We start from the raw sequence: 57,671 nt of genomic DNA, 5'->3' as shown, positions 1-57,671 counted from the left end.
GGATCTCTTCGACTTCGACGACTGCTCGCTGGGTGATCGAGCCGCGACCGGTGCGATAGGTGTCCTCGATGCCCTTGCGGCCGAGGACCGTCGCGCCCATCGGGAAGTCGGGTCCCTTGATGATGCCGAGGAGGGCTTCGAGAGCCTCTTCCTTGCTCGCCTCCGGGTGGGACAGCAGCCACTGCGCACCCTGGGTGACCTCACGCAGGTTGTGCGGAGGAATGTTCGTGGCCATACCCACAGCAATGCCGGCCGAGCCGTTGACCAGCAGGTTCGGGAACCTGGAGGGCAGAACCATGGGCTCCTGGTTGCGGCCGTCGTAGTTGTCCTGGAAGTCGACGGTGCCTTCTTCGATGTCCCGGACCATCTCCATGGCCAGGGGCGCCATCTTGCACTCGGTATAACGCGGTGCCGCCGCTCCGTCGTCGCCCGGGGAACCGAAGTTGCCCTGACCGGCCACGAGCGGGTAGCGCATCGTCCACGGCTGCACGAGGCGGACCATGGCGTCGTAGATCGCCGTGTCGCCGTGCGGGTGGTACTGACCCATCACGTCGCCGACGACGCGCGAGCACTTGGAGAAGTTGCGGTCGGGGCGGTAGCCGCCGTCGAACATCGCGTAGAGCACGCGGCGATGGACGGGCTTGAGCCCGTCGCGGACGTCGGGCAGGGCACGGCCGACGATCACGCTCATCGCGTAATCGAGGTACGACCTCTGCATCTCGAGGTTGAGATCAACCTGTTCGATCCGGTTGATTTCTGTTCCGATATCGTTCTCGTCGGCCAATGTGGGCTCTTCCCTTGTGTTCGTACCGTGTCCGGCTGGGTCTCAGCCGTGTGCGGCGGCGATTGGTGCGTGCAAAGAATGGGTGCGGTGCATCCGATCTCCCACCCTCACCGAGGCGGCTGCCCGGTGAGGGCGGATGATCAGATATCGAGGAAGCGGACGTCCTTCGCGTTCTCCTGAATGAAGCGGCGACGCGAATCCACGTCATCGCCCATGAGGACGGTGAAGATCTCGTCGGCGACGATCGCGTCGTCCAGCGACACCTGCTTGAGCAGCCGATGGTCGGGATCCATCGTCGTCTCCCACAGCTCCTCGTAGTTCATCTCACCCAGACCCTTGTAGCGCTGGATCGCGAGGTCCTTGGGCAGTCGCTTGCCTGCGGCCCGCCCGGTCTCGAGCAGTCCGTCGCGCTCCTTGTCGGTGTAGGCGAACTGGTGCGGGGCGTTCGACCACTTGATGCGGTAGAGCGGCGGGGTGGCGAGGTAGACGTAGCCGTGTTCGATGAGCGGCTTCATGTACCGGAAGATCAGCGTCAGCAGCAGTGTCGTGATGTGCTGACCGTCGACATCGGCGTCGGCCATGAGGACGATTTTGTGGTAGCGCAGCTTCTCGAGGTCGAACTCCTCACCGATGCCGGTGCCGAAGGCCGTGATCATCGCCTGGACTTCGTTGTTGCCCAGGGCGCGATCGAGTCGAGCCTTTTCGACGTTGAGGATCTTTCCGCGCAGCGGCAGGATCGCCTGGGTGTTCGGGTTGCGGCCCTGAGTCGCCGAGCCGCCGGCCGAGTCACCCTCGACGATGAAGACTTCGGATACGAAGGGGTCCTTCGACTGGCAGTCCTTGAGCTTGCCGGGCATGCCCGAGGACTCGAGCAGTCCCTTGCGGCGAGTGGCCTCACGCGCCTTACGGGCGGCCAACCGTGCCTGAGAAGCCTGCAGCGCCTTGCGCACGACGTCCTTGGCCTGGGCCGGGTTCGACTCGAACCAGTGTCCGAGTTCGTCACGGACCACGCGCTGGACGAAGCCCTTGACCTCGGAGTTGCCGAGCTTCGTCTTCGTCTGACCCTCGAACTGGGGATCGCCGAGCTTGACGGAGATGACGGCGGTGAGACCCTCGCGGATGTCATCGCCGGTGAGGTTGGGATCCTTGTCGCGCAGCAGCTTCTGTTCCTTCGCATACGCGTTGACCAGCGAGGTCAGTGCGGTGCGGAAGCCCTCTTCGTGAGTGCCGCCCTCGTGGGTGTTGATGACGTTGGCGTAGGTGTGGACGGATTCGTTGTACGACGTCGTCCACTGCATCGCGATCTCGAGTGCAAGAGTCTGTTCGCCCTCCTCGGCTTCGAAGACGATGACATCGGGGTGGACGAGATCGGCCTTCTTCGTCGAGTTGAGGTATTCGACATAGTCGAGCAGGCCGTTCGCGTATTCGTAGGTCACGGTGCGCGGCTTCCACTCGGTCGCTTCGTCCTCGTCGATCTGGACGTCGTCGTCATCGACCTCGTTGTGGCGCTCATCGGTGAGGCTGATCTTCAGACCCTTGTTGAGGAAGGCCATCTGCTGGAAGCGCGCACGGAGGTATTCGTAGGAGAAGTCCGTGGTCTCGAAGATCGAGCCGTCGGGCCAGAAGGTCACGGTCGTGCCGGTCTCGTCGGTGGCGTCTCCGCGCTGCAGCTCGCCGGTGGGCACGCCCTGGACGAAGTCCATCGTCCACGTGTACCCGTCACGTCTGACCTCGACAGCGAGTCGTTCGGACAGTGCGTTGACGACGGTCGAACCCACACCGTGAAGACCGCCGGCCACGGCGTATCCGCCGCCACCGAACTTGCCGCCGGCGTGGAGGATCGTGAGGATCACCTCGACGGTCGGCTTGCCCTCGGTGGGGTGCATGGCCACGGGCATGCCACGGCCGTCATCGGCGACGCGGACGCCGCCGTCGGCGAGGATGGTGACCTCGATATGATCGCAATAGCCGGCCATCGCCTCGTCGACGGAGTTGTCGACGATCTCCTGAACGAGGTGGTGGAGACCGCGTTCCGAGGTCGAACCGATGTACATGCCGGGTCGTTTCCGGACTGCCTCGAGACCCTCGAGTACAGTGATGTCGCCGGCATCATAATGAGGCTGATCCTCGGTCGTCATATGACTCCTTGTTCGGATGGTCGCTATCAGCTCCCCATTCTACCGCGCCGCACGCTGAAATGCCCGTAAGCGGCCTGTGAAGGCGTATTTCCCGAATTTTCGTGCCGCAGATGTACCCCCGGACAGGTCGGGGAGCGCCTATGGCCGTTTGAGGCCTTCTGTGTTCTTCTCAGAAATGCACGGGGTTCTCCTCAGAAATGCAGGGTCGCTTCCCGGAATCTCGCCGAGGCGGCTGTCCGCTTCACCCGAATGTGTCCCTGGGGCCGCGGCCGGCCACCGATCGTCGGCCGCGTTTGAAACTGCGCCCCTGGGGTCCCTTGATCTCGATCTCGCTGATCGTCGCCGAGCCCAGTCCCTCCTCGAGCTTGCGCAGGATCGTCGGTCTGAGCACCCGCAGCTGGGTCGCCCAGGTCGTCGAATCCGCGGCGATGACGAGCAGCGGAGGAGAGAAGTCGATGGGAGTCGCGTGCTGGGCCACTTGGGGTCCGACGAGGTCGGGCCATCGGCCGAGCACCTTCCCGATGTCGAGTGAGGACGACCAGCCGCGATCGGAGATGAGCGAACCGAGCACCGATGACACCGTCTTCGGGTCACGGCCGTCCCTGCCCGATCCGGAGTAGACGACTTCGCCGCGCAGGCGGGAGCGGCGACGGCTGCGGACGAACTTCGCTTCGGTGACCTCCATCCGCCGGACCCGGTCGAGGGCCTCGAGTGCGGCGACGGGAGTGGAGTAGTCCCGGTCGATGCCGCTCATGATGTGCTGCTCTGCAGGAGTCGGGACTGGTCGATCCGGATTCCCTCGAGGCCATCGGGCAGATCGGAGTCGACGGCTGCGGTGATGAAGACCTGTTCGGCCGACGTCACTCTCGAGGCCAGACGCTGACGTCGGCCGGTGTCGAGTTCGGCGAAGACGTCGTCGAGGACGAGGATCGGCTGTTCGGAGGCGCTTCCGGCATCGGCGGAGAGCAGATCCCATCCGGCCAGCTGCATGGCCAGCGCCAGCGACCAGGTCTCTCCATGAGAGGCGTAGCCCTTCGCCGGATGGGTTCCGATCATCAGCGACAGGTCATCGCGACCGGGTCCGTGCAGGGTCAGTCCGCGCTCGATCTCCGTCGTCCGGCGGCGGTCGAGGGCCGCGAGAAGCAGTTCTCTGCAGTCGGCAGCGGAATCGGCCTGCGAGTAGTCGATGCGCGAGTCATAGGCGATATGAGCACCTTGCCGCTCAAGGCGAGCGTCGGCGGCGATAAAGGCGAAGTTCGTCTGCAGCGGCTCGACGATATCGGCGAGGATCCGCTGCCTGCCGAAGACGAGCTCGGCCGCGGAGTCCGCATAGGCCATGTTCCAGATGTCGAGTGTCGCCTCGAGGCCGGGATCGCGGTCCTCGCGGAGTCGTTTGAGCAGAGCATTGCGCTGTTTGAGTGCCCGTTCGAAGTCCGTGATGATCGAGGCGAAACGCGGATTTCGCGCCACGACGAGGGTGTCGATCCAGGACCGACGTTCGGCCGGTTCCCCGCGCACCAGGCTGAGGTCCTCGGGAGCGAAGACGACACAGGAGACGAGGCCGAGGATGTCTTTGAGCTTGACCGCATTGCGGTTGACCCGGGCCCGGTTGGCGCCTTTGGCCTGGATGGTCACCTCGACGGTGGCGTGCCGCTGATCCCGGTTGACCAGTGCGGACACGGTCGCAGCCGGTCTGTCCTCGTGGACGAGCGGAGCGTCGAAGGCCACCCGATGGGAGCGCTGATGAGCGAGGTACCCGATCGCCTCGACGATATTGGTCTTCCCGGTCCCGTTGTCGGCCACGAATGTGGTGACTCCGGGTGAGAACTCGAGGTCGAGCTCGGGATACGACCGATAGTCACGCAGGGAGAGTCGGGATATCCACATTCAGATGCGCGTGGGCATGAGCAGATAGCGGTAGGACTCGTCAGCGGGTCCGTCGAGGTCCTTCTGCCCTGAGATGATGACCGGTTTCATCGGCTGTGTGAAGGAGAAGTTCACATAGGGGCTCTCGACAGCGGCGAGGCCCTCGGCGATGTAGTGCGGGTTGAATCCGACGGTGATCTCATCGCCCTGCAGGGTGGCTTCGACGGCTTCGGAGGCCTGAGCGTCGTCACCGGTGCCGGCATGCAGGGTGAGCATGCCGTCGGTGACCTCGAAGCGCAGCGGGGTGTTGCGTTCGGCCACTAGCGAGACGCGGCGAACGGCTTCACGCAGCACAGCGGTCTCCACGATGGCATGGATCGGAACCGAATCAGGGAAAAGCGACCGGACCTTCGGGTATTCGCCTTCGATGAGCAGCGAGGTGGTGACTCGGCCTGCCGAGGTGAAGGAGATGAGGTCCTTGCCGGCATCGGTGCTCAGACCGATCGTGACATCGCCGCCGAGGGACTTCGAGACATCGGAGAGTGTGCGCCCACGCAGCAGGGCCACGGCCGAGACGTCGGGGCGGCCCGGGTTCCAGGTGAATTCGCGAACGGCCAGACGGTAGCGGTCGGTGGCGAGCATCGTGACCTTCTCGCCCTCGATCTCCACGCGCACGCTGGTGAGGATCGGCAGGGTGTCGTCCTTCGACGTCGCGATCGTGACCTGTGAGACGGCGTTCTGGAACTCACCGGCAGAGACGGTGCCCGAGTCGTCGGGGATCTGCGGCAGTGCCGGGTACTCAGCCACAGGCATCGTCATCAGCGAGAAGCGAGAGGAGCCGCAGGTGACGTCGACCTTCGCATCGATCTGCTCGAGGGTGACCTCCTGGTTCGGCAGCGCCTTGGAGATGTCAGCGAGCAGACGACCGGAGACCAGCACGGTTCCCGCGGAGGCGACATCGGCGACGATCTCGACGCGGGAGGAGACTTCGTAGTCGAAGACAGCCAGGCGCACTGTGCCGCCTGCTTCGGCGGTGATGAGGATGCCGGTGAGGACCGGAGCGGAAGGACGGTTGGGCAGAGTCTTGGTCGCCCAGGCAACAGCGTCAGCGAGAACGTCGCGATTGACTTTGAACTTCAAGGGGGATGCTTCCGCGTTCACTTTACTCCTTCGGGGTGGCCACCCGACCTGCACTGGGCATCTGGCACAAGATTCCGGGTTGCGAGTCACAGGCTCGATACTGCTCGGAAAACTTTACACAGCCTATCCGATTTGTGCCCACCTCAGGAGTGCCGGCCGAAAAGGGCTGCCAAGGGCTGCCAGCAGAGTGAATCTCGCATTCGAGAATCACTCGAGATCCTGTGTTCGAATATTCGGCAGCTCTGCATCTGTGTCGAACTCGAGACCCCGAGCTCGAAGCTCATCCACCGCAGCAGTCGGTGGCGGTCGCCCTCTTGAGAGTTGAATTCACTTGGTAGAAGTATCAGCACTTGTGGAGACTGTGGATAAGTGCCGCTTACCCCAGAGTAATCAAGGGTTCTGACCGACTATGGGCTTGTGGATGCCATGTGCACCGCGACGGAGGCGTCGGTGGGCGCTTGGGTAAACACAAGCATGTAGTTCACATCTTTCCACCCGCGCAGCAGTTCTGTCCACCGGTCTGTCCCCAGCTGTGAGCAATTGTCCCCAGGGTTATCCACAGATGTGTATGACGTCTTCTATAGGCGGTGCTGTTGTTTAATGCGGTTTGTGAGTTCGGTGACCTGCGTGTAGACGGCCCGTCTTTCAGCCATCTGAGTTCGAATCTTCTTGTTCGCGTGCATCACGGTCGTGTGATCGCGTCCACCGAAGGCCTGTCCGATCTTCGGCAGAGACAGGTCGGTGAGTTCACGGCACAGATACATGGCTATCTGTCTGGCCGTGGTCAGCGTCCGGGACCGGGAGGTTCCGCACAGGTCGTCGAGGGTGAGGCTGAAGTAGGCAGCGGTCTGGCCCATGATGTCCGCGGCCGAGACGGCAGGGGTGTCATCCGGGGTGATGAAGTCCTTGAGGACGGTCTCTGCCAAGGAGACGTCGATCTGCTGATCGTTGAGGTTGGCGAAGGCCGTCACGCGAATGAGGGCGCCTTCGAGCTCGCGGATGTTCGACGACACCCGGGAGGCGATGTATTCGAGGACATCATCGGGGACGTCGAGCTGTTCGGCTGCGGCCTTGCGGCGCAGAATCGCGAACCGGGTCTCCATATCCGGCGGCTGCACGTCCGTGAGCAGACCCCATTCGAATCGGGAACGCAGCCGCTCCTCGAAGCCCTTGAGCATCTTCGGCGGCTGATCGGAGGTGATGACGACCTGTTTGGCCTCATTGTGCAGAGCATTGAAGGTATGGAAGAACTCCTCGACGGTCGCATCCTTGCCCTGCAGGAACTGGATGTCGTCGATCATGAGGATGTCGACCTCACGGTAGCGGCGCTGGAAAGCCGGACGCAGAGCGTTCGAGGTCTTCGACGAGCCGATCGTGTTGATGAAGTCGTTGACGAACTCTTCGCTGGAGACGTACTTCACCCGGATCTCGGGGAACAGCTGAGTCGCGTAGTAGCCGATCGCATGGAGCAGGTGGGTCTTGCCCAGCCCCGAGTCCCCATAGATGAACAAGGGGTTGTAGGCCTTGGCCGGTGCTTCGGCGACGGCGAATGCCGCAGCGTGGGCGAACCTGTTGGACGCGCCGATGACGAAGGTGTCGAAGGTGTACTTCGGGTTGAGCTGGGCGACGCCGGGAGCATCGACGGGCGGGCTCATCGGGGCGGCGGTCGCCTCGGCGATCTTCATCTCACGGTCGGTCATCTCCGATTCGGCCGGAGCCTGCGGCTGCTCGGTGGGCATCTGCGTCGCCGGCGGCGCAGACGTCTGCGCTTGCGGCATCTGAGTATTCGGAGGCTGCGTGGCGGGCTGGCTCTGGCCTGGTTGGCCCTGGTTCGGCTGGGCGGATTCCGGAGTCGAATGATCGGCCGGGGTCGGTCGCACCGGTTCGGCCGCCTCGGCGGGGGTGGGTTCCGGTGTTCCCGTCACCGAGGTGGAGGTGACCGGATCGATGGGGACCTGGGGTCCCGGGGTCGGCTCTCCGATGAGATCTTCGAAGCGGATCGGCACGTCGAGTTCCGGATCGACGACGAAGCCGAAGGTCACCTCGAATTCCAGGACTTTGGAGAACTCCCTTGTCAGAGGGCCGAGCAGCCGGGTCTCAATGGTGCGACGGGTGTGTTCGTCGCGCACGGCGAGGAGGACGAGGGCATTGTCGACGAGGGCTTTGGGCACGGCGAGGGAGAGGAATCCCTTCTGGTGCGACGTGAGGTCCGGGTCCTTTTCCAGGTTTGAGACCACCGTGCGCCAACGGCTGATGAGCTCATTTTTGGAATTCGACACCGTCACATTTCCTCAGCTTTCAAAAATTCGTTCTGGCGTGATCCACACCTGTGCATGACTTCCACATAGTTTTCCACAGAATGTGTACTCTTGCCGACTCAACCCAGTGAATCTCCACACTCGTGGATAAGCTTGTGGAAAACTACATGGGTGTGACTTGTGGACGAGCGTTGGTGACGGCAACGCGAACGGTGATGAATTTCGGGCGAGCGTGACGTGAAACATGGCGATCCCGTTTGACCGCTCGGAATGCGCCTCGCTAAGATGGAGTGTCCTGTGTACCGGGCTTCATCCGATTATCCTGATTATCTTTTGGCTCTTATGCACAGGAGTGCTCGGCGGTCGAGACTCGCACCGCCGTTTTTTGTGAGAACGCACCGGCGTTCGCCCGCAACCTAGAAATCGGAGACCGAAGTGAGCAAGCGTACATTCCAGCCCAATAACCGTAAGCGCGCCAAGAAGCACGGCTTCCGTCTGCGTATGCGCACCCGCGCCGGCCGCTCGATCCTGGCTGCACGTCGTCGCAAGGGACGTTCCGACATTTCGGCCTGAGCATGCTTGACGCGGCACATCGGATCCGCAGCGGCGAAGACTTCAGACGAATCTTCAGAGCCGGGGTCCGGGTGCGCACAGAGCATCTCATGGCGCACAGCCTGAGAGACACCGATGATACCCACGCTGCGCGCGTGGGTTTCATCGTATCCAAGGCCGTCGGAAGCGCCGTGGTGCGCAACCGCACCAAGCGTCGTCTGCGCGAGATCATGCGTGCGCGTCTCGGTGAGCTGAGAACAGGAGATCTGTTCGTCATCCGGGCGTTGCCGCATGCGGGACGGGCCGACTTCGCGGTTCTGTCCGCCGAAGTCGACGAGCTGCTGATCAAGGCAGAGAAGAAGCTGGAACGTCGTGGACGCCGAACATGATCTGAAACATGTCTCCGAGGTGCCCCGTCGGCCGGCCGGTTTCTGGCCCACACTCGGCTGGATCGTCCTGGTCGGTCCGAGGATGCCGTTCGTCTGGTTCATCCGCGCCTATCGGATCGTGATCTCTCCTCTCTACGGCCAAGTGTGCCGCTACTATCCCAGCTGCTCCATGTACGGTCTCGAGGCGTTCGAGATACACGGAGTTCTCAAGGGAGTGGTGTTAACTGGGTGGCGCATACTGCGCTGCAATCCGTGGTCGCACGGCGGCGTCGACCATGTGCCGGGATCGGCGCGGGAGGCCAGGTCGAAGACCATCCACCGCGGTCAGGCACACAGTTAGAACATATTGAACTCGCAGTCCGCGAGCGAGCGCGAACAAGCGGACTGCCCCGGGGCACACGTCGTGTCGCGCAGACCTGTGAACAATGGCAAAATGAACGACGCGCCAGCATCGTTGTAACGAGGAGAACTGAATGGACTGGATGGACAAGCTGCTCTACCCGCTGCAGTGGGTAGTTGCTTGGATCCTCGCGATCTTCCACGAGATCTTCACCGCGATCGGCCTGCCTGCCGACAGCGGTTGGACCTGGGTGCTCTCGATCGCCGGACTGACCGTGGTCATCCGTGCTCTCCTCATCCCTCTCTTCGTCTACCAGATCAAGTCGCAGCGCAAGATGCAGCTGCTGCAGCCGGAGATCCAGCGTCTGCAGGCGAAGTACAAAGGCAAGAAGGACCAGTACTCTCGCCAGGCCATGGCCGAAGAGCAGATGGCACTATTCCGCGACAACAAGACCAGCCCCTGGGCATCGTGCCTGCCGCTGCTCGTGCAGATGCCGATCTTCTTCTCGCTCTTCCGCGTCATCCACAACATGCCGAAGGTCGCCGAGGGCTCTGTCGGCGCGATCGGCGGCTTCACTCAACAGCTGGCGATTCAGGCCGAGAACTCTTCGATCTTCGGCATCAGCCTTTCGGCGGTCTTCACCGACCCAGGCTTTGCAGTCAAGCTGCTGACCGGTGTGCTCATCGTCGTCATGGCCGCCACCATGTTCATCACGCAGAAGCAGATGATGGCGAAGAACATGTCGGAGTCGGCGATGGCCAACCCGATGATGCAGTCGCAGAAGATGCTGCTCTATGTGATGCCTCTCGTCTTCGGCATCGGCGGCATCTACTTCCCGCTCGGTGTCCTCATCTACTGGCTGGTCTCGAACACCTGGACGATGGCTCAGCAGCACATGGTCATCCGCAATATGCCCGCTCCCGGCTCGAAGGCCGAGAAGGAGATGCTTGAGCGCAAGGCTCGCAAGGGCAAGACCGTGAAGCAGGATGAGCTCAAGGGGTCGACCGTCACCGAGGAGGCCCCGAAAAAGAGCGGCCAGCGGCAGCAGCCTGTGAGCAAGAACCGTAAGAAGAACAAGAAGCGCTGAGGACAGACATGACCGAAGAGAAGATCGACGAGACCTCCGAACAGACGCCGGAAGAGACTTCGGAGGAGACCTCGACGAAGCCGAGCCGTGCCGAACTCCTCGAAGAAGAGGGTGAGATCGCCGCGGACTACCTCGAAGAGCTGATGGATCTGGCCGACATCGACGGCGATATCGACATCGATGTCGCTGACGGTCGTGCGCAGCTGTCCATCGTCTGCGAGGACGACGAGGACTCGAACCTGAGTACCCTCGTCGGCCGTGAGGGCCGGACCCTCGGTGCGCTGCAGGAACTCAGCCGTCTGGCCGTGCAGACGCAGACCGGTCAGCGGTCGTGGCTGATGCTCGATATCGACGGCTTCCGCAACAGCCGTCGCGAAGAGCTGGTCAAGAAGGCCAAGCGTGCCATCGACGACGTCAAGGACGGCGGCGAAGAATTCGCGTTCAAACCGATGAACAGCTTCGAACGCAAGATCATCCATGACCAGGCAGCCCGCGCCGGTCTGGTCTCGGAGTCCGAGGGTGAGGGCGACGGTCGTCATGTCGTCATCCGGCTCGCCGATGACTGATCAGCCCGAGAACGACCCCGAGCTCTCGAACGAGACCGAGCTCTCGAACGAAACGACGACAGCGGAGATCGAGTCGCCTCCGCCCGGCACCGAAGAGTACTTCGGTGCGGCTTATCCTGCCGCGCAGCGGTATGCCGAGCACTTGGCCACGACCGGAATCGAGTGGGGGCTCATCGGTCCGCGCGAGGTCGATCGCCTGTGGACTCGGCATATTCTCAATTGCGCTGTGGTCGCCGAGCATATCGGTGGGAACGATGTCGTCGGCGACGTCGGCAGCGGAGCCGGCCTGCCCGGAATTCCGATCGCGCTGCTGCGCCCGGAGGCGAAGATCGTCCTTATCGAGCCGATGGAGCGTCGCGTCGAATGGCTGAACATGGTCGTCGATGATCTGGGACTTGAGAATGTGCGCATCGTTCGCGCACGGGTCGAGGAGCTCGTCGACGAGGAGATGTTCACGGTCGTGACTGCACGTGCGGTCAAGGCGATGACGACCCTCATCGAATGGACCCGCGAGGTCATCAGCCCCGGAGGACGGATCCTCGCCCTCAAGGGAGCTTCGGTCGAAGGTGAGCTTGCCAAGGCGAAGAAGCTGATCAAACGGTATCGGCTCTCGCAGCCCGAGATCCATATCGTTGATGGCGGCGGCATCCTCGAGGTTCCGAGTCGTGTCGTCGAGATCGTCAAGAAATAGTACGAAGTAGAGTTGGTCTAGGCTGGATGAGAGCCTTGTGAAACCGATGGATGATGGAGTGCGCCCTATGCCGATCATGGATGAGTCGTCTCCCATTGGTGCCGCGATTGCACGGGACAACCGGCGAGCGGATCGACTGTCGCAGACAACCTTTCCACGGCCGGACTCGACCCGCATCTTCACGATCGCGAACCAGAAGGGCGGTGTCGGAAAGACCACGACGGCGGTGAACATCGCGGCTGCCCTGGCCAATCAGGGGCTCAACGTCCTGCTCATCGACATCGATCCCCAGGGCAATGCGAGCACCGCCCTGGGCATCGACCATTATTCCGAGGTCACGAGCATCTATGACGTCCTCATCGACGATGTTCCGATGCGCGAGGCCGTGGCACAGTGCCCAGACTTCGACACTCTCAAGTGCGTGCCGGCCACCATCGACCTCGCCGGCGCGGAGATCGAACTCGTGTCCCTCGTCGCGCGCGAACAGAGACTGCAGCGTGCCCTAGGTATCTATCTCAAAGAAGAGGAAGCAGCCGGAGACCGCGTCGACTACATCATCATCGACTGCCCGCCCAGCCTCGGTCTGCTGACAGTGAACGCCTTCGTGGCAGCTCGCGAGGTCCTCATTCCGATCCAGTGCGAATACTATGCACTCGAGGGACTGAGCCAGCTGCTGAAGAACATCCAGCTCATCCAGAAGCATCTCAATCCTGAGCTCGCGATCTCCACGATTCTGCTGACGATGTATGACGGTCGCACGAACCTCAGCGCTCAGGTCGCCGAGGATGTTCGCACCCATTTCCCGGAGCAGGTGCTCGGCACTGCTATCCCGAGATCGGTGAGGATCTCCGAGGCACCGAGCTATGGCCAGACGGTGATCTCATATGACCCACATTCCAGCGGTGCCCTGTCGTATCGGGAAGCCGCTGAAGAAATAGCGAATCGAGGAGTAAGTCGTGGCTGAACGCAAGAAGAGGGGCCTGGGGCGCGGGCTCGGAGCATTGATCCCCGACGCGAACTCCAACGATCGTCCGGTCGATGTCTTCTTCTCCGGCGGGAACACGGAGGATGGCAAGGCTGAGACGAAGGCGCCTCGCTCTGCGCGGACCGACCCTGCTGCGTCGATGCAGTCATCTCGGCGACGCAAGCCGAAGGCCGGGCCGTCCAAGGATTCGACCTCCAACGCCGCATCGTCCAAGGTTTCCCAGTCCAAAGCAGCCGAGGCGGAGTCCGCTGATACGACGTCGACCGGTTCGACATCAGCGTCGAAATCGTCGTCTGCCAGGACGTCTGCGTCCACTCCCGCAGGGTCGAAGTCCACCGCTTCGAAGTCCACCGGTACGACGTCGACCGGTACGAAGTCGACGACTTCCAAGACGAGCACGACGAAGACATCCAAGGCGAAGACGTCGACGGCTAAGGCAGGTGCCGCGAAAGCCTCGACGGCTAAGGCAGGTGCCGCGAAGACGAAGGCAGGGTCATCCGCTCCCACGGCACCGGCTGAGGACGCAGAGAAGGCTCCAGCAGCCGCGAAATCGAGTACGCGGAAGACTTCCTCCCCTGCTTCGGTTTCCGGCTCGGCAGTCAGCGACAGCGATGCTCCACCTATAGAGTCGAGTGCGGTTGCGCAGTCCGATTCGGCTCCCACACATGACAACGCTTCGGCCGACGTCATTGCAGACGAGCGCACCGATGCGCAGGAGACCGAGTCCGCGAATGCAGCCGCGGCCGCTCCGTCGCCCGAGGATGATGTCCGGGAAACTCATCCCGGCGTGTACACGTCTTCCGGTCGCAGCAGCGATGACGCTGAGGATGATGAGAAAGCGCCGTCAGCAGACACGGCTGGTGACAATGCCATCAAGACTACTAATGTAGTGGCCGCTGACCAAGCAGCTGGCCCGGCCGATGCTCAAGACGAGGGCGAGCCGGTGACTTCGGCGGCAACGGATTCCTCGTTCTCAGCGCCTTCGGAATCGAATGAGCACTCGACTTCCTCCGGCACGTCTGAAGAGTCCGGTGAGTCCGACACGTCTGAAAGCGCTGATGGCGGCAATGCCGACGAGTATGACGGCGTTGAGTCCATTCCGGATACCGAGTTCGGTGAGATCGACGTTGATCTCATCGATGCGAACCCACGACAGCCACGTACTGTCTTCGACGAAGATCTGTTGGCCGAACTCGTCCACAGCATTCGTGAGATCGGGGTCCTTCAGCCTGTCGTCGTCAGGCAGAAGCCCAGCGACCGTTCGCGGTTCGAACTCATTATGGGCGAGCGTCGTCTTCGAGCGACGAAGGATGCTGGTCTATCGACGATTCCGGCAATCATCCGGTACGTCGAGGATACAGATCTCCTACGCGATGCGCTTCTGGAGAATCTGCACCGAGCGGAACTCAACCCGCTCGAAGAGGCTGCGGCATACGGACAGCTGCTCGAGGATTTCGGGTGCACTCAGGAGGAACTTTCAGAGCGCATTGGGCGTTCGCGTCCTCAGATCTCCAACACCCTGCGACTTCTTCGCTTGCCTCCTCTGGTGCAGCGCCGCGTAGCCGCCGGCGTCATTTCTGCGGGTCATGCCCGAGCCATCCTGGGCCTGCGGGATCCGGAACACATGGAAGTGCTTGCTCAGCGCATCGTTGCCGAGGGCCTGTCCGTCAGGGCTTCGGAGGAGGCAGTCGTATTGCTCAATCGTGGCGATTCGATCAATGTTTCACGTGCAACGACGAAGGTGGCGCCTGAGTTCCTTGCGGTGGCAGAACGTCTGGGTGATCGTCTCGACACCAAGGTGAACATCTCCGTAGGTAAGCGCAAGGGCAAACTGAGCGTGGAGTTCGCGAACCATGAGGATCTCGATCGTATCCTCGGTCTCTTGGGTATCTCAAACGAGCAAGCACCCTGAACATAGAATTATGAGAAGACATGGCCCCCGCGGGAGTGAACGTGGGGGCCATTTTTGTATCTGCTGAACACTAACGCTCGAGTCTCAGTACCGATAGCGGCATTCAGATGGCAGCACACTTTGGGTGATGCGATTGTCTTTGCTTCAAGCTATACCGGATTGTCGAGTTGAGTCGAATACTAATCCGTGGCGCGGATTGTTTCACGTGGAACATCGATTTCGGGTTTGTATTGTATTTCCTGGCTGAGGTGAGAGCCTTCTGACTCGGCTGTGTTGGCCTTCGGCGCCGGATGATCCGTTAGGTTCAGCGCCTAAAAAATAGGGGCCGCCAATTGCCTGGGTCTGTGTCTTGTTGTGCTCGCCCTCGGCGAATATCTTTAGGACCGGTATTTCAGGCACGGCAAGCCCGTTGTGCCGTGACACCACGTGCCGCGCAGGACTGAGTTGCGCCGGCAGCAGACGAATCTATGGATCGTACGACTAAACAAGCTCGCGTAAACAAACGGACCTTTAAGGTCGTTCGATGCACGTCCATTGTTCGAAAATGGGTGCTGCACCGGTTCACGTGAAACAAGACGAGGTTCTGAGTGGGTGTGTATTGTGCTGCTCTATCAATCTCTGTCAGTCACAACGCTGCGCGAGTCTTCAGCTTTAAACCTGATTTGAGCATCGGTTTCACGTGAAACCCGGGTGTATCGGCTCGGCTAGCCGTCGCTGCTACCGCCAACAACAGCGGCACGATTGCTCGGATGCCAACGACCTGCTTTGCGGTACTAGCACCGACCGCCGAACTTGGTGAAGGCCGAACTGGGTGGCGGAACCGCACCAAGCAAACCGCTATATCCTGCTGCCCATTCTCGAGGTCAACGTGGAGTTTGGATGCCTTGTCTGATCTTCGTTGGGTACCCCAGGGCGACTTGCGCGACTTTCAATTGGGCATGAAGGGACGTCGGCGGTGGACAAGTTCTCGTCAGCACAAGGCACGGGTAACCATATTCGATAGCTAGGGTGATTCTGTTAACCGACACGTTTCACGTGAAACACTTTGCAGTGCTGTGTGTCGACGCGTTTGTACCGACTTCTGCGGAACTTCGTTGTCCATGGAAATCTGGACCCGGGGCGGTCTGACAGTGCGGCAGTGCGAGGTTCAGCTGCCTTCTTTTCACAGATCTGCAAGTTGATTGCGGCCGTATGACAGTCCGGATTGCGCTCTCGTCGGTCACGATGAGCATCTGTATTTCCCGTCCGGCTAATCTGGTTCGTCAGTCCAACGCGCTATCAGCGGCGCCGAATGGTATCGATGGTTTCACGTGAAACGTCATGGTTCGACCGGAAAGTGCAAATAGTCCCGATGAGCGAGCGGCATAAGACCGCTGCACTGATGAATAGTTGGAAAGCGGTATTCGGTCTTCAAAGCAAGAGTTGACTAGCATCTGTGGGGATCTCAACAGCTTCCCTATGTCTGAGCGGTTTTGGATGTTCTGCGGCCCAGATCCCCGGCAGCTAGGACAGCGTCGTGCATTAACTCCCGGTGGCGGTATGTAGCGCCTTGAGTGTATCGACCCTTATACGTCGTGTGTTCCGGGGGGTCGCTTTCAAACAGAGCTGCCTGAGTACACCCGGACGATTAGTGTGCCGAACCATTGACCTATTATGACAGCCGAATGCAATGTGAATGACGATGCGCGGATGGCATTCGGGTGTATGGTGCCCAACTTCTAGGTTAGTTAGCGCAGTAGAGTTTCACGTGAAACATGAGCGTTTGCTAGGTATGCGCTCGTTGTTGTCAGTGACCATTCTTGTACCCAATTGTCCGATCGGTTCCTGAAGGCATCATTTGTCGGTGTATTCGAGTTGAGCGGGAGAGGAACATGTCTTGTTGTGTCTCGCTGCTATTGGCCTGATATTGCCCGGTCACAGTTCCATTGCTGTGTTTCACGTGAAACATCCGGCCAACCTATGTCAAACAACCCTGACTTCCTTCCCGGTTTGAGTGGCGGCTGCAGGTTTGGATCAATCGCGATCGGTTTACTCTCTGAACGTTCCCAACATCGAATTTGGTTGCTGCCGGCGTGCGAATACGGATGCGCCTCGGGAGGACCACTGTGTTGCGCGATCAGTTTTGCCGTTGTCGCCTGGCGATCGCAGAGGCCCGGAACACGTCAAGGCTCGCTGAGGTCTCTACCGTGCGTGAGAGGACTCGCTAGGGATAGAACTTCGCATTCACCGCTCGGACGGTTTCACGTGAAACCATCCCTCGCGGCCTTCATCGATCGATTCCAACAGCGATGGTCTCGCTGCAAGGTTTTGGACTTCGCGAGGGTGTCAACGAGCGTGGACTCGCCTCTGGTGTTGCTGCCTGTGATCTGGAAGTGGAGTGATTCATTCAAACCAAAAGCATGGGTGCCCAATGTGGACGAGCGAAGCCGTACGTCCTCTCCGAGATTCGAAGAATCTCGTCCGCGTGGGTAGTCTTTTCGCAGTAGTCCAGTAATAATGATGTCTGCCGGTGGAACTCCTCAACCTCGTTCCTGAGTGCGGACATCACCGTTTCACGTGAAACCGGCGTTCAGAGGCACTTAGCGGCATCGTCCTTGTCGGTGGGTATGCCATGTCGACGGGTATGCCATCAGCTCCATTGCGATTGGGTAGGCCATCCAGTCACCTTTCCAGGCGTCCAGTGCGTACTTCGTCCATGGGCCGAGTTGAACCGAGTAATGCTCTCCTGAATGTCTTCGCTATATCGGTACTCTTCTCGATGCGTCGCCCCCCTCTCAATGTGTCCGACTCCTCGTGGTGGATACGCACTGATCTTCGGGAAATAGGCTGAGAGCGATGACTGAACGGTGCTGCTTCACTGGTCATCGAGCCATCTGGAGAATGCAATGTGCCGCGCTCCATTGATGGAGCACGGCGCGATATAACCGATCGTGGTTATGTGGAGTCTAGTTCAGAGCCTTGATGGCATCGAGACTGAGTGTCCCGGTCTGTGGGTCTTTGTCCTCGAGGATGTACAGGCGCTGGAGGGCGGCAGCGATCCCATCCGCAATGGCATCGCGAACGTGCGGATCTTGAAGGCTCTCGAGATCATCGGAATTGGTGAGATAACCGCTGACGACATGAACCTTGGGAGTCTTCAGCCGTTTGAGTGACGACCAGGTGCGTGCATGGGTCCGACAGTCCAGCATCCCCGTCCGTGCGACGACTTCGCCTTGGATGAGCTCCGCGAGTTTCTGCCCCGTCGGAGAGTTCAGATCAGACTGACGCTCGTGCCCGAAGAAGAATGTTGCTACTCCGTTGGCGTCCTTGGACTTGCTGACATCCGCAGTCACGGTGACCACTGCCGAAGCGCCGAGCGAATCTGCTCGATTGACCTCGACCGCATCGCCTTCCAGGAGAATCGCTCCTGCACCGATCGCTTCGAGACGTCCAACAAGACGACTTGCTATATCTAGAGTGATGTGGCGTTCGAGGGCCGACTGCTCGTCGGTCATGGGCAGATTCTGAAAATCTACAACTGTAGTTGCCGCTTCGATGACAAAGGTACGACCGACGAGTGATGTTCCCGAAGCAGCTACGCGTGCTCGCTCCTGGAGGGCGAACAGATTGCCGGTGTCCTGATTACGGTCGATCGCGTTGAGTCCCCGCAGGGTCTGCGGACCGGTCACACCATCGACTTTGGTGCCCAGGCTCATCTGGAGCTCTTTGACGGCCGTCTCGGTGAGAGCTGCGTACTGTGCGTCGATGCGGCCCGGATAGAAGCCCAGTCCCGCGAGCTTGGTCTGGAGGTCGACGACGTCATCGCCCGTCAGCACTCTGACAGGGTCGAAACGGAGCACGCGGTCGCCGAGCTGATATCGAGCCTGCTCGAGCTCTGAAAACGTCTCAGGGCCCAGAACTCCGTCACACAAGATCCCCCGGTCCTGTTGGAACTGTCTGACACCGAGCTCAAAGGCTCGATCGAAATCCGCGGTCTCGGCATCTCCGACGTGGAGGCCCAAACGGGCCATCTGAGTCTTGATATTCGGCAGCATCTCGGAAATGTCGCCGCGCGAATAGCGCGGTAAGTTCGTGTTCGTCAATGCGGTGCCAATCTTCGGTGATGCGGTTCGAGGGTATCGGGCGGCGCCCGGAAATGCCTAAGGCGCCTGTTGATAGTACAACAGGCGCCTTAGAACTCGATCAGATGAAGTCGGAGAGCTCATCCTCGAGGGCTGGCTTCGGACGTGCGCCGATGATGGTCTTGGCGACCTCGCCGTCCTTGAAGACGTAGAGCGCCGGAATCGACGTGATTCCGTAGGTGCTTGCGGTCTCGAGGTTCTCGTCGGTGTTGACCTTGACCACGTTGAGCTTGTCTGCGTGCTCTTCAGCGATCTGGTCGACGATGGGGCTGACCATACGGCAGGGGCCGCACCAAGGAGCCCAGAAATCGACGAGCACGGGCTTGTCGGACTTCAGTACGTTCTCTTCGAACGTTGCGTCAGTGACTTCTGTCGACATGAGTAACCTTCCTTCACAACGAATGTCTCTAGCGGAACAGTGGAACTGGGTCTTTCATTCCCCGGTGAACCTGCACGGTCCGATCCTGCCCGGGAGAGCAGCGATACGAGGAGTCGTTCGAGATCAGGAAGCGACGACTGCCTCCGCTGCGGCGGCTTCGGCCACAGCAGGCTTGGAAGCCGCTTCGAGATCACCGAGGTAGTGTTCGGCGTCGAGTGCCGCCGAACACCCCGAGCCGGCCGCAGTGATCGCCTGCCGGTAGACGGAATCGATGACATCGCCGGCCGCGAAGACACCTTCGACCGACGTCTTCGACGTGCGTCCATCGACGCTGAGGTATCCGTCGGCGCGCATCTCGAGCTGATCGGCGAATAGACTGGTGCGGGGGTCGGAGCCGATGGCCACGAACATGCCGGTCACGGGCAACTCGGAGGTCTCCCCTGTGACGGTGTTCCGGATGGTCAGACCGGTGAGCGAGTCCTCACCATGGACTTCGGCGACTTCGGAGTCGAGCAGGAACTCGAGCTTCTCATCGGCGTTTGCACGATCCTGCATGGCCTGCGAAGCACGCAGCTCCTGCCGGCGGTGAACCAGAGTGACCTTGGACGCGAAGCGGGTGAGGAAGGTCGCCTCCTCGAGAGCGGAGTCGCCACCGCCGATGACAGCGATGTGCTGATCGCGGAAGAAGAATCCATCACACGTGGCGCACCAGCTGACTCCGTGACCGGAGAGCTTCTTCTCATTGGGCAGGCCGAGCTCGCGGTATGCCGAACCGGTGGCAAGGATGACGGCCTTTGCCGTGTAACGCGAACCCAGCGCGGTCTGGATCTCATGAGCACCCGGGTTGAGCGTGAGGGACTCGACGTCGTCGTAGATGACCTCGGCGCCGAACTTCTCGGCCTGCTCACGCATGCTTTCCATGAGTTCCGGTCCCTGCACACCGGCAGGGAATCCGGGGTAGTTCTCGACATCGGTGGTGTTCATCAGCTCGCCGCCCGCGGTCACCGAGCCGGCGATGACGACCGGTGAGAGGTTCGCGCGGGCCGCGTAGACGGCTGCGGTATAACCGGCCGGCCCCGATCCGATGATCACCAGTTGAGTATCAGTCATGTGAAAAGATCCCTGCTTCTATCTGCTGTGCGCGGCGCGCCGCGGAGTGGCGCACTCAATGACATTCGTATCTATAACGGTACGGTGCCGAGGACTATTCCGCACCGGTCGGCTCAGAAGAACCTCACGGAGCTGATGGTGGCCTTGAAGCCGCCGTCGGTCTGCGGCAGTTCGGTGATCCAGAGGATGAGCTTGTCGGTCTCGACCTCCTCATCGAAGTTAACGGTGACAGCGCCGTCGGCATCGAAGACGCCTTCGCCGATGACTTCTGCGTTCTCCGGGTCGTCTCCGTTGCGGATCTCGAACTTGCCGCCCGAATTCCCCGATGCCACCTTGACCTTGCTGATGGTGGTCTTGTCTTCGAACTCGAAGAGCAGACCGAGACCCGATTTGAGATTGCCGAAGCTCGCCGAGTTGTACCGGTCGGTGTTCCAGGACCCTTCGGTCTTGGGAATGACATTCGCGGTCTCACTGTCGTGTTCCGATCCATCGCCCTCGGGATCGAGAGATTCGACGTTCTCGATCTTCGGCGGATCGGCCTGCGGAGTCTTCTTCTCTTCCGTCTTCGTCGGCTGCTCGCTCGGTGCCGAAGTTTCGGACACCGGGGTGGACTCCTCGTCTCCGGAATTGAATCCGATGATGACGATGCCGAGCACGATTGCGGCCACGACTGCGAGAGCGAGAACCAGCCATAGGAAGGGCTTACGAGTGGCCGCGGGATCACGCTCGTCGGGACCTGTTCCTCTCGAACTGCTGCTTGCACCGCCGGAAGCAGCACTGCCGCCAGCACCACCGGCGCCAGCACCTCCTGCCGCCGCGGCAGCAGCGGGTGCGGAGCTCGCACCCGCTGAACTGGACGACTTCGCTGCACCGCTGCCTGCGCCGGCAACGACTGCTGCGCCGGCAACGCCTGCTGCTGCCCCGGCGGCCTTGTTCCGGTTCTGCGCAGACGCAGCCTGTGCTGCATCGGTGGAATCGCTGTGCTGCTGGCGGGGTTTCCCGGCCTTGCGCTCGGCCGGGCGGACCGACGAGGAGCTCCCGGCCGCCTTGGTGGTGGGCTCACCGACGGCGCGCTGATCATCCACTGCACTGCGATCATCCACGGCATCCGGGGACAGCCGACGCATCTCCTTCGGCGGAGCCGCAGCATTGGCTTCCTGCTGACGGGCGCTCGAACTCGCCTCGAGGGCGGCAAGACGCCTGCGCGCCTCGTCCTCCTTGGCCTTCGCAATCCGACGTTCCCGTTCATACTCACGTCGCTGATGCTCGCGCTGCTGTTCGTTGGTTTCGAACATGCCGCCGAGGAACCAGGAACCGTCGTCCTCGTCCTCGTCGTTGTCCATGATCACGCGGGTATCGTTCTCATCACCCTCGTCATCGTTGTCGGGGACGATCTCAAGCGCCTGAGTATCAGGATCCGAATCGTCTTCGCGACTCATGATCGGGGTCGTGAGGTTCTCGTCGTATTCGTGCTCTGCGTACTCCGAATACTCCGAATACGTCTGCTCCGGCTGCCATTCCTCCCAGTCCTTGGCGGCGCTGTCGAGCTGCTCCTTGGCGATCGGGAAACTCGAGGCTTCGCGCATCTGCATCCGGTCGGCATACCGGCCCGTGGTGCGTCCGACCACTCCGGCAGCCAACCCCCGAGTGCCCGGACGGGTGATGCCGATACGCACGAGGGCGGCCTGCACCTGATCTTCACTCGCGCTGGCCGAACCGTCAGGACCGGGCCCGATCGTCTTCGAACGAGGTGCGGGCAGGCTGGTGGCTTCATCGAAGCTGCGCGGCGACTGATCGAACAGGTGCTCGTTCTCCGCGACAGGAGCACGATTGACGTAGCGCAGCAGTTCGGGATCCCAGGAGTCGATGTAGCCGAGGACTTCGGCGACCGAACCCGGGCCGGGATCCGAACCTGTGATGATGCCGCTGACGAAATCATCGAGTTTGTCAGGGACGTCGGGGTTGAGCGCCTGCGCCCGGGCGATTCGGGCATTCTCCTTCTCCGCAGGAGGAATGCCGTCGAATGGCTCCTCACCGGGCCAGAAACCGGTCAGAGCCGCATAGAAGAGCTGAACGAGAGCCAGGGCGTCCCGCCGTGACGCCTTCGTCGGCGTGTAGTCCTTCTGCTCGACGAGCCCGGTGTCCAGCGCCAGTGCCGCATCGATGCCGATGCCCGCGATGACCACCGCACCCTTCGAGGTCAGACCGACCACGCTCGGCCGCAGGAACATATGGAACAGGCCCCGTCTGGCCGAGGTCACGAGGGCCGATCCGACCTCTCCGATGAGCGCGCACGCGGCATCGACGGGCAGCGGCGAACGCGGCAGGATCTGGTTGAACGGCGTCACCGCGATGCGCTTGATGACGATGTAGTCCAGCCCGTTGGAATGACCGACGTCGAGCGTCGGGGCGATGCGAGGGTCGCCGAGGATCGATACGCGACGGGCGGCTTCGAGAACGTCGTTGGAGCCATCGGCATCGGCGACGAGGATGAGCACGGGGTCATCGAGGATCGCATCGAGACCTGTGCAGACGGCACCGACCTCGGGTTTTTCGGGAAGCCACCGGCGGTCGACGGTCGATACGACATAACGGCCGGCCACCACCATGCCGGGTTCGATATCGATCAGGGCGACCACCTCCGGTGGGGATTGACGGGGCTCAGGCTGTTTTTCTTAGTTTTCCAGCAACCACGCCAATAATCGAATGCAACTCTCTGACTCTGAGCAAATAACAAGCTCCGATGAAGAACAGGAGCATCACGACGCCGACGACGGCCGTGGTGATGAACGCCTGCCAGCGTCCGGCCAAGGCGAAGTCCGGGAAGAAGTAGAGCAGACCGAAACCTGCCCCACCGGCAATGATCGCCGCGAGGAGGAACTTCACATGTGACGTGAGGATCTCACGCAGATCGATGGCGCCGAGGCGCTTCTTCAGGACCGCGAACGAGATGATCATGGCCATGAGGTATCCGAGGCTCATGACGAGACCGATGATCGCCACCGTCACCGACTTCGGGAAGATCGTGGCCGAGAGCACCGCCAGGGACTGGAAGACGATCTGCGGCAGCTGGATGAGGAACGGAGTCTTCGCGTCCTCATAGGCATAGAAGACGCGCTGCGCGAGATAGTTCGCGCTGAACGGAATGAGACCGAAGACCATCGTGATGATGACCAGCCCGATGGCTGTGGCCTGCTCTCGTCCCTCACCGGCGATGATCATCGCGACAGGGGTGGCGAGAACGATGAAAGCCACGGCGGCGAAGGAATTGACGAACCCGACCATCCGCACACCCATGGAGAAGTCGCTGACGACGGCTTCGGTGTCATTGTTCGCCGCGTCCTTGGCCAGGGAGGTGAACAGAGCCGTGGCGAGAGACACCGCGATGAGCGAATGCGGGAGCATGAACACGAGGTATGCGGTCGTATATGCGGCGTTCGAGGCGTTTCCATCGCCGGGGATCGATGCCCCCGAGGCGACACGGGAGATGACGAGGAAGCCGATCTGACCGATGAGCATGGCCGAGAACGTCCAGAAGGCGACCTTGCCGGCCGAGCCGAGTCCGACCCCGCGGAACCCGAACGTCGGCTTGTACTTGAAGCCGATGCGCTTGAGCGGCCAGATGAGGATGAGTGCCTGAGCCGCGACACCGAGAGTGGCCGTGCCTGCGATGAGGGCGATCTTGTCCGGGGTCCACGTGTCGAGATCGTGTGGTGAGGCGTTGTTCGTGCCGAAGATGAGGATGAAGGCAGCGAGTCCGGCGATTGCCACGACGTTGTTGAGCACAGGCGCCCACATATAGGGGCCAAACGACGACTTCGCATTGAGCACCTGGCCCAGCAGCGTGTAGAGGCCGTAGAAGAACAGCTGGGGCAGACACCAGAAGGCGAAGGCGGTGGCCAGGGCCATCTGCTCATCGCTCCACCCCGACGAGTAGAGCCACACGAGCAGCGGCGCCGCAGCGGTGGCGATGATGCTCACGCCCGCGAGGAGCAGGAACGACAGGGTGAGCAGCCGGTTCGTGAAGTCGGCACCGCCGTCTTCCCGTTTGGAGGCACGGACGATCTGCGGGACGAGCACGGCATTGACCACACCCCCGGCCAGCAGCATGTAGAGCGTATTCGGAACCTTGTTCGCGATGTCGAAGGCATCGGCCTGCACCGCGGTGACACCGATCGCAGTGGCCAGCATCGAGGCCTTGACGAAACCGAGTGCACGCGAGGTCATGGTGCCGGCTGTCATAATCGCTGAGGACCGGGCCAGGGATGAGAAGCTGGACACGCTCTACCTCTTTTCGTTCTCGTCGGTCGTGGCGCGGGCCATCGCGTCGGCCAGCTGCTGTTCAGGGATCTTCGGTCGCCCGCGCGAAATGGTCTTGATCAAGCCGATCACGAACACGACGGCCAGGCCCAACCCGATCACAGCGGTGCCGATGTTCTCCCAATCGGCGCGCACCCGAACCATGAGTGATTCCTGCTCGGGCAGGACCACCTCGTCGGCGGTGACCATTTCTATGGTCGTCGGCACATCGGCGTTGGCCAGGCCTTCGACGGGCACATCCACACGCATCGTCTCCGCGGCGGGCACCTTCACGGTCTCCGTCTCCTGCGCCCGCAGCTGCGGAGTCTTCGGCTTCATCCTGATCCGCAGGGTCGCCTCGGCCGGGGAATCATTGACGATCGTCACCGGAATCGTCGTCTTCTCACCGGTGACGAGAAGGACGGACGACCCTTTGCGCAGACGCAGGCTGTCCATGAGCTTCTCGCTCTGCTCACGGGCCTGACCGGCGCAGATGTTCGCGTTCCGGCCCAGGGTCCACGCCGCCGAGGTGCAGGAGAGAAGCTCGCGGTCGAGTCGGATATCGGCGCTGTCACGGTCGCTGAAGACGGTGTTGAAGTCCTCTTGATTCGCTCGGGTCTCGGCCAGTGATCTCACGGCCCTCTTCCGGATGTGCGGAGCGTCGGAATCGGTCCGCAGCAGTCCGCGCGCTTCGGAACCGGAGTCGAGGATCTCATCGACACCGGTGGGGGCGATCCACGGTGCCGAGCTCAGTTCCTCGACGGTCTGTTCCCAATTCGCCGAGGCGGCCGCGCGCGGGAGCGGAACGAACAGGCTCCGCGAGCGGTAGGGGGCCTCGGATTGGATCACAGCAGACTCAGCGACGAGTTCGGACAGTGCCCCGGCAGGGTTGTCCTCGGCGATGACCTCGGCGCTCATGTCCGTGAGCTTCGTATCGGAGATGAGGGTGTCGATCGTCGACTCCCCGTCATCGGTGATCGTCGTCTGCGAATGCGCATCATCGTGGATGCCGGTGATCGAGGGCTGCTGAGCATCGCTGATGATCGCGGTGGAATTGCCCGACTTCTTCAGCGCTCGCAGCCCGTTCTTCGTCGCGCTCCCTGCCACGGGCCAAGCGATGTCCGTGCGGGCATCGGGGAAGACGTCTTTGACGATCTCGCGCTGCTTCTGAGCGAAGGTGCTCAATCGGTCGATCTTCGTCCCGCGCAGCGCACTGAGGTCGGGATCGCCGTAGGGCAGAGCGACGACCGTGTGCTCCTGTGCCGCGTCCACGAAGTCCTGATACCAGGAGCCGAGACGCTTGCGTTGGTCTTCTGCGGCTTCGAGCTCGGCACCGCTGGAATCGGCATCGTCGTTCTCGGGTGCCCCGACAGGCGGCGACTGGGTCGCTTCACCGTCGCCTTTGTCGGGGTCTTCCGTCTCCTCCGGAGCGTCGGCGGACGGAGGTTCGGCGATTGCGGCTTCGAAGGAGGCGATGACTCGCGGGTCGATCGCCAGAGCGAGCTCTTTGTGCTCCAGCAGCTTCGCGATCGTGTCGAGCGAGCCGCCTTCAGCGATGGCGGAATCGAGCCGGTCGGCGGGGATGAGTCCGCCTTCGGAATGGCCGGGCAGGGTGACGGGAGCGAGCAGGCTGATCTTCGTCTGATCGAACTTCGGCTCCGGGTACCACGTGGTGAAGCCGAGGGCAGAGGCTCGCAGACCGGTGTCGTCGCCGAGTTGGACCGCCAGCCCCCGTGGCCCCCATTTGCTCACGGGTGAGGACGTGCTCAGGTCGAGGTCGTCGGCGGGCACACGGAAAGTGAACTCTGCGGTGGCGCCGGGATCGATGGTGTCGTCGAACGAGGTGTCGAGAGTGCTCCCCGAGGAGTCATCGGCGTCATTGTCCTTCTTCGCCTTCTTCCTCGCCTCGGGCCCATCGTGTTCGAGGTCGGCGACGGTCCGGTGCTGTGCCTGTCCCTGCTTCCAGGAGGTCAGGCGGGATTCGGAATCGAGCTTGCGGGTCGACATCTGCAGACTCAGGCTCGGCTTCTCGACCGCCTTCTTCGTCGTGTTCGAGATCTTTCCCCGCACGGTCAGCGTGCCATTGTCATCGACCCAGGGAGTCACCTCGTCGAGGGTGATCGAGACCTCGTCCTTGTTCGCACCGGTGCCCGCGTCGGTGCTGGCACCGGTGCTGGCAGCGGCCGGAGCGGCATTGATCAGCGAGTATGCGAAAACCGGCCCTGCGAGCAGCAGGAGCGTGCTCAGCAGGGCGGTGAGGAATCGCAGTCGGCGGATGGGAATGGTTTCACTGCTCCAGTCGGGACACCATCGGTCGGGCGGCGGCGACGATTCGGCGCTCATTGGCGAAAGAGAGTCGCGAACGCAGGTCATTGAAGGGCACCCACGCCGCATCGATCGCTTCTTGGTCAGGATCATTATCCACGGTCAGAGTTCCCGACTGTGCACGCAGCAGGAAATGGTGGACGAGTTTGTGGATCCGGATTCCGGTCACGGTGAACCAGTAGTCGACGGTTCCCAGCGGGCAGATGATCTGCCCGGCGATCCCGGTCTCCTCTTCGACCTCACGGCGGGCCGCCTCGGCGGGGGTCTCCGTTCCCTCGAGATGTCCCTTGGGCAGGCACCATTCGATCCGTCCGGCGCGATTGATGCGGGCGATGACGGCCACGGCCAGCAACGGGTGAGAGAAGTCGACAACGATGCCACCGGCGGAGATCTCCTCCACTGTGGTGCGGCGGGACGTGCGGGGTCCCGGCTTGGGCATCGGTGTGGTCATTCTCCTACCTTAGTAGGCGAAGCTTGGAAGTTTCGTGTCATCGCCTCCCGGTAGGCTTATGGAGACCGGAACTCGCGCCTGGATGCGGGAGGTGAGTTCCCGTGGGCAAGAGCAGAAATCTGAAGAACCGAAGGAGCTCGGTGGATCCGCAGACCGCGCACAACCGACTGCACGACAAGCTCGATGAACTCGAGCACATCCTCGGCTCGCTGGGTCAGAGGTTCTCCTCAGCCGGTTTCGAACTCGCCCTCGTCGGCGGTTCCGTCCGTGACGCGCTGCTCGGCCGGCCCATGCCCGACCTCGACTTCACCACCGACGCCCATCCCGATGACATCCTCGGACTGATCTCCGACTGGGTCGACACGCACTGGGACATCGGGCGCGAATTCGGCACCATCGGGGCCGTGAAGTCAGGGGTGCAGATCGAGATCACGACCTACCGAGCCGAAGCCTACGAGGAGGATTCGCGCAAACCGGTGGTCGCCTTCGGCACGGACCTCGACGCCGACCTCGTCCGCCGCGACTTCACGATCGGGGCGATGGCGATCCGTCTGCCGTCGAAGACCTTCGTCGACCCGCATCAGGGATTCGACGACCTCATCGCCGGTCGCATCCGCACCCCCGGTACGGCAGCGGACTCGTTCTCCGATGATCCTCTGCGGATGATGCGCGCGGCTCGATTCACTTCCCAGCTCGGGCTCGATCCCGTGGCTGAGGTGGAAGAGGCGATGACGGCGATGGCCGATCGGATCGAGATCATCTCCGCCGAACGCGTCCAGGTCGAACTCGTCAAACTCATCACCGGCATCGATCCGGTGGCCGGAATCGACCTGCTGGTACGCACCGGCATCGCCGACCACGTCCTCCCCGAGGTGTCCGGCCTGCAGCTCGAGACCGACGAGCATCATCGGCACAAGGACGTCTACCAGCATTCGCTGACCGTGCTGCGGCAGGCCGTCGAACTCGAGAGCCGATATGCCGCGGCCCAGGAGGAAGCCGGAATGGCCGACGACGATCCGCAGCGCCTGCGCGTGCCGGACTTCGTCGTCCGCTTCGCGGCGCTCATGCACGATGTCGGCAAACCCGCGACTCGGCGCTTCCAGCCCGGCGGAGCCGTGACCTTCTACCATCACGATGCGGTGGGAGCGAAGCTCACGGCCAAGCGGATGAAGGCGCTGCGCTTCGACAAGGACACGACGAAGGCGGTCGGCCGCCTCGTCGAACTGCATCTGCGCTTCTACGGCTACGGCGATGCCGGGTGGACGGATTCGGCGGTGCGCCGCTATGTCACGGATGCCGGGCGGCTGCTCTCGCGTCTGCACATCCTCACCCGCGCGGACGTGACCACCCGCAACAAACGCAAAGCCGACAGGCTGGCGTTCGCCTATGACGATCTGGAAGAGCGCATCGAAGCCCTGGCGAAACAGGAGGAGCTCGATGCGATCCGACCGGATCTCGACGGCAAGCAGATCATGGCGATCCTCGACATCGAACCATCGCCGCTGGTGGGCAAGGCCTACAAGCATCTGCTCGAGCTGCGGATGGAACACGGGCCACTCGGCCCCGAACGCGCCGAGGCGGAACTGCGGGAATGGTGGGAAGCCCACGGTCAGTGATCGACCCCCGCCTGCCCACCGGCTGATCAGTGCTGGTAGCTTCAATATCGTTTAGATTTGTGTGTGACGTCACAGGCTGTGACGGTGGCGATAGATGAGGAGACCACAATGACAGTGACCGAGGAGTTCCGTGCGTCCCGAGACAAGCTGATCGAGCTCCGCAGCGACTACGAGGCCGCCCGCGAACAGTTCGAATGGCCGCGTCTCACACACTTCAACTTCGCACTCGACTGGTTCGACAAGATCGCCGAGAACAACGACAAACCGGCCCTGTGGATCGTCGAGCAGGACGGAACTGAGGGCAAGTGGAGCTTCGCGGAGCTGTCGGCGCGGTCGAACCAGGTGGCGAATCATCTCCGCCGGGCCGGGGTCAAGCGCGGCGACCACGTCATGGTCATGCTGAACAACCAGGTCGAGCTGTGGGAGACGATGCTCGCCGGCATCAAGCTCGGTGCCGTGCTCATGCCCGCCACGACACAGCTGGGCCCCATCGACCTCACCGACCGGGCCGAGCGCGGTCGGGCCGAGTTCGTCGTCGCCGGCGCCGAGGATGCCGCGAAGTTCGATGACGTCGATGTCGAAGTCGTGCGCATCGTCGTCGGCGGGGAGCCCACCCGCCAGCAGGACTACAGCTACTCCGATGCCGATGACGAGAGCACCGAATTCGACCCTCAGGGCAGCTCGCGCGCCGATGACCTGATGCTCCTCTACTTCACCTCGGGCACCACCTCGAAGGCGAAGATGGTCGCCCACACCCATGTCTCCTACCCGGTGGGTCACCTCTCGACGATGTACTGGATGGGCCTGACACCCGGCGACGTCCACCTCAACGTCGCCTCGCCCGGGTGGGCCAAGCACGCCTGGTCGAACATCTTCACCCCGTGGATCGCCGAGGCCTGCGTCTTCCTGTACAACTACTCGCGCTTCGACGCCAACGCCCTCATGGAGACGATGGACCGCGTGGGAGTGACGAGCTTCTGCGCCCCGCCGACCGTGTGGCGCATGCTCATCCAGGCCGACCTGGGCCATCTGAAGAATCCCCCGTCGAAGGCCCTCGGCGCCGGCGAGCCCCTCAACCCCGAGATCATCGATCGCGTCCACAGCGAATGGGGCGTGCTCATCCGCGACGGGTTCGGCCAGACCGAGTCGACTCTGCAGATCGGCAACTCGCCCGATCAGGAGCTCAAATACGGTTCGATGGGCAAGGCCCTGCCCGGATTCGATGTCGTGCTCATCGACCCGGCGACCGGTGAGGAAGGCGACGAGGGCGAGATCTGCCTGCGCCTCGATCCCCGACCCATCGGCCTGACTACCGGATACTGGAGCAACCCGGAGAAGACCGCAGAGGCCTTCGACGGCGGCGTCTACCACACCGGTGACGTGGCCTCCCGGGATGAGGACGGCTACATCACCTATGTCGGTCGCGCCGACGATGTGTTCAAGGCCAGCGACTACCGACTCTCGCCCTTCGAGCTCGAAAGCGTGCTCATCGAGCACGAGGCCGTCGCCGAGGCGGCTGTCGTGCCGTCGCCGGATCCGGTGCGTCTGGCTGTGCCCAAGGCGTATGTCGTCGTCTCGAGCAAGTTCGAGGCCGATGCCGAGACCGCGCGGTCGATCCTCGCCTACTGCCGGGAGCACCTGGCACCGTACAAGCGCATCCGCCGCCTCGAGTTCGCCGAACTGCCGAAGACGATCTCCGGCAAGATCCGTCGCGTCGAGCTGCGGGCCCGCGAGGACCAGCTGCATCCGTTCAGCGGCGAGCCCGCCGTCGAGGGCACCGAGTACGCCGACACGGACTTCGACCTCAAGGGCTGAGCGCGAGGCTGCGCTCGTTCAAGCCGGTGGATCGTTGAATGTGAGCAAACACGCAACCGTCACAGTTGATTCTCCAGTCGTGAATTAAAATGCCTGGTGAGATGCCGAATGCAGGGTTTCTCTGAGAACCATTCGGTAACCTGGCAAGTCTGCAGGGCGTCAGGCTCAGCACTTTTTCATCCTCTACTAATGAATGCGTGCGAGACTGATTGGCGTCTTTGACCTTTTTCGGACCTCGTCGCCACGCATTGCGGCAGGCTGACTGACCTGGAGGACCTTGGGTGGCTAAGGGACAACATACAGCCAAGAACATCGGCAGGAATACGAAGAATCTGCTCAACTACCCCAGAGCGGGTGTGAGCGGATGGACTCGCTTCCTGCCGAGCATTCGCATACTCGTCGTCGGCGGGCTCAGCCTCGTCATCGCCCTGTGCGTGGCATTCGCCGTCGGGTATGCCGCAACGGACATCCCCGAGCCGAACCTCGAGGCCACCGGTCAGACCTCGACGATCTACTACAGCGACGGCAAGACTCCGATCGGCCAGTACAAGGTCGAGGACCGCAAGTCCGTGGAGATCGACGAGATCTCCGAACCCATGCAGAAGGCCGCGATCGCTGCCGAGGACACCTCGTTCTACGAGAACCGCGGCATCTCGATCAAGGGTCTCTCCCGCGCCGTCGTCGGTGTGGCCACGAACCAGTACGCGGGCGGCGGTTCGACGATCACCCAGCAGTACGTGAAGAACTTCTATCTCACGAACGAGCACTCGCTTGATCGCAAGGTCAAGGAGATGTTCATCTCGCTCAAGATCGACCAGCAGCAGTCGAAGGACGAGATCCTCGCGAACTATCTCAACACGATCTACCTCGGACGTCGTTCCTACGGCATCGAGGTGGCCGCACAGAACTACTTCGACAAGCCGGCCTCGGAGCTCAACGTCAGCGAGTCCGCTCTGCTTGCCGCGATGATCCAGCGCCCCGGTGCGGCCGACCCTTCGGACAATCCTGAGGCCTATGAGGACCGCTTCAACTATGTCGTCAAGAACATGGTCGACGAAGGTTTCATCACCGAGGAACAAGCCGCCAAGGTCGAGATGCCGACGGTGCAGAAGCAGAACAAGGAGTCCTCGCTGTCGGGCCAGAAGGGCTACATGTGGGACTTCGTCCGCCGTGAGGCGCTGGCGAAGCTCGACATCGACGAAGCCCAGCTCGACCGCGGTGGCTACAACATCGTCACCACCTTCGACAAAGACCGGATGAAGGCGGCCGAGCAGGCCATCAAGACCCTCCCGCAGGATCAGCCCGAAGGCATGCAGGCCGGGCTCGTCTCGATCGACCCGGATGACGGCGGAATCGAAGCCTTCTACGGGGGCAAGAACTACCTGGACCAGGCGTTCAATGCCTCGACTCAGAGCCATGTGCAGGCCGGTTCGACCTTCAAGCCCTTCGCCCTCGTTGCAGGGCTGGAGAACGGTGTGCGGTTGACGGACACCTATCCGGGCGCCAGCCCGACAACGCTGAACAACGACGGCACGCCGTGGCCGGTGCGCAACTTCGGCGGCTCGAGTTACGGCCCCGTCAGTCTGCTCAAGGCGACACAGTCCTCGATCAACACCGCCTATGCGGCACTTAACGTGCAGGTCGGGCCGGACAAGACCGTCGACGTCGCCGAGCGTGCGGGCTTGAGTGCGAATTGCACTGACAAGGAGATGGAGGCCGGCGACACCGGAGGCTGCTCGATCGGCCTGACTCCGAATCCTTCGAACGTGCTCGGTACGCCCAGCGTCAAGCCCATCGACATGGCTTCGGCATACGCAACCTTTGCGTCCAACGGCGTTCACCACGAGACCCACTCGATCAAGAAGATCACGAAGGGTGCCGAGGACGAAGAAGTGTACAAGGCCGAGACGAAGGGCAAGCGCGTCTTCGACAAAGCAGTTGCTGCTGAGACCTCGTATGCGTTGAGCCAGGTCGTCCAGGGCGGTTCCGGCAGCTACGCCCAGAATCTCGGGCGTCCCGCCGCCGGAAAGACCGGTACGACGAATGAGAACAAAGCAGCTTGGTTCTCCGGTTACACTCCGAACCTCGCGACGTCGGTCGTCCTCTACCGAGAGGTCGACGGCAAACAGCTGTCCATCGGCGCTTACGGCGGCCGCGGAGAAGTCACGGGCGGTTCGTTCCCCGTTCAGGTGTGGACGGACTACATGCAGACGGCTCTCCAGGGAGAGAAGGTCGAACAGTTCCCGGCCCGCGGCGAACTGCCCGATAAGCCGAAGCCGAAGAACTCGAATCCGGCCCCGGCTCCGAAGCCCGAACCGAAGGCACCATCGGGCAGCAACGACGGCAGCGACGGTGAGGACGAGTCTCCGAAGACCAAGGCTCCGATCGAGACTCCGAAGGACGACGAGGACAAGAACAAGGACTCCGACGGCGACGAGAAGGGCAAGGAAGAAGGCTCGAAGGACGGCTCCGACGGTAAGGATTCGGAGGACGGTTCGTCTGGTGACGGCGGCAATAACGACTCCGACAACGGCGGAGACGGTGATAATGGTTCCGAAGGCGGAGGTGGCTCCGGCGAGGGGGGCAGTGAGGACGGCAGTTCCGGCAACGGCCCCGGTAACGGTGGCGATTCTGAAGACGGAGGTTTACCGGTAATCCCGAGCCCAGGTGGCTGACCGGTAACCTCGAGTCATGCCATCGAAGTCCAGCACCCGGATCGCCGAGCCTCTGCTCGGCGGTCCGGTCGGCATTCACCTCGGTGTCGCCGGCCGCCGATTCCGCAGCGCGCAGGCCACTGCGCTGGCCGCGGTCCTCGGCATCACCACCTTCCTCGCCCTGGCGTTGCAGGGCCCGTGTCTGAGCTCGGGATACGAACAGCCGTCCGCCTCGGCGAGGATGTGCGCAGGACCCCTGTCCACGGCGTTCCTCGGTGACGTCAACCCCGAGGTGCTCGGTCGGGCGCACGGTGGAGCGGCGGCCTTGGCCCCATTGGAAGCTCGCCTGGTCGACCTGTTCCACCTGTTCACCGACGACGTCTCCCTGTTCATGGTCGGCGTGCTCCTGCTCAACACCGCAGGCATCGCGGCACTCGGCGCCGGACTCCTCGTCCTCGCCCGCTTCCGCGGGTGGCTGGTCGCGGTCTTCGCCTCCCCGCTCATCCTCTTCACGTTCGGCTCGACTCTCGACCCGCTCGCCCTGGCTCTGGCGGTGTGGGCTGTGGTCCTCTTCGTCGGAACGCCTCCGCTGCGCCCGCGCGGATGGTTGGCCGGTGTGCTGCTGGGCATCGCGACGTTCATCAACCCGCTCGCCCTCCTCGTCCTCCTGGCCCTGACCCTGGCCGGACCGAATCCGGCCCGGGGACTGAAGCCGCGCAATCCGCGGATGATGCTCGCCGCGGCCACGATCACCTCGGCGCTGCTGCTCGTCGTCGACCTGACCGCGATCGACCGGATCATCCATTGGTACTCCGACGCCGTCGACAGCGGATCCTTCGCCTCGATCCTGGTCATGGCCGAACTCGGCGACGTCTCCGTCTGGGCACCGCTGTGGATCATCGTCAGCGCCGGAGTGGTCCTCGCCGTCGCCGTCTCCCTCTACATGGTCCGCCGCACCGGCCTCGATCCGGCAGTGGCCGCCTGCCTGCTCATCGGCGGCTGCCTGCTGCTGGCACCGGGCCTCATGCCGTGGGACAGTCTGTGGCTGCTGCCCTTCATCGCCCTGTCCATCCGCCGCTGGTGGGTGCTCATCGTCTGGACCCTCGCCGAGGCGGTCTTCGCCGTTGCCATCCAACTCGGCGATGTGACCGGCTTCGAAGCCGACAAGGGACTCGACTCCACTTTCGTCGCCCTGTTCACCCTGCTGCGGCTGCTGGCCCTCGTCCTCGTCGTGATCATGGCCGGCGAGAACCTCTACCGCCGCGGTATCCGCGGTGCTACGGTCACTGCAGCGCCGCCTCGGCGAGGGGACGACGACGGCGCTGTCGACGATCGGGGACAGCCGCCTCGGCGAGGGGGCGAACCCGGGAACACGTCCACGGACGGGTCCAATCCGGGGCACGCGGATGATCGGGTCGTGGGACGTAAGGAAGAGCACGGATTCGGACATGACAGTCAGCGCACCGGTCGACTAGACTAGTGAGGTCTGTTCCCATTTCGTGACCATCACGGGACCGGGAGCGGGCGTGCATATACCCTCCTGCCATGGACCGACCATGGCCGCAAAGACCAGAGGAGGTGGGTGACATATGCGTAAGTACGAGCTCATGCTCATTCTTGATAACGACCTCGAAGAGCGGACGCTGGCTGACACCGTGAACAACCTGATCAAGGTTGTCCCGGCTGAGAACGGCACCGTCGACAACGTGGACATCTGGGGACGTCGTCGCTTCGCGTACGAGATCCAGAAGAAGTCCGAAGGCTACTACGTCGTGGTTGACTTCCACGCCGAGCCTGCAACGACCAAGGAACTCGATCGTCAGCTCGGACTCAACGAGTCCGTTCTGCGCACGAAGATCCTCCGCCCGGACGCCAAGTAAGGCATCTTAAGCTACCTCGCTTCAAGGAGATTCAATGGCAGGCGAAACAGTCATCACGGTCGTCGGGAACCTCACCAGCGATCCCGAACTGCGCTTCACACCGAACGGTGCGGCAGTCGCAAACTTCACCGTGGCCTCGACGCCGCGCATCTTCGACCGTCAGGCCAACGAGTTCAAGGACGGGGAGACCCTGTTCCTGCGCTGCTCGGTGTGGCGTGAAATGGGAGAGAACGTCGCCGAATCTCTGCAGCGCGGTACACGGGTCGTCGTTCAGGGCCGACTGAAGTCCCGGTCCTTCGAAACCAAGGAAGGCGAGAAGCGCACAGTCATGGAGCTGGACGTCGACGAAGTCGGCCCCAGCCTGCGACGCGCCACCGCCCAGGTGACGAAGAACAACCCCAGCGGCGGAGGAAACTTCGGCGGTGGCGGCGGCTTCGGTGGAGGCCAGGGCGGAGGCGGCCAGCAGGGCGGCTTCGGCAACCAGCAGTCCTCCGGTTGGGGCAACAACCCTCAGCAGGGCGGCCAGCAGGGTGGACAGCGCCAGGGCGGTTACAGCCAGGGCGGCAGCAACGCACCCGCCAATGACCCGTGGGCATCATCGAACCCGCAGAGCGGCAACGGCGGCTGGGGCAACCCCGGCGCCGATGAACCCCCGTTCTGATCCACGTCTTCACGACATTTCGAGACATTCGTTAACAGGAGATACTCATGGCAAAGCCAGAGATCCGGAAGCCTATCAAGAAGAAGGCTAATCCGCTCAAGAAGGGCGAAGCGGCGAACATCCACTACAAGGACACCGCTACGCTCCGTAAGTTCATTTCCGACCGCGGCAAGATCCGTGCACGTCGCGTCACCGGTGTGACCGTGCAGGAACAGCGCGTCATCGCAAAGGCCGTCAAGAACGCCCGCGAGATGGCACTTCTGCCCTACTCGAGCTCAGCTCGCTGATCGGAGGGAGACAGACATGCCTAACCGCAAAGTGATTCTGAACCAGGAAGTCGACGGCCTCGGTGCCGCCGGCGACGTCGTCGAGGTTCGTGCCGGATACGCACGCAACCTGCTTCTGCCTCGTGGCTGGGCTTCGGCCTGGTCCGCCGGCGCTGAGAAGCACATCGAGTCTCTGCGCAAGGCCCGCCAGGCCAAGCAGATCGCCGATCACGACGAAGCCATCAAGGTCAAGGGCGAACTCGAGTCGACCACGGCTCGCATCGACATGAAGGCCGGCAAGAACGGTCGCCTCTTCGGCGCCGTCACCCCTGCCCTCGTGGCCGAGGCCCTGCAGACCGCGACCGGACGCGACTTCGATCGTCGTCAGGTCGCCCTGACCGGTCACGTCAAGACCCCCGGCAGCTACAACGCTGTTGTGCGCGTCGGCGACGAGATCACCGCGAAGATCAAGTTCGAGGTCATCGGCAAGGCCTGATCGACGGCGTTGTCCGGACGTCTCTGCCCGGATGCCCTTGTCCGATTGAGTCGGACGTGGTGAGCGTCTGATCGACCCCACCACATCACCGCCGAGGCGGCACCTGAGTCCAGGTGCCGCCTCGGCGCTATTCATGGGGTGGGGTTCGGCTGTCGGAGCTGTGAGGGTGCGGCCGGCGATGTCTCGCTGCTGGTGCCTGCTCACCGTGGGCACTGACTCACGGTGGGCACTGAGCTGTAGACGACGTTGGGGGCTGCGGTCTGCACTGGAGGGCGGTCGAGCATCCATGTGTGTTCGCGGCAAAACGACGTGTCGCACCTATAACCTCGCGACAGCTGCATAACATCCCGTTGCACCTGTGCGTTGTGCGGCTGCCGGTGACAGATGCATTTGCAGTCGTAGGTTGTGCCTCTTGCGGTGACGGATGCTCGTGGGTCGCAGATGGAGGACATGACGCTTGCGGTGCGCAACGTCACTGGCGGTGTGGGGTACTGTGATTCCGCCCAGACGTTGCGGGGCGGGGCAACGGTGCGCGACAGCTGCAGGGTGGGTCAGGTGAAGAGCTTCTGGCCGATCATCGTGTCCCCGGTGCCGATGCCGGGCGGAATGGCGAACAGTGCCGAGGCTCGATGCTGCAGGTACTCGGTGAGCAGATCCTTCTGCGCCATGGCCTTGAGAATCGGATAGAAGTTCGTCCGCGGGTCCCGTACGAATGCGATGAAGAACAGCCCCGCGTCGAGGCGGCCGAGCGAGTCGTTGCCATCGGTGAAGTTGTATCCCCGGCGCAGCATCTTCGCTCCCTTGTGGTGTTCAGGAGCGACGATGGCGACATGGGACCGAGCGTCGATCGCCGGAGCACCCTCGGCGTTCTTCGCTGCGAAGTCGATGGGGGTGAACTCTTCGTCCGCGGCTGGTTCGGCCACGGACTGCGGGGCGCCATAGCGCTTGTCGCGGCCGATGATGTCCTCTTGTTCGGCCAAGGAGACTCGATCCCAGATCTCCAAGTACATGTGGATCTTGCGAGCCATGAAATACGTTCCTCCGGCCAGCCAGCCGTCAGAAGCCGGATCATCGCCGGACTGCACCCACAGGTGCGTGTCGAGTTCGCCGTCGGCGTCCTCGCTCTTGATGTTGTTCGTCCCGTCCTTGAACCCGAACAGGTTGCGCGGCGTCTCCTGCTGAGTCGACGTCGAGGAGGTGCGGCCGTAGCCGATCTGCCCCCACTTGAGCTTCGCAGTGCCGAAAGCGATGCGGGTGAGGTTGCGGATCGCGTGGACGGCGACCTGCGGATCATTGGCGCAGGCTTGGACAAGCAGATCCCCGTTGCTTTCGGAAGCATGGATGGCTTCATTCGCGAACTTCGGGACTCCGTCCTTGAGCACCTGCGGCATCTTGCTCTGCAGGCCGAAACGGTCCTTGCCTGCCTCGTCGACGAACAGGGTGGCACCGAAGCCGAAGGTGATCGTCAGTCCGCTGGCCGGATAGCCCCACACCTCACCGGAGTCCTTCGGCGGCAGTTCGGCATTCGCGTCCGGAGCACCCCCGACGAGGTCCCCGGCGCTCATCTGCTCGGCCGCAACCGTCCAATCCTCGAGGAGGCCGATGAGCGCCTGACGGTCCGCAGTCGTGACATCGAAAGCCACCGTATACATATTGTCCTGAGCGGGAGTGAGGATGCCCTGCTGCTTCTCGGCTCGGAACGGATAGCTGAGATGGACGGCGGAGTGCTTCTTCTCCTCCGCCCCGCGCACCGCACAGCCGACCGCACCACCGCCGACACCGGCGATGCCGAGCGCCCCGGCGGCACCACCGAGAGCGAAGAGCCGTCGCCGCGGAATCCCGCGGACAGTGCCGGCGGCGGAAGAGCTGTGCTCGTCAGTGCTCATCGAAGACCCCCCATTCAGCGCAGAATGGTGCCGCTGACCTGGGACAGCGGCTCACTCAATGCGTTGACGGCATCCGAGAGCTCCTGCTGAGCCTGCGTGTAGTCGGTGTCGTTCGGAGCTTCGCCGGCGTCCTTCTGCACGGCGGCGACCTTCGAGTAGTCCTCGTAGAGGATGTTGCCCTCGTCGTCCTTGCCGTTCTGGTACTTCTCGAGCACCGTCTTCACAGCGTCGAGGTTCGTTGTGATCTTCTTCGCGAGTTCGGGATCGTGGGCTTCGACGAGCTTCTCGACATTGCCATAGGCGACCTCGGCGCCTTCGACGTTCGCGTGGAAGTCATAGAGGTCGGTGTGCGAGAAGGTCTCCTCCTCGCCGCCGATCTTCGACAGCGCGACCTCTTCGAGCAGCGCGGACGCACCCGTGGCGACGTCGGAGAGCTTGAGCTCGAACTTGCCGCCGGCACCGTCGACCTTGCCGTAGACGAGGTCGTAGAGGGTCTTCGTATCCTCGTTGAGCTTGTCTGCGATCTTCTTCCGGTCCGCCTCGGAGGCGAACTTGTAGCCTTCGGCCTCATCCGTGAACAGGTCGGCTTCGATCCGGTGCCAGCCGGTCCAGTCGGCGAGCACCTCGGGGTCATTGGGCTTCTTCCCGGCATCGGTCGACAGGTCCTGGACCCGTGCGTCGAGCGATCCGTCGAGGTCACCGGCTTCTTTGATGCCGAAGGACTCGGCGGTCGGCTCGATGCGTTCGTAATGCTGACGCGCCAATGGGTAGAGGGCCCTCGCCTTCTCCATGTCGCCCGAGGTGTAAGCGTCGGTGAAGTCCTTCGTCGCATCGACGAGCTGTCCGACTTGGTCCTTGACGTAGCCGGTGTAGTTCGTGATCGCCTTGTCCTCGGCGGCCTGTGTGTCGCTGTCGACGGAGACGTCGTCGCCCTTCGTGACCACGAACTCCGCCAAGCCGACGAAGTCGCCGACCATGTTCGGCTTGCATGCCGTGTAGTACGTGCCTTCGTCGAGTGACGTGGTCACCGTGGTCGTCGTGCCCGGGCCGATGTTCTCCTTCTCGGACTCGATCTGAAGCTTGTTCTCGGCGAGGATCTCGAACTCGTTCGGTTTCGTGCCGTTGTTCGTCACGGAGAAGCTCACCTTGCCCGAGGGCAGAGTGGCGGGACTGACCTCGCAGGTGTCATCGGTGATCGTCACCGTGACGGCGTCGCCGGCTGCCGCCGCATCGTCCTTCTTGTTCGCCGGATTGTCGGTGCAGGCAGCAAGCGAGACAGCGAGCAGAGTGGCAGTGGGCAGAGCGATGAGCGCGGAATGGCGTTTCATGATGTCCTCGTGGGATGGATCGGTCGTTGACGGTGGTGGTGCGATGGGCGCGGCGGATGCGCGCGATTCAGGGGTGGAGTGTGGGGGCCGATGATGTCGGGTCGGCCGACGCCGAGGTGGGGGCCGCCTCGGCGGGGGTGCGTCCTTGTGCTCGTGCGGAGCTCCCCTCCGGCTTCGCTGCGGGCTTCTTCCTGTGGATCTGGCGGAAGAAGACGATCGCCACGGGGACGATGTAGACGATCCAGCCGATGGTCTGGAGCACCGTGGGCTGGACGTTGACCTGGAAGATCGCCTGTCCGAGGACGTAGAGCCAGTAGACCGGGGAGGTGGGATCGGGCAGCAGGTGGCTGAGGTCCCAGGCATGGTTCATGATGCCGGGCAGGACTCCGGCTTCCTGCAGATCGCTGATGCCGTAGGAGAAGATTCCGGCGGCGACGAGGATGAGGAAGTACCCGGTGACGGAGAAGAATGCCTTCATGTTGATCTTCCGCGATCCTCGGTAGATGAGCCAGCCGAGGACGAGCGAGAGCAGCAGCCCGGTGACGACTCCGGCAGTGGTGGCGACGACGTTGTTCTCGACCGAGGAGCGGACGGTGGCCCAGATGAACAGCGCGGATTCGGCGCCTTCGCGCCCGACGGCGAGCACGGCGAGACCGACGATTCCCCACCCCGATGAACGTCTGTCCAAGGATGCGGCCATCGAGGTTTCGAGTTCGCCCTTGAGCGCGCGGGAATGCTTGCCCATCCAGAAGATCATTCCGGTCACCAGGGCGACGGTGATGATGGAGAGCACCCCGCCGATGATCTCCTGAGCCTGGTACGTCAGGGTTGTGGGCCCCCAGGTGAGCAGGGCTCCGATGCCGAAGGGAATGAGCGCGGCCAGGCCGACGCCCAGCCAGAGTTTGGGCAGCACGTCCCGGCGGTCGGTTTTGACCAGATACCCCACGAGGATGCCGATGACCAAAGTGGCCTCGAGTCCCTCGCGCAAGGCGATGAGGAGGTTGGCGACGAACATCTGACTCACTCTCGTCAGTTCGTCGAGGCGGGTGTTCGGGCCGTCTCGAAAATGGATGAACGAATTTAGCCTAACCTAATGTTGGCTAATTCAGTGTACATCCGGATTCGGGGTGCTTCGGACCACGTGTGAGCGGTGAACCTTCGGCGGATCGGCTGCGGAGGTAAAGGTGTGGAACAGTGTGGGATATGGAGTCGGTCGAAGACCCGAACGGAGGACAGCCATGAGCAGACTGTTCATCAGTGCGACGAGGCGGTTGGTCACTGCGATCGCCGTCGGCCTGATCGCCGGATTCGCCGTCGGCATCCTGACGGACGTCGCGCTGGGAGCGCTCGTCGGGATCACCGTGGTGACCTCGGTCTTCGTCGTCCTCGGCGCCATCGTGCTGTGGCCGATGGACGCCGAGGCGACTCGTGCGAATGTGAGGCGGGAGGACTTCCGCCCCTTCGTCGACGAGGTCATCGTCACTGTCGCCCAGCTGTTGGGGATCGGCGGAATCGTGTCGCTGCTCGTGATGGGCGGTTCCGACGCCGGACCCTGGCCGGCTGCGATCGCGCTGGTCGGGGTGTTCATGTCCTGGGCCGGTCTCCAGCTGCTCTATTCGGTGCGGTACGCGTTCATGTACTTCGACCGCGAGAAGCCCGGTGGGATCGACTTCAACTCCGCGGCGGCCCCGAACTACCAGGACTTCCTCTATTTCGGATTCGGGGTGGGCATGACCTTCGGCGTCACCGACACGAGTGTCTCGACGACGAGGATCCGGGCCGTCGTTCTGCGGCACAGCATCCTGTCTTACCTATTCAACGCCGTCATCCTCGCCACGGCGATCAACCTCGTCGTCGGTGTCATCGCGGGCTGAGGCACAGTGCGCGCGACATCGTCGCGACACACGCCGCCGTGTCGCCGCAGCCGTCTCCCTACTTCTCGGACAGGTCGGCGATGAGGGCGTCGATGAAGGACTCGCAGGCGGCGATCTGGTCGAGTTCGATGAACTCGTCGGGGGCATGGGCCTGGGCGATGTCACCGGGACCGCAGACGACGGTCGGGATGCCGGCTTCGGAGAACAGTCCCGCCTCGGTGCCGTAGGTGACCTTGTCATCGGTGGCGATTCCGCCCCAGCTCGCCGCGAGCGAGACGATGTCGGCATCGGCCGGGGTCTCGCAGCCGGGAGCTTCCGCTTCGATTGTGAACTCGACTCCGGCGGTCTCGTTCTCGGCGGCCATGGCGCGACCGAGGCGTTCGGCTTCGGCACGGAATCGGGCGATGAGGGCTTCTCGGTCGACCGAACCGAGCGATCGGAACTCGAACTTCACGGTCGCCTCGGCGGGGATCGTGTTCACGGCGATGCCGCCGTTGAACGTGTTCGCCGTGACCGAGGTGAAGGGCACGACATAGGCCTCGTCGAAAGGCCCCTCGGTGCGGAATTCGGCGGCGACGGCGTGGACGAAGGCGACGAACTCTGCGGCGTAGGCGATGGCGTTGACGCCTTCGGGGGTGAGCGAGGAGTGGGCGGCGACGCCGTGGAAGTCGACGCGGAAGACGTTCATCGATTTGTGGCCGCGGATGACGCGCATGCTCGAGGGCTCGCCGACGACGCAGCCGCGGGGTGCCAGACCTTCCTCGGTGATGGCCTCGACGAGGGAGATGGCGCCCACGCAGCCGATCTCCTCGTCATAGGAGAAGGCGAGGTGGATGGGTTCGCGGAGCTTCGCGGACTTGAGCGCTTCGAGGCGGGAGAGGATGACGCCGATGAAGGACTTCATGTCGGCGCTGCCGCGGGCGAAGAACTTTCCGTCGCGGATCTCGGGAGTGAACGGGTCCGACGACCAGTCCTGACCGTCGACGGGGACGACATCGGTATGCCCGGACAGGACGACGCCGCCGGTCGTCGAGCCGTCGGCCGCGGGGATGGTCGCGAGCAAATTCGCCTTCGTTCCCTCCGGGTTCGGGATCCGGCGTGACTCGATGCCGGCGGCGGCGAGGCGGGCCTCGACGAGGTCGATGAGCGGGAGGTTCGTGTCCCGGCTCGTCGTGTCGAAGGTGATGAGATTCGTGATCTCGGTGATGGTGGCCTCGGCGGGTGTCGCTGGCACGACTGCTCCTGACTTTCGGATACGGGTGGTCTCGGTTAGGTCGGATCGCTGCGCCTGCGGCCGGGGTCGCGGTGGTCCCAGCAGGGGGGTCGGACGTCTCCGCGGGGTGGCGGTCCCAGCGGGGACGTGGTCCCCGGGCAGGACAGCGGTGACCAGACTCTTCTCACTCTACGTGTCGGGCTCATGCCGGGTGCCACCGGCCCAGCAGGTGGGCGCTGCTCGGCCTCGGGCGCGCAGCTTTTGAACCATGAGCGTCCCATATTCAGGCCCCAGCGAGGACGAGAAGGGCCTCATTTCGCGCATCGAGCCCGTCCTCGGGGATTTCGGCGGACATCTCTTCGCGCATGACCGCTCTCTTCACCGGGTCCATCGTCAGCTGGGCCGAGTAGGTGAAGACCATCGACAGCCACTCATGCCGCGAATCGTGGAGGTCTTCGACGACAGTGGTCTCATTCGGGGTGAAACCGGCGTCCCTCAGTTGCGTGAGAGCCGGGTGTTCGACGGGTTCGACTGCCGGCACGGACTCAGTCGTACCGCGGCCCGCCGTCGTGTCTTGGTTCGCTTCGGTTCCCCGGCTCGCTCTCGAACCGAGACTCGCGGTCCTGCCGTCGGCATGAAAGCGTGCGACAACGGCATTGAGCCGGGCCTTCAACTCGCCCTGCGGTTCGATGTCATTCCAGGCCAGAGCCAGACTTCCTCCCGGGCGGAGCATGGTGCGGATCTTCGGCAGAGCAACGAGAGGATCGACCCAGTGGAAGGACTGTCCGAAGCTGACGAGATCGAAGGTCCGGCCCCGGGGGTCCCAGTTCTCGAACGTCGAGACGTCCACATCGAGGCCTTTGGATCGAGCGACCGCAGCCATCTCGTCATCCGGTTCGACGGCGAGGATCTCGGCGCCTGCTGACCGGAGCTGGGACGCGAGTATGCCGGTGCCGGAACCGACGTCGAGGATGTGCGGGGCGCGCGTGCCTGGCTCGGTGATGGTCTCGGCCGCTTGCATGATCGCTGAGATGAGCGCGGCAGGGTACTTCGGCCGAAAGGCATCGTACTCCTGGGCGACCTCGCCGAAGGATTCAGCACGTTCACGATTTTCGAAGTACTCCATCCACGAAGCCTAACGTTCCACGTTCGGGCAGGGCCGCCTCGGCGAGTGACACGACGGCGCATCCCTCATGGGTAGTGGCATGACCACCCGGTGCAACGGTGAGTGATGAGAGGGACGGGGTGGATAGCGGGCAACGCGGTGATCTGAGAATAACGGTGAGGGATGCTAGGGGCGATGGGGCGGCCCGAACGCCGGGGCTCTCCGCGGAATTCCCAGGCGCGAACCCGTCCGCGGATGCGTGTGGAAGTGCCGGGTTTCGCTAAAGTCGTGGAGCAGGGGGTAACGATGTCGATCGAGAAGACACCATCCGTGCCGCGCTTCGGCGCCGGCGGCGGAACCGGCGGGCCGGCCGAGCTCACGCCGGAGGATCAAGAACGCGCTCGCGGGCTGAAGAAGATGCGCACGCTCGCGCTCTCGCTGCTCATCCTCGCCACACTCATCTTCCTCTCCACCCACCTCTTCACCGACAACACCGGCTTCTGGGGGTTCGTCTCCCGCGCCTCGGAGGCGGCGATGATCGGCGCGATCGCCGACTGGTTCGCTGTCACCGCCCTCTTCCGCCACCCTCTCGGGCTGCCGATCCCGCACACCGCGATCATCCCGCGCAAGAAGGACACGCTCGGTGCGAGTCTGTCGGCCTTCGTGGCCGCGAATTTCCTCCACGCCGAGGCGGTGTCGACGAAGATCCGATCCGCTGAGATCTCCCATCGAGCCGGGAGATGGCTGGCGAAACCCGCCAACCGAGACACCGTCGTCGACCGTGCTGCAGGGGGCCTCGAATATGTGCTCGCGCGCATTGATGACGATTCCATCAAGGCGCTGACCAGGAACGTCATCATCCCTCGGCTCGTAGCCACAAGGAAGACTCCCGTGCTCGCGCAGCTGCTGCGCCAGATCGTGCTCGACGGTGCCCACCACAGACTCGTCGACCTCATCGTCGCCGAGGCTTATTCCTGGCTGCGTGACAACCCGCAGGTGATCGACGAGATCGTCCACAACCGGGCACCGTCCTGGGTGCCCGATTTCGTCAACGAACAGCTGGCGAACCGGCTGCAGCGCGAAGTGCTCGGCTGGGTCGCCGACGTCCGAGACAACGAATACCACAAGGCCCGTCAGGCCCTCGATGCCTGGCTGGTCGACCTCTCCGACGACCTCGAATCAGACTCATCTCTGTCCCAGCGGGCCGAGGAGATCATCAACGACCTGCTCAGTCAGGACGGGGTTGTCGATTCGGTGCTCGAGATCTGGGGTTCGCTCAAACAGCTGCTGCGCGAAGCCATCATCGACGAAAGCGGCGAAGTCCGTGCCCGCATCTGGCAGCTCATCGGCGAATTCGCCGAACGGCTGCAGGCGGACTCGGAATTCTCCCGCCGCATCGACGACCGGATCGCCACCACCGCCGGTGACCTGGCCGAAAGCTTCGGCCCCGAGATCGCCAGCGTCATCTCCGACACCATCGAACGCTGGGACGCGAAAGAAGCCGCCGAGCGCATCGAGCTCTACGTCGGGCGCGACCTCCAGTACATCCGCATCAACGGCACCGTCATCGGGGCGCTCGTCGGCCTCGCGATCCACACCGTGATCGTGCTCCTGCCGGGGTGAGAGCCGGATCGCACATGCGATCCGGCTCTCACCCCGGCAGTGTCGAGTTCGCTTCTCTCCCGCATGGGTAATCAGACTGCGGTGAGAACTCTTTCTCTCACCATGGACTGGGCGAAGAAATCGGTGATCTCCTCCCGAGCGCTCAGCGGCAGAATGTGAGCCACATACATGTCCGGACGGACGACGACGAGGGCACCGGAACGGTCGATGCCACGGGCTTCGAAGATGTCATCGTCCGGGATCGCCGCATAGACCTTCTCCCAGTCCATCACCTGAAGGCGTCCGACCTTCGGCAGGAACAGACCGGGAGCATGAGGCAGGTCAACCTCGTGATAGCTCTGCTGATAGACCACCTTGGCATCGAAGACGCTGTCGATATCGGCGTTCTCCGGTGTGAAGATCCTGACCGGGGACTCGTCCGAATCCGCCAACCAGGAGGCAAGATCGGAGACGGCAGAACCATCAGCGTCGGCGAATGCGTACAGGCGCCAGCGACCATCGGCTCTGAAATGGTGACCGACCTGGACCGTGGTCGTGTCGGCGACCCTGGACACGGGAGCGGATTTGAAGCGCATGCCCAATGGGAACCCGTCTGCCAGTTCCTGCCGAGCACCGGTTCCGATGACCGGTGACGTCGAGTACTTCGTATCGAATCCGCCGGGGAAGTTGGCTGTGTCGGTGAAGAAATCGACGATCTCTTGGGGGCTCTCCATCTCTTCGGGACGTCGCGACATCATCGCCGACCATTCCTTGTCGTAGTCGATCAGCTTCTGAGCCACGTCCTGACGCTCGTCGTTGTACGTCCGCAGGAGGGACTCATCGCTGCGACCGACGAGAACCTGACCGAGCTTCCACGCCAGGTTCCAGCCGTCCTGAATGGAGACGTTCATTCCCTGACCGGCCTTGGCGCTGTGCGTATGGCACGCATCGCCGGCGATGAACACCCGTGGGTTCAGATCAGGATCGTTCTTCGCGGCAACGTCATCGAAACTCTGCGCGACGGTGTGGCGGACCTCGTAGATGCTGAACCAGGTGACCTCTCGGACGTCGACCGAGTACGGGTTGAGGATGCGGTTGGCGCGTTCGATCGCCTCCTCTGCCGTTGTGGCCAGGATCCGGTCACGTGTCTCCGGTGTCGGATCTTCGAGCGAAACGTAGAATCGGGTGAGGAAACCGCCTTCGCGCGGAATGAGCAGAATGGACCCGTTCCTATCCGACTGGATTCCGCTTCTCGTCCGGAAATCCGGGAAGTCCGTATTGGCGAGGATGTCGATGACCGCCCACGCCTGAGTGGTCGAGTCGCAAGTGAGCTCGACATCGATGCAGTGACGGACCTTGCTGCGCGCGCCGTCGCAGCCGGTCACATATTTCGTCCACACCGTGCGCCGAACGCCGTGCTCATCCATCAGGTGAACCTCCACGGGGTACTCACCGCTGTCGTGGACGATGAGGTCGAGGAACTCATACCCGTAGTTGATGTTGATCTTGGCAGGACCATTGGCCGCACGTTCGGCGAAGTAGTCGATGACCCGGGCCTGGTTGACGGTCAGGATGGGAAACTCGCTCACATGCGACGGAGGATCGGCGGCCCGCGCTCCACGAGCTATTTCGGAAGGGTGTTCGGGGTTCGGTCCCCAGAAGCTCATCTCTCGCATATGACTGGCCTCTTGGGCGATGGCGTCATAGAACTCGAACGCCTGGAACGTCTCGCAGCTGCGAGGGAAGAGGCCGTCTGCGCGACCTGCTGCCAGACGGCCCGGGCGCCGTTCGATGATTCGAGTATGCACATCGGGATACTCGGTGAGCTGCGCGGCCTGGACTATGCCCGCAGGACCTGCGCCGACGATAAGCACGTCCATGGTGTCGGGAAGCTCCTCGACGCGATCGACTCCTGTGCTTTCCGCATCTCTGATTCGTGGGTCGTGGCCGACATACCCGTTGTGGTGATACTGCATCCAATTAGCTCCTTCGCTAAGTGAGTCGTTCCTCATTCACAGTGACCTGAGACACATTCGGTGCCGTTGTCATCCTGTGCGGGAGTGGTGAGAAACGCCATGCATTGCTTCCACTCAATGGAAATGATCTGCCGGTGTCGCTCCCTTCGGTGCTGCGGGACCAATGCACTCCGTGAACTGAGCAGGGGAAGTTGTGTCGAGACACTGTCGAGGACGATGGGCGGCCTGTACTCTGTAATGACCCCTCGAGATGGGGATCCTCCACGCCGTCGTCGTCGATGATGCGGCGACCGCCGCCGATGCGATTCTCCTGGCCTTCGATTGGCGGGAGAACGTCGACGTCGACCTGCTCCGGCGCGACATCGGCCGCACCATCACCGTGCTGCGCGCGCACGGGCGAATCGACAGTGCCATGTTCCGGCAGCTTCTCGCTGTCCTCAGCGACCACGGAATCGGAGTGCCCGGGGATCTGGCAGCGGCCCTGCGCACACTGGCATCGATCGAGGAGTCCGCAGCTGTTCACCTCCGGCGGCGAGCGCTCATGGCTGCGCGGGGTGCTCAGTGAATTCACGGCGGTGCTCCTCGCCTGCACGGCAGTGATCGCCGCGATCCTCCTGTTCGGAACGGACGGCGGACTGAAGATCTCGACGGACCTGACGATGTACCAAGGACTGGGTGCCCTCTTCGTCTTTGCCGGAACGATGATCGCGCTCCGGGCCGTGATCCGCCTGTTCCTCAAGAAATGACGCGGTCGTCCGAGGGTGACTGAATCCATCGCCGGAGCCGGCACGGAACTCCAGACAGGGATTCCCGTGAACGAAGGTTGGGAAATCCCGCATCGGCTGACGGGCTGACTGCATAGTGCCAAGGCCGGTTGGGCGAAAACATGGAGACATGACTTCTTCACAGCATCCTGCCGCAGCGCAGCAGTCACCATCCCAGCACCCGATGACCCAGAACTCTTCGCTCCAGCACTCTGCCATCATCACCGCCGGCACCGTCACGAAGCACTTCAACCAGACCTACGCTCTCGCCGGAGTCGACCTGACGATCGGCCTCGGCGAATCCCTGGCCATCATGGGACCCTCCGGCTCCGGCAAGACGACCCTTCTGCACTGCCTGGCCGGCATCATCAGTCCCGACGACGGTCACATCCGACTCTCGCCGACCGACCGCAGCGCGGCCGCCGAGATCACCTCCCTCAAGGAATCCGGCCGCACCGCCCTGCGCCGCGAGGTCTTCGGCTTCGTCTTCCAGCAGGGGCTGCTCCTGCCCGAACTCACCGCCGTGGACAATGTCGCGCTCGCCGCCATGCTCGCCGGTATGAGCCGCTCGGACGCCACCCAGCACGCCCGGGCCTGGCTCGACCGTCTCGGTCTGAGCGAGCACGTGAACAAGCGGATCGGACAGCTCTCCGGCGGACAGGCACAGAGAGTGGCGATCGCCCGCGCCCAGGTCACCCAACCCGTCGTCACCTTCGCCGACGAACCGACCGGCGCCCTCGACTCCCGAACCTCGACTGAAGTCCTCACCGAGCTGCTGGGCTCCACCGTCGGATGCGGCTCCACCCTCGTCGTCGTCACCCACGATGAGAACGTCGCCGCCCGCTGCTCCCGGGTCGTCAGACTCGCCGATGGCCGCATCGTCGCCGACTCCGCACTACGGGAAGCCGCACAGTGATGAATATCCTTCCCCTCCTCCTGTCCAAGCCGTCCCTGACCTCGACGACGTCACGACTCGTCGGGATCGCCTTCTTCTCCTGCTCGACGATCTTCCTCACCGTGGCCGCCGGCGCCTGGGCGTTCATCGACCGCCCCGAGGTCACCGGATACGCCGAGGTGGCCGAGCTCTACCAGCTCCTCGCTGTCCTCGCCACGGTCTTCCTCGTCGTCCCCGCGACCAGCCTCGGGGTCGCCTCGGCGAAATTGAGCGCCCGCCGCCAGGACGAACGACTCTCCACCCTGTCCCTGCTCGGGGCGCAACGCAGCACCATCCGCCTCATCGCCGTCGCCGAACCCTTCATCCCCGCCTCGGCGGGCATCCTCGCCGGAATCGGCGGCTACCTGCTGGTGGCTTGGCCGCTGAGCTTCATCACGTTCGTCGGCGAACCCCTGGGCTATCAGGCTCTGCTCATGCCGGTCTGGCTGCTCGCTGCGGTCATCGCGGGCCTCCTGGCCGTCTGCCTGCTCGCCTCGCTCATCGGGCTGCGCAAGATCACGATCTCCCCGCTGGGCGTGCGCACCCGGTCGCTGGCGCGCAAGTTCCCCCTGGCCCGCGTCATCACAGCGATCGTGCTCATCCTCGTCGTGGCCATCGCGACCTATGTCTCCACACAGATGGAGCTGCCGACGGCGGTGACGATCATGTACAGCATCGCCACGATTGGCATCACCCTCCTGCTCATCAGCGTCCTCGGCGTCCTGTGCATCCGCATCCACGCCGGCATCGCAGGCCGAATCGCCCGCGGTCCCGCCTCGGTGATGGCGGCAGGAATGATCGCCGACGCCCCCGGACAGTACTGGCGCCGGGTCGCCGGGCTGGCGATGATCACCTTCATCGCCGTCGTCGGCGGGGCGGGAACGGCGATGATGCGCAGCGGTCAGGAGGACTTCTCCGCAGAGGACCGCGCGGTCATGGGTCCGTACGCCCACCTCGGCGACGATATCTTCACCGGGCTCATCCTCACCCTGATCATCGCGTTCGTCCTCGTCATCGTCTCGGCCACGATCAACCAAGCCGCTGACATCCTCGACCGGGCTCAGACCTACCGTGAGCTCCACGCCGCCGGTATGACCCAGCAGATGATGCACCGGGTGACCGTCAACGCCGTGATGTCGCCGATCCTGCTGGTCACCGTCGTCTCCCTGTTCCTCGGCGGGATCCTCGCCTGGCTGATGGCTTCGGTGAGCGACCTCGGCGATCCGCTGACCATCGGAACCGTCGCCGCCGTCCTCGTGGCCGGGGTCGTGATGGTGTGGCTGGGGCTGCAGGTCACCCGCCCGCTCGTCCGCCGGGTCACCGAGATCGATCCCGACAACCGCACCCTCACCGAGGCGGCACCCGAGAACCGGGCCACCGCCGAGGCGACCATGGCCTGAGAGGAGACACAATGTCCACGTCGTTGACAGCCATTCCCCTCGTCCTCGGACGCAGATCGCTGACCTCGGCGAGCTCCCTGCTCGTGGCCGCCGCGTTCTTCGCGTGTGCCACGCTGTTCCTCACCGTGGCCGCCGGGACCTGGATGTTCTTCCAGATCCCACCGAGCCCCGATCCCGCGGACGCGGGCCTCGACATCATGTACAAGACCCTCGCGAGCCTGGCCACGGCTCTGCTGATCATCCCCGCTTCCACCCTGGCATCGGCCTCGGCGACCCTGTCGGCACGTCGGCAGGACGAACGGCTGTCGACGATGTCGCTGCTCGGGGCCAGACGGTCCCAGATCACCGCGCTCGCCGTGGCCGAACCGCTGATCCCGGCCCAGGCCGGCATCATCCTCGGGGTGCTCGGCTACCTGGGACTGGCGCTGCCGGTCAGCTTCATCCACTTCATGGGCGAACCCATCGGGTACCAGAACATGCTCATGCCCGCGTGGCTCATCCTCGTCGTGGTCGTCTTCCTGGCTCTGATCTGTGCGGGTTCGGCCCTGCTGGGTCTGCGCAAGGTCGCGGTCTCCCCGTTGGGCGTGCGCACGAAGAGCCTGGAGCGGAAGTTCCCCGTGGCCAAGGTCATCGTCACGGTGCTCGTGATCTGCCTGCTGCCGGTCGTGTACGCGCTCACCCAGAGCGGCGGTCTCGGCGTGGGGATCGTGCTCGGCGCGGTGGTCGGATTCTTCGCTCTCGGACTCGTCGTCGTCGACCTCGTCGGCGGACTCCTCGTCCGCTGGTTCGCCCACCTGTCCGGTCGGCGGGCCGCCACCCCGGAGCGCCTCATCGCGGCTCGTTTGGTCTCCGACGAACCCAAACGGTTCTGGCGACGCGTGTCCGGCCTGGCGATGGCGGCCTTCACCGCAGCCGTCTGCGGGTCCGGCGTCGCCCTGTCCCAGCTCGGAATCGATGCCGCCGAGGACGACCCGGCAACGATGGGCACCTCCGATATCAACCTCTTCCACGACATGTTCACCGGGGTGCTGCTCGTCATGGGCATCGCCATCGTGCTCATCAGTGTCTCGGCAGTGATCAACCAGGTCGCCGACATCTACGACCGAGCCGACACCTTCTCCGACCTCTATGCCGCCGGCGCCGATCCCAGGCTTCTGCACCGTGCGCTGGTCCGGGCCGTCATGGCCCCGGCGATCTGGGTGTCCCTGTTGGCCGGAGGGCTCGGGCTGCTGCTCGTCCTGCCCCTGGCCGGAGCCGCGCTCGTGTTCAAGCCGGTCACCTTCCTCACGATCCTGCTCACCGTGGTCGTCGGCATCGGAATCATCCGCGGTGGACTGCAGCTGACGAAGCCGATTCTGCACTCCGTGGCCACGGCCGGGAGGTCCCGGGACTGAGATTCGGTGTCAGTGCCGCATCCTACGATGGCAGGTGTCGAGCCGATGGGACCCTCCCCGGGTCTCCGGGTACAGTTGGAGCGCACCACATGAGGGTGGGCGATCCGATGCTGTGAGGAAGAGGAAATCGAGTGAGCAACGAGCAGGGCTATGACGGTCTGAGGACCCCTCCGCAGGACGTCGAGGCCGAGCAGAGCGTGCTCGGTGCGATGCTTCTGTCGAAGGACGCCATCGCCGACTGCGTCGAGACGATGAATGGTGATGACTTCTACAAGCCCGCTCACGAAACCATCTACGAGGCGGTCCTCGACCTCTATTCCCGAGGTGAGCCCGCAGACTCGGTGACGGTGGCGAACTACCTGACGAAGACCGGTGACCTCGCCCGCGTCGGCGGCGCCGCCTACCTGCACACCCTCATCTCGTCGGTCCCGACCGCCGCCAACGCCGGCTACTATGCCGCGATCGTCAGCGAACAGGCCGTGCTGCGCCGCCTCGTCGAGGCCGGCACCCGCATCGTCCAGATGGGCTACGACGCCGAAGGCGACACCGATGACGTCGTGAACTCCGCGCAGGCGGAGATCTACAAGGTCACCGAACGCCATACGACGGAGGACTACGTCATCCTCTCCGACATCCTCGGCGAGGTGGCCCAGGAGATCGAACGCAACGGCAACACCGATGGGCAGACCGCGGGTGTGCCCACCGGTTTCACCGAGTTCGACAACCTCACCAACGGTCTGCACCCGGGCACGATGATCGTCATCGCCGCCCGTCCCGGTGTCGGCAAGTCGACTCTGGCGCTCGACTTCATCCGCTCGGCTGCGATCCACAACGATGCGGCCGCCGTGTTCTTCTCGCTCGAGATGGGCAAGAACGAACTCGTCATGCGTCTGCTCTCGGCCGAGTCGGAGATTCCGCTGCAGAACCTGCGCCGCGGCGAACTCAGCCCGCACGACTGGACGACCCTGGCCGCGACCGAGGCCCGGATCAACAATGCGCCGCTGTTCGTCGACGATTCGCCGAACATGGCGCTGACCGAGATCCGCGCGAAGTGCCGCCGGCTCAAACAGCAGCACAATCTGCAGATGGTCTGCGTCGACTACCTGCAGCTGATGTCCTCGGGCAAGCGCGTCGAATCCCGCCAGCAGGAGGTCTCGGAGTTCTCGCGTTCGCTCAAGCTGCTGGCCAAAGAGCTCGAAGTGCCGGTCATCGCATTGTCCCAGCTCAACCGCGGCAGTGAGCAGCGCACGGACAAGCGGCCGATGATCTCCGATCTGCGTGAGTCCGGGTCGATCGAGCAGGACGCGGATATGGTCCTCCTCATCCACCGTGAGGACATGTACGACAAGGAACACGAACGTGCCGGTGAGGCCGACATCATCGTCGCCAAGCACCGTGCCGGTCCGACGATGGACATCCCCGTGGCATTCCAGGGTGCGAAGTCCCGATTCGTCAACATGCCGCAGTGACGAGCGGGGCTTGAATGGACGCCTACTGGATGCGCGGCAAGTGGGATGACGGCGGAAAGAGTGAGCGCCGCTGGAACCAAGGCACTCGGAATCCGCTGACCATTATCATCACCGGTGCTGTCTTCTTCGTCGGCACGGGTGCGGTCTTCACGATCGGATACCTGTATCCGGACCAGCTGGTGCTTACCATCATCCTCGGATGCTTCGTGTTCCTCGGCGTCACTCTGGCGATGCGCAGGTTCATGGGACACACGCCGGCATATTGGTACACCGGACCATTCGTGGCCATTGCGCTCATCGGCACTGTGATGCTCGGCGAGGATCTCGCTTTGTCTCAAGCGGGCGAACTCACCGAGGTGGTCGTCGCCGATCATCAAGTCGAGCAGAAGACCGTGCACAGTTCCAATCCGCCCAGATCGCGGCAGGTCTATGTTCATACCTACAGCCTCGAACGCACCGACGGCACCCCCGTCGCCGAACCGCTGATCTACCGCGGCAAGGACGGATACGACGACTTCGATGAAGGCGACACGATCTCCGTCCTCATCGACCCCGAGGGGAAGGCACCGACCAAACCGGCCGACGACGTGGATCTGCCCACCGATATCGGCATCCTCGTCACTGGGCTGGTCACCTCGGGGATCGTGTTCCTCATCTGTCTGATCGTCGTGCTGCTGCGCTGGACGCGCTCGCCGTCGCAGCAGCACGTGCGCTGACGACCCGAAGACAGGGCACCGAGGACCCGGTGTCGGTCGTGAGGGTGTGCCACCATGGCTGACATGGACACCACTCCCAACGATCTGCTCGTGCTGCTGGCCGTCTCCCGCACCGCCAAGTTCACGACGGCGGCACACAACCTCGGTCTCACCCACTCGACGGTCTCCCGCCGCATCGCCGCCTTGGAGAAGTCCTTGGGCGGACGGGTGCTGGCCCGCTCGGACGACGGATGGGAGCTGACCGACCTCGGGGAACGAGCCGTCGCGGTGGCCGAACAGATGGAGACCGCGGTCGCCGAACTCGAGAGTCCCGGTCAGGGTCCGGACACGGTGTCCGGAGTGGTGCGGATGACCGCAACGGACGGGTTCAGCGCCTATATCGCCTCCCCGGCGGTCGCGAAGCTGCGACGTCGACATCCCGGGCTGAGCGTCGAGATCGTCACCGTCACCAGACAGGCCCTGCAGCAGCGGTCCGGTCTCGATATCGAGGTCGTCGTCGGGGAACCGCGCGTGCACCGGGCGGAGGCGATCAGGCTCGGTGACTACGAACTCGGCCTCTACGCCTCACGCGACTATCTGGCGTCCGAGGGCACCCCCGCCTCGGTGGAGGACGTGAGCGACCATCGACTCGTCTATTTCGTCGATTCTATGCTCCAGGTCGACGACCTCGACGCGCCGAGGCGGCTGTTTCCCGAGATGAAGGATGCGCTGACCTCGACGAACGTCTTCGTCCACGTCGAAGCGGCCCGGGCGGGAGCCGGCATCGGATTCCTCCCGTGTTTCATGGCCGACCGGCACCCCGACCTCGTGCGACTCTTTTCCGATTCGGTGGCCGAGCGCCTGCCCTACTGGATGGTGCTCAGGCCCGATTCGATGCGCCGGCCGGCCATCGCCGCCGTCGTGCAGGGGCTCAAGGATGAGATGCTCGCCCACCAGGCTGCTCTCGAAGGACGAAAGTTGCCCCGGTGAGGCGGCGCGACCAGGATGTGAGCATGAACCAGCCCCGTACTGACTTAGGCGACGAGCTGGCCGGGCGTCGCATCGTGCTCACCGCTCAGCGGCGCGCGGAGCAGCTTGCCTCCGCCCTCGAGCGTCATGGTGCCAAGATCGTGCACGCCCCGACCCTGTCCGTCATCCCGCACAGCGATGACCCCGAGCTTGCGACACGCACCCGTGAACTCATCGCGGACCGGCCGGACATCGTCGTGGTCACGACCGGCGTCGGATTCACCGGCTGGGGCGACGTGGCTGAAGCCGCGGGTCTGCGCGAGGAATGGCACGCGATGCTGGCCGGAGCTCGGATCTACGCCCGCGGTCCCAAGGCACGTGGAGCGATTCAGGCGGCCGGACTGAGCCCTCACTGGATCGCGGACTCCGAGACGAGCGCAGAGATCCAGCAGGTCCTCCTCGGCGAGGGCGTGGATGGTCAGCAGATCGCCGTACAGCATCACGGTGCCGGAGCCGACGGACTCGATGAGGCCTTCGTCGCGGCAGGCGCCGACGTCCGCTCCCTCGTCATCTACCGGTGGGGCCCGGCGCCCGATCCGGCTGCCGTGATCGACGCGGTCGGCCTCGTCGCGCAGCGCAGGTGCGACGCCGTGGCCTTCACCTCAGCACCCGGGGCGGCAGCATTCCTCACCGCAGCCGACGAGCAGGCACTGCTGCCGGCCGTGATCGAGGCGTTCAACGAATCGGTGGTGGCGGCAGCAGTCGGCGACGTCACAGCAGCACCGCTGCATGAACAGGGAATCAGAACCGTGATCCCCGAGCGATTCCGGCTCGGAGCCCTCGCCCGTCTGCTGATCAGTGAACTCGCCGAATGATCTCAGTCTGACGTGAACTCGATGTCGACGGCGTCTGCCTCGCGCAGTGCGCCGATCGCCTCTGCCTCAGCGGTCAGCGCGCTCTTCACCGACTTCGGGACGGTGCCGAACGGTGCGATCGTCATGCTCAGTCGTCGATTCCGCTTCCGCGCCCTCCAGGTCCCCGCGATCCGGCCGTCGACCAGCAGCGCTCCTGGATCGCCCACGGTCTTCCAGATCTCCCGATGGAAGTCCTTGGACGCGATCGTCTCCCGATCCCGCATCTGCGTATAGGGATCGTGTGGGGGAAGCAGACGGACGCCGTGCGGAAGCTGCGCGCGATGCAGCTGATCGACATCCTCGGCGAGCATCCAGGTCCGTCGCCCGCGATCGATTTCGGTGATCTCTCCGGCGATCAGGTCCCACCATGGTTTCGCCTCCGTGGACCGGATTCCGATCCATGCGGCGAAGTCGGCCCGCGTCGACGGTCCATAGCAGTGAAGATAGCGTCGCAGCAGTTCGGACCGGGCCCGGTCGCGTTCGCTCTCGTCGGATGCGGTCGAGGAGGCGATCGAAGGATCGTCGATCCATTCGTCGAGCAGAACGAATGGAGCCGTGTTCCCCTCGCGCGGGGCGAAGCAGAGGATCTGCCGCAGAGTGAGCAGTCGAATGCAGAAGTGGATCACTCCGGCACCGAGGCTCTGGCCCCTCGCATACGGGCCCTGAGATTCCCATGTGCGTCGCTGTTTCGTCGTCAGGGAGTTTGCGAGCACGTCGGCGAGTTCCTCGCCGAGCTCGGTGATCGTCATCCTCCGCCCTCTGAGCACCCCGGCGATCTCCTGCTCGACCCGATCGAGGATCTGGCTCAGCGGGATCCCGAGCGAATCGACCGACTGTTCGACTCCGAGGACGAAATGGCGCATCGCCTTCTCACTCGTCGGTTCGACCCCGGTGGTGAAGACCGGGAGATCGGCAGCGGGAAAGAAATGGGGTGCCCCTCGCATGCACCAGCTCTGGAGCAGCGACTTCTCCTCTTCGACGGCCGAATCTAACGCCGTCGCACTCATGCCCTCGACTCGTGCATGGAGCGAAGTCAGCGCGGATCCCGGTGGGCTGTTCTGGATGCCGCAGGCTCCCGCGGCGTCAAGGAGGGAGTTGTGGCTGAGTCGCTCATCGAGGTGATGGGCGCGGAGGCGGAAGGCGATGATCTCGTCTTTCGTCGCGGAGTCGGCCATGTGCCCAGGCTAGCTCAGGACCCATGTTTGAATGGGGCCACGTGCTCGGCCGTCTTCTGGTGCGTGCACGACCACAATGAGAAGGGACGACGATGACGCGAACGATGCAGGTCAGCGACAGTATGGTGATCGGAGTCGACGCCACCGCGCTCTGGGAGCAGATCGCCGACCCGACCCAGATGGCCCGATGGA

At 63.2% G+C, this 57,671-nt stretch carries 49 protein-coding genes (2 of these 49 cut by a window edge); 28 read left to right on the top strand and 21 right to left on the bottom strand.

The window, feature by feature from the left end; translation table 11 throughout:
- The 6 genes from gyrA to dnaA form a co-directional block, all read right to left on the bottom strand.
- Positions 1-784, bottom strand: the 5' end (the start) of a protein-coding gene (gene gyrA, locus QYM46_RS18830) for a DNA gyrase subunit A (RefSeq protein WP_432790196.1). It extends 1,784 nt beyond the left edge of the window; 784 of the gene's 2,568 nt are visible here — the first part of the coding sequence; its start codon is at positions 782-784; its stop codon lies beyond the left edge, outside the window.
- Between the two features lie 140 nt (positions 785-924).
- Entirely contained in the window at positions 925-2,922 is a 1,998-nt protein-coding gene (gene gyrB / locus QYM46_RS18825; protein WP_169250780.1) for a DNA topoisomerase (ATP-hydrolyzing) subunit B, read from the bottom strand.
- 241 nt (positions 2,923-3,163) lie between these two features.
- Positions 3,164-3,676 carry a DUF721 domain-containing protein gene (locus tag QYM46_RS18820; protein ID WP_432790195.1) on the bottom strand — a complete coding sequence of 171 codons (513 nt, stop codon included), beginning with the start codon at positions 3,674-3,676 and terminating at the stop codon, positions 3,164-3,166.
- Entirely contained in the window at positions 3,673-4,809 is a 1,137-nt protein-coding gene (gene recF, locus QYM46_RS18815) for a DNA replication/repair protein RecF (RefSeq protein WP_432790194.1), read from the bottom strand. Before recF ends, QYM46_RS18820 begins: the two co-directional genes overlap by 4 nt.
- Entirely contained in the window at positions 4,810-5,949 is a 1,140-nt protein-coding gene (gene dnaN / locus QYM46_RS18810) for a DNA polymerase III subunit beta (RefSeq protein ID WP_432790193.1), read from the bottom strand. It abuts the gene before it with no gap.
- A 557-nt stretch (positions 5,950-6,506) separates the two neighbouring features.
- Entirely contained in the window at positions 6,507-8,207 is a 1,701-nt protein-coding gene (gene dnaA, locus QYM46_RS18805; protein ID WP_432790192.1) for a chromosomal replication initiator protein DnaA, read from the bottom strand.
- A gap of 414 nt (positions 8,208-8,621) precedes the next feature.
- Here dnaA and rpmH point away from each other — a divergent pair, with 414 nt between their 5' ends.
- The 7 genes from rpmH (at position 8,622) to QYM46_RS18770 (ending at position 12,775) form a co-directional block, all read left to right on the top strand.
- The gene (rpmH, locus tag QYM46_RS18800; RefSeq protein ID WP_039211706.1) at positions 8,622-8,759 is read left to right on the top strand and encodes a 50S ribosomal protein L34; all 138 of its coding nucleotides are present in this window, start codon (positions 8,622-8,624) and stop codon (positions 8,757-8,759) included.
- Positions 8,760-8,761: 2 nt separating this feature from the next.
- Positions 8,762-9,127 carry a ribonuclease P protein component gene (rnpA, locus tag QYM46_RS18795; RefSeq protein WP_432790191.1) on the top strand — a complete coding sequence of 122 codons (366 nt, stop codon included), beginning with the start codon at positions 8,762-8,764 and terminating at the stop codon, positions 9,125-9,127.
- The gene (gene yidD, locus QYM46_RS18790; RefSeq protein ID WP_248279044.1) at positions 9,111-9,467 is read left to right on the top strand and encodes a membrane protein insertion efficiency factor YidD; all 357 of its coding nucleotides are present in this window, start codon (positions 9,111-9,113) and stop codon (positions 9,465-9,467) included. The genes rnpA and yidD overlap by 17 nt, the downstream gene beginning before the upstream one ends.
- A gap of 133 nt (positions 9,468-9,600) precedes the next feature.
- Positions 9,601-10,554 carry a membrane protein insertase YidC gene (gene yidC / locus QYM46_RS18785; RefSeq protein WP_432790190.1) on the top strand — a complete coding sequence of 318 codons (954 nt, stop codon included), beginning with the start codon at positions 9,601-9,603 and terminating at the stop codon, positions 10,552-10,554.
- Between the two features lie 8 nt (positions 10,555-10,562).
- On the top strand, positions 10,563-11,120 hold the full coding sequence (locus QYM46_RS18780) for a protein jag (protein WP_169253691.1): 558 nt from the start codon (positions 10,563-10,565) through the stop codon (positions 11,118-11,120).
- On the top strand, positions 11,113-11,811 hold the full coding sequence (gene rsmG / locus QYM46_RS18775) for a 16S rRNA (guanine(527)-N(7))-methyltransferase RsmG (protein WP_432790189.1): 699 nt from the start codon (positions 11,113-11,115) through the stop codon (positions 11,809-11,811). Before QYM46_RS18780 ends, rsmG begins: the two co-directional genes overlap by 8 nt.
- Before the next feature lie 67 nt (positions 11,812-11,878).
- Entirely contained in the window at positions 11,879-12,775 is an 897-nt protein-coding gene (locus tag QYM46_RS18770) for a ParA family protein (RefSeq protein WP_025779575.1), read from the top strand.
- Here the strand turns inward: QYM46_RS18770 and QYM46_RS18765 are convergent.
- Positions 12,692-13,459 (bottom strand): hypothetical protein, encoded by a 768-nt coding sequence (locus QYM46_RS18765; protein ID WP_432790188.1) that lies wholly within the window; start codon positions 13,457-13,459, stop codon positions 12,692-12,694. The two genes, QYM46_RS18770 and QYM46_RS18765, sit on opposite strands and share 84 nt — an antisense overlap.
- A 124-nt stretch (positions 13,460-13,583) precedes the next feature.
- On the opposite strand from QYM46_RS18765, the gene QYM46_RS18760 reads away from it, so the two are divergent.
- A complete protein-coding gene (locus QYM46_RS18760; protein WP_432790187.1) occupies positions 13,584-14,708 on the top strand; it encodes a ParB/RepB/Spo0J family partition protein in 1,125 nt (374 codons plus the stop codon).
- Between the two features lie 2,945 nt (positions 14,709-17,653).
- On the opposite strand, the gene QYM46_RS18755 is transcribed toward QYM46_RS18760, so the two are convergent.
- The 7 genes from QYM46_RS18755 to QYM46_RS18725 all read right to left on the bottom strand — a co-directional run bounded on the left by QYM46_RS18755 (position 17,654) and on the right by QYM46_RS18725 (position 27,393).
- Positions 17,654-18,790: a peptidoglycan-binding protein gene (locus tag QYM46_RS18755; protein WP_432790186.1), complete on the bottom strand. Its 1,137-nt coding sequence runs from the start codon at positions 18,788-18,790 to the stop codon at positions 17,654-17,656.
- 100 nt (positions 18,791-18,890) lie between these two features.
- Complete coding sequence (gene trxA, locus QYM46_RS18750; RefSeq protein ID WP_025779581.1) at positions 18,891-19,208, bottom strand: thioredoxin; 318 nt, start codon at positions 19,206-19,208, stop codon at positions 18,891-18,893.
- Positions 19,209-19,331: 123 nt separating this feature from the next.
- Positions 19,332-20,318 carry a thioredoxin-disulfide reductase gene (gene trxB, locus QYM46_RS18745; protein ID WP_432790185.1) on the bottom strand — a complete coding sequence of 329 codons (987 nt, stop codon included), beginning with the start codon at positions 20,316-20,318 and terminating at the stop codon, positions 19,332-19,334.
- Between the two features lie 113 nt (positions 20,319-20,431).
- Complete coding sequence (locus tag QYM46_RS18740) at positions 20,432-22,957, bottom strand: virulence factor MviN (protein ID WP_432790184.1); 2,526 nt, start codon at positions 22,955-22,957, stop codon at positions 20,432-20,434.
- Between the two features lie 22 nt (positions 22,958-22,979).
- A complete protein-coding gene (gene murJ / locus QYM46_RS18735) occupies positions 22,980-24,599 on the bottom strand; it encodes a murein biosynthesis integral membrane protein MurJ (protein ID WP_432790183.1) in 1,620 nt (539 codons plus the stop codon).
- Positions 24,600-24,602: 3 nt separating this feature from the next.
- Entirely contained in the window at positions 24,603-26,960 is a 2,358-nt protein-coding gene (locus QYM46_RS18730; protein ID WP_432790182.1) for a DUF6049 family protein, read from the bottom strand.
- Complete coding sequence (locus QYM46_RS18725) at positions 26,905-27,393, bottom strand: NUDIX domain-containing protein (protein WP_135808011.1); 489 nt, start codon at positions 27,391-27,393, stop codon at positions 26,905-26,907. The genes QYM46_RS18730 and QYM46_RS18725 overlap by 56 nt, the downstream gene beginning before the upstream one ends.
- 140 nt (positions 27,394-27,533) lie before the next feature.
- On the opposite strand from QYM46_RS18725, the gene QYM46_RS18720 reads away from it, so the two are divergent.
- From QYM46_RS18720 to rplI, 8 genes are all read left to right on the top strand, one after another.
- A complete protein-coding gene (locus tag QYM46_RS18720; protein ID WP_432790181.1) occupies positions 27,534-29,009 on the top strand; it encodes a CCA tRNA nucleotidyltransferase in 1,476 nt (491 codons plus the stop codon).
- A gap of 108 nt (positions 29,010-29,117) precedes the next feature.
- Positions 29,118-30,824 carry an AMP-binding protein gene (locus QYM46_RS18715; protein ID WP_432790180.1) on the top strand — a complete coding sequence of 569 codons (1,707 nt, stop codon included), beginning with the start codon at positions 29,118-29,120 and terminating at the stop codon, positions 30,822-30,824.
- Between the two features lie 281 nt (positions 30,825-31,105).
- A complete protein-coding gene (locus QYM46_RS18710; RefSeq protein WP_432790179.1) occupies positions 31,106-33,499 on the top strand; it encodes a transglycosylase domain-containing protein in 2,394 nt (797 codons plus the stop codon).
- 16 nt (positions 33,500-33,515) lie between these two features.
- A complete protein-coding gene (locus QYM46_RS18705) occupies positions 33,516-34,958 on the top strand; it encodes a hypothetical protein (RefSeq protein WP_432790178.1) in 1,443 nt (480 codons plus the stop codon).
- A gap of 109 nt (positions 34,959-35,067) precedes the next feature.
- Positions 35,068-35,358, top strand: coding sequence for a 30S ribosomal protein S6 (rpsF, locus tag QYM46_RS18700; protein WP_025779601.1), 291 nt, complete (start codon positions 35,068-35,070; stop codon positions 35,356-35,358).
- A gap of 34 nt (positions 35,359-35,392) precedes the next feature.
- Positions 35,393-36,019, top strand: coding sequence for a single-stranded DNA-binding protein (locus tag QYM46_RS18695; protein WP_432790177.1), 627 nt, complete (start codon positions 35,393-35,395; stop codon positions 36,017-36,019).
- A 47-nt stretch (positions 36,020-36,066) separates the two neighbouring features.
- A complete protein-coding gene (gene rpsR, locus QYM46_RS18690; RefSeq protein ID WP_025779604.1) occupies positions 36,067-36,306 on the top strand; it encodes a 30S ribosomal protein S18 in 240 nt (79 codons plus the stop codon).
- 16 nt (positions 36,307-36,322) lie between these two features.
- On the top strand, positions 36,323-36,781 hold the full coding sequence (gene rplI / locus QYM46_RS18685; protein ID WP_025779605.1) for a 50S ribosomal protein L9: 459 nt from the start codon (positions 36,323-36,325) through the stop codon (positions 36,779-36,781).
- 551 nt (positions 36,782-37,332) lie between these two features.
- On the opposite strand, the gene QYM46_RS18680 is transcribed toward rplI, so the two are convergent.
- The 3 genes from QYM46_RS18680 to efeU all read right to left on the bottom strand — a co-directional run bounded on the left by QYM46_RS18680 (position 37,333) and on the right by efeU (position 41,010).
- Positions 37,333-38,667, bottom strand: coding sequence for a Dyp-type peroxidase (locus QYM46_RS18680; protein ID WP_432790176.1), 1,335 nt, complete (start codon positions 38,665-38,667; stop codon positions 37,333-37,335).
- Between the two features lie 14 nt (positions 38,668-38,681).
- On the bottom strand, positions 38,682-39,995 hold the full coding sequence (gene efeO, locus QYM46_RS18675) for an iron uptake system protein EfeO (protein ID WP_432790175.1): 1,314 nt from the start codon (positions 39,993-39,995) through the stop codon (positions 38,682-38,684).
- A 67-nt stretch (positions 39,996-40,062) separates the two neighbouring features.
- A complete protein-coding gene (efeU, locus tag QYM46_RS18670; RefSeq protein ID WP_432790174.1) occupies positions 40,063-41,010 on the bottom strand; it encodes an iron uptake transporter permease EfeU in 948 nt (315 codons plus the stop codon).
- A 223-nt stretch (positions 41,011-41,233) separates the two neighbouring features.
- Here efeU and QYM46_RS18665 point away from each other — a divergent pair, with 223 nt between their 5' ends.
- Complete coding sequence (locus QYM46_RS18665) at positions 41,234-41,869, top strand: DUF1345 domain-containing protein (protein WP_432790173.1); 636 nt, start codon at positions 41,234-41,236, stop codon at positions 41,867-41,869.
- 58 nt (positions 41,870-41,927) lie between these two features.
- On the opposite strand, the gene argE is transcribed toward QYM46_RS18665, so the two are convergent.
- Together argE and QYM46_RS18655 are read right to left on the bottom strand one after the other, a co-directional pair.
- Complete coding sequence (gene argE / locus QYM46_RS18660) at positions 41,928-43,103, bottom strand: acetylornithine deacetylase (RefSeq protein ID WP_432790172.1); 1,176 nt, start codon at positions 43,101-43,103, stop codon at positions 41,928-41,930.
- A gap of 262 nt (positions 43,104-43,365) precedes the next feature.
- Positions 43,366-44,208, bottom strand: a complete 843-nt coding sequence (locus QYM46_RS18655) for a class I SAM-dependent methyltransferase (RefSeq protein WP_432790171.1) — start codon at positions 44,206-44,208, stop codon at positions 43,366-43,368.
- A gap of 285 nt (positions 44,209-44,493) precedes the next feature.
- On the opposite strand from QYM46_RS18655, the gene QYM46_RS18650 reads away from it, so the two are divergent.
- Positions 44,494-45,810, top strand: a complete 1,317-nt coding sequence (locus QYM46_RS18650) for a DUF445 domain-containing protein (protein WP_432790170.1) — start codon at positions 44,494-44,496, stop codon at positions 45,808-45,810.
- Positions 45,811-45,881: 71 nt separating this feature from the next.
- Here QYM46_RS18650 and QYM46_RS18645 read toward each other — a convergent pair whose 3' ends face one another.
- Positions 45,882-47,765: an FAD-dependent monooxygenase gene (locus QYM46_RS18645; protein WP_432790169.1), complete on the bottom strand. Its 1,884-nt coding sequence runs from the start codon at positions 47,763-47,765 to the stop codon at positions 45,882-45,884.
- 250 nt (positions 47,766-48,015) lie between these two features.
- Here QYM46_RS18645 and QYM46_RS18640 point away from each other — a divergent pair, with 250 nt between their 5' ends.
- From QYM46_RS18640 to QYM46_RS18600, 9 genes are all read left to right on the top strand, one after another.
- Positions 48,016-48,330: a hypothetical protein gene (locus tag QYM46_RS18640; RefSeq protein ID WP_432790168.1), complete on the top strand. Its 315-nt coding sequence runs from the start codon at positions 48,016-48,018 to the stop codon at positions 48,328-48,330.
- On the top strand, positions 48,320-48,511 hold the full coding sequence (locus QYM46_RS18635; protein WP_432790167.1) for a hypothetical protein: 192 nt from the start codon (positions 48,320-48,322) through the stop codon (positions 48,509-48,511). The genes QYM46_RS18640 and QYM46_RS18635 overlap by 11 nt, the downstream gene beginning before the upstream one ends.
- 202 nt (positions 48,512-48,713) lie before the next feature.
- Complete coding sequence (locus QYM46_RS18630) at positions 48,714-49,445, top strand: ABC transporter ATP-binding protein (RefSeq protein WP_432791768.1); 732 nt, start codon at positions 48,714-48,716, stop codon at positions 49,443-49,445.
- The gene (locus QYM46_RS18625) at positions 49,445-50,863 is read left to right on the top strand and encodes an FtsX-like permease family protein (RefSeq protein ID WP_432790166.1); all 1,419 of its coding nucleotides are present in this window, start codon (positions 49,445-49,447) and stop codon (positions 50,861-50,863) included. Before QYM46_RS18630 ends, QYM46_RS18625 begins: the two co-directional genes overlap by 1 nt.
- 11 nt (positions 50,864-50,874) lie before the next feature.
- Positions 50,875-52,257 carry an FtsX-like permease family protein gene (locus tag QYM46_RS18620; protein ID WP_432790165.1) on the top strand — a complete coding sequence of 461 codons (1,383 nt, stop codon included), beginning with the start codon at positions 50,875-50,877 and terminating at the stop codon, positions 52,255-52,257.
- A 131-nt stretch (positions 52,258-52,388) separates the two neighbouring features.
- A complete protein-coding gene (gene dnaB, locus QYM46_RS18615) occupies positions 52,389-53,726 on the top strand; it encodes a replicative DNA helicase (protein WP_169253675.1) in 1,338 nt (445 codons plus the stop codon).
- Between the two features lie 14 nt (positions 53,727-53,740).
- Positions 53,741-54,442 (top strand): hypothetical protein, encoded by a 702-nt coding sequence (locus tag QYM46_RS18610; RefSeq protein ID WP_432790164.1) that lies wholly within the window; start codon positions 53,741-53,743, stop codon positions 54,440-54,442.
- Positions 54,443-54,505: 63 nt separating this feature from the next.
- Positions 54,506-55,411 (top strand): LysR family transcriptional regulator, encoded by a 906-nt coding sequence (locus QYM46_RS18605; RefSeq protein ID WP_432791767.1) that lies wholly within the window; start codon positions 54,506-54,508, stop codon positions 55,409-55,411.
- Between the two features lie 23 nt (positions 55,412-55,434).
- Positions 55,435-56,265 (top strand): uroporphyrinogen-III synthase, encoded by an 831-nt coding sequence (locus tag QYM46_RS18600; RefSeq protein WP_432790163.1) that lies wholly within the window; start codon positions 55,435-55,437, stop codon positions 56,263-56,265.
- Between the two features lie 2 nt (positions 56,266-56,267).
- On the opposite strand, the gene QYM46_RS18595 is transcribed toward QYM46_RS18600, so the two are convergent.
- Positions 56,268-57,479, bottom strand: a complete 1,212-nt coding sequence (locus QYM46_RS18595) for a winged helix DNA-binding domain-containing protein (protein ID WP_432790162.1) — start codon at positions 57,477-57,479, stop codon at positions 56,268-56,270.
- 92 nt (positions 57,480-57,571) lie between these two features.
- Between QYM46_RS18595 and QYM46_RS18590 the strand changes: the two genes are divergently transcribed.
- Positions 57,572-57,671 carry the beginning of an SRPBCC family protein gene (locus QYM46_RS18590; protein ID WP_432790161.1) on the top strand. It continues 401 nt past the right edge of the window, so 100 of the gene's 501 nt are visible here — the first part of the coding sequence; it begins with the start codon at positions 57,572-57,574; its stop codon lies off the right edge, out of view.

Origin of the sequence: Brevibacterium sp. K11IcPPYGO002 (assembly GCF_050920635.1) — a bacterium.
In the GTDB taxonomy this organism is placed as follows: Bacteria; Actinomycetota; Actinomycetes; order Actinomycetales; family Brevibacteriaceae; genus Brevibacterium.
The sequence above is the reverse complement of the archived record's forward strand: the minus strand, read 5'-3'. Positions and strand labels throughout refer to the sequence as shown.

Bases quoted from the DNA above. Each gene is read 5' to 3' on its own strand.
- trxB (WP_432790185.1), bottom strand. From the start codon at position 20,318: ATGACTGATACTCAACTGGTGATCATCGGATCGGGGCCGGCCGGTTAT.
- rpsR (WP_025779604.1), top strand. From the start codon at position 36,067: ATGGCAAAGCCAGAGATCCGGAAGCCTATCAAGAAGAAGGCTAATCCG.
- QYM46_RS18620 (WP_432790165.1), top strand. From the start codon at position 50,875: ATGTCCACGTCGTTGACAGCCATTCCCCTCGTCCTCGGACGCAGATCG.
- QYM46_RS18625 (WP_432790166.1), top strand. From the start codon at position 49,445: ATGAATATCCTTCCCCTCCTCCTGTCCAAGCCGTCCCTGACCTCGACG.
- QYM46_RS18780 (WP_169253691.1), top strand. From the start codon at position 10,563: ATGACCGAAGAGAAGATCGACGAGACCTCCGAACAGACGCCGGAAGAG.
- rpsF (WP_025779601.1), top strand. From the start codon at position 35,068: ATGCGTAAGTACGAGCTCATGCTCATTCTTGATAACGACCTCGAAGAG.
- QYM46_RS18820 (WP_432790195.1), bottom strand. From the start codon at position 3,676: ATGAGCGGCATCGACCGGGACTACTCCACTCCCGTCGCCGCACTCGAG.
- QYM46_RS18610 (WP_432790164.1), top strand. From the start codon at position 53,741: ATGGACGCCTACTGGATGCGCGGCAAGTGGGATGACGGCGGAAAGAGT.
- QYM46_RS18645 (WP_432790169.1), bottom strand. From the start codon at position 47,765: ATGCAGTATCACCACAACGGGTATGTCGGCCACGACCCACGAATCAGA.
- recF (WP_432790194.1), bottom strand. From the start codon at position 4,809: ATGTGGATATCCCGACTCTCCCTGCGTGACTATCGGTCGTATCCCGAG.
- rnpA (WP_432790191.1), top strand. From the start codon at position 8,762: ATGCTTGACGCGGCACATCGGATCCGCAGCGGCGAAGACTTCAGACGA.
- efeU (WP_432790174.1), bottom strand. From the start codon at position 41,010: ATGTTCGTCGCCAACCTCCTCATCGCCTTGCGCGAGGGACTCGAGGCC.
- yidC (WP_432790190.1), top strand. From the start codon at position 9,601: ATGGACTGGATGGACAAGCTGCTCTACCCGCTGCAGTGGGTAGTTGCT.
- rplI (WP_025779605.1), top strand. From the start codon at position 36,323: ATGCCTAACCGCAAAGTGATTCTGAACCAGGAAGTCGACGGCCTCGGT.
- QYM46_RS18770 (WP_025779575.1), top strand. From the start codon at position 11,879: ATGCCGATCATGGATGAGTCGTCTCCCATTGGTGCCGCGATTGCACGG.
- QYM46_RS18695 (WP_432790177.1), top strand. From the start codon at position 35,393: ATGGCAGGCGAAACAGTCATCACGGTCGTCGGGAACCTCACCAGCGAT.
- QYM46_RS18715 (WP_432790180.1), top strand. From the start codon at position 29,118: ATGACAGTGACCGAGGAGTTCCGTGCGTCCCGAGACAAGCTGATCGAG.
- QYM46_RS18730 (WP_432790182.1), bottom strand. From the start codon at position 26,960: ATGAGCGCCGAATCGTCGCCGCCGCCCGACCGATGGTGTCCCGACTGG.
- QYM46_RS18655 (WP_432790171.1), bottom strand. From the start codon at position 44,208: ATGGAGTACTTCGAAAATCGTGAACGTGCTGAATCCTTCGGCGAGGTC.
- QYM46_RS18650 (WP_432790170.1), top strand. From the start codon at position 44,494: ATGTCGATCGAGAAGACACCATCCGTGCCGCGCTTCGGCGCCGGCGGC.
- efeO (WP_432790175.1), bottom strand. From the start codon at position 39,995: ATGAAACGCCATTCCGCGCTCATCGCTCTGCCCACTGCCACTCTGCTC.
- QYM46_RS18605 (WP_432791767.1), top strand. From the start codon at position 54,506: ATGGACACCACTCCCAACGATCTGCTCGTGCTGCTGGCCGTCTCCCGC.
- QYM46_RS18595 (WP_432790162.1), bottom strand. From the start codon at position 57,479: ATGGCCGACTCCGCGACGAAAGACGAGATCATCGCCTTCCGCCTCCGC.
- rsmG (WP_432790189.1), top strand. From the start codon at position 11,113: ATGACTGATCAGCCCGAGAACGACCCCGAGCTCTCGAACGAGACCGAG.
- QYM46_RS18640 (WP_432790168.1), top strand. From the start codon at position 48,016: ATGGGGATCCTCCACGCCGTCGTCGTCGATGATGCGGCGACCGCCGCC.
- QYM46_RS18705 (WP_432790178.1), top strand. From the start codon at position 33,516: ATGCCATCGAAGTCCAGCACCCGGATCGCCGAGCCTCTGCTCGGCGGT.
- QYM46_RS18630 (WP_432791768.1), top strand. From the start codon at position 48,714: ATGACCCAGAACTCTTCGCTCCAGCACTCTGCCATCATCACCGCCGGC.
- trxA (WP_025779581.1), bottom strand. From the start codon at position 19,208: ATGTCGACAGAAGTCACTGACGCAACGTTCGAAGAGAACGTACTGAAG.
- QYM46_RS18665 (WP_432790173.1), top strand. From the start codon at position 41,234: ATGAGCAGACTGTTCATCAGTGCGACGAGGCGGTTGGTCACTGCGATC.
- QYM46_RS18600 (WP_432790163.1), top strand. From the start codon at position 55,435: ATGAACCAGCCCCGTACTGACTTAGGCGACGAGCTGGCCGGGCGTCGC.
- QYM46_RS18680 (WP_432790176.1), bottom strand. From the start codon at position 38,667: ATGAGCACTGACGAGCACAGCTCTTCCGCCGCCGGCACTGTCCGCGGG.
- gyrB (WP_169250780.1), bottom strand. From the start codon at position 2,922: ATGACGACCGAGGATCAGCCTCATTATGATGCCGGCGACATCACTGTA.
- QYM46_RS18725 (WP_135808011.1), bottom strand. From the start codon at position 27,393: ATGACCACACCGATGCCCAAGCCGGGACCCCGCACGTCCCGCCGCACC.